General features: G+C 61.8%; 56 protein-coding genes and 1 riboswitch (2 of these 57 cut by a window edge). Of the genes, 18 read left to right on the forward strand and 38 right to left on the reverse strand.

Annotation, left to right across the window (positions count from 1 at the left end; translation table 11 throughout):
- The 5 genes from Tal182_RS13300 to Tal182_RS13320 all read right to left on the reverse strand — a co-directional run.
- On the reverse strand, positions 1-1994 hold the 5' portion of the coding sequence (locus Tal182_RS13300; RefSeq protein ID WP_085859714.1) for a glycoside hydrolase family 2 protein. It extends 466 nt beyond the left edge of the window; the window shows 1994 of its 2460 coding nt (coding positions 1-1994); the start codon lies at positions 1992-1994; the stop codon falls past the left edge of the window.
- A gap of 279 nt (positions 1995-2273) precedes the next feature.
- Positions 2274-3380, reverse strand: coding sequence for an ABC transporter ATP-binding protein (locus Tal182_RS13305; RefSeq protein ID WP_085859715.1), 1107 nt, complete (start codon positions 3378-3380; stop codon positions 2274-2276).
- Positions 3381-3384: 4 nt separating this feature from the next.
- Positions 3385-4329, reverse strand: a complete 945-nt coding sequence (locus Tal182_RS13310; RefSeq protein WP_020921516.1) for a carbohydrate ABC transporter permease — start codon at positions 4327-4329, stop codon at positions 3385-3387.
- Positions 4322-5227, reverse strand: coding sequence for a sugar ABC transporter permease (locus Tal182_RS13315; RefSeq protein ID WP_011425716.1), 906 nt, complete (start codon positions 5225-5227; stop codon positions 4322-4324). Before Tal182_RS13315 ends, Tal182_RS13310 begins: the two co-directional genes overlap by 8 nt.
- Before the next feature lie 152 nt (positions 5228-5379).
- Positions 5380-6612, reverse strand: coding sequence for an ABC transporter substrate-binding protein (locus tag Tal182_RS13320; protein ID WP_064803166.1), 1233 nt, complete (start codon positions 6610-6612; stop codon positions 5380-5382).
- 453 nt (positions 6613-7065) lie between these two features.
- Between Tal182_RS13320 and Tal182_RS13325 the strand changes: the two genes are divergently transcribed.
- A complete protein-coding gene (locus tag Tal182_RS13325; protein ID WP_020921520.1) occupies positions 7066-8109 on the forward strand; it encodes a LacI family transcriptional regulator in 1044 nt (347 codons plus the stop codon).
- Positions 8110-8330: 221 nt separating this feature from the next.
- Here the strand turns inward: Tal182_RS13325 and Tal182_RS13330 are convergent, their stop codons facing one another.
- Entirely contained in the window at positions 8331-9278 is a 948-nt protein-coding gene (locus Tal182_RS13330; protein WP_085859716.1) for an IS110 family transposase, read from the reverse strand.
- Between the two features lie 289 nt (positions 9279-9567).
- Here Tal182_RS13330 and Tal182_RS13335 point away from each other — a divergent pair, with 289 nt between their 5' ends.
- The 3 genes from Tal182_RS13335 to Tal182_RS13345 are packed head-to-tail and all read left to right on the forward strand — an operon-like array spanning position 9568 to position 11834.
- Positions 9568-10182 (forward strand): C39 family peptidase, encoded by a 615-nt coding sequence (locus tag Tal182_RS13335; RefSeq protein WP_085859717.1) that lies wholly within the window; start codon positions 9568-9570, stop codon positions 10180-10182.
- A gap of 32 nt (positions 10183-10214) precedes the next feature.
- The gene (locus Tal182_RS13340) at positions 10215-11291 is read left to right on the forward strand and encodes a D-alanine--D-alanine ligase family protein (protein WP_085859718.1); all 1077 of its coding nucleotides are present in this window, start codon (positions 10215-10217) and stop codon (positions 11289-11291) included.
- A 3-nt stretch (positions 11292-11294) separates the two neighbouring features.
- A complete protein-coding gene (locus Tal182_RS13345; protein ID WP_064803172.1) occupies positions 11295-11834 on the forward strand; it encodes an AAA family ATPase in 540 nt (179 codons plus the stop codon).
- Between the two features lie 18 nt (positions 11835-11852).
- Here Tal182_RS13345 and Tal182_RS13350 read toward each other — a convergent pair whose 3' ends face one another.
- Positions 11853-12470, reverse strand: a complete 618-nt coding sequence (locus Tal182_RS13350; RefSeq protein ID WP_085859719.1) for a class I SAM-dependent methyltransferase — start codon at positions 12468-12470, stop codon at positions 11853-11855.
- Positions 12471-12630: 160 nt separating this feature from the next.
- Here Tal182_RS13350 and Tal182_RS13355 point away from each other — a divergent pair, with 160 nt between their 5' ends.
- Positions 12631-14010, forward strand: coding sequence for an FAD-binding oxidoreductase (locus Tal182_RS13355; protein WP_085859720.1), 1380 nt, complete (start codon positions 12631-12633; stop codon positions 14008-14010).
- Positions 14011-14068: 58 nt separating this feature from the next.
- Here Tal182_RS13355 and gndA read toward each other — a convergent pair whose 3' ends face one another.
- Complete coding sequence (gene gndA, locus Tal182_RS13360) at positions 14069-15520, reverse strand: NADP-dependent phosphogluconate dehydrogenase (RefSeq protein ID WP_170965903.1); 1452 nt, start codon at positions 15518-15520, stop codon at positions 14069-14071.
- Positions 15521-15729: 209 nt separating this feature from the next.
- On the opposite strand from gndA, the gene Tal182_RS13365 reads away from it, so the two are divergent.
- The 3 genes from Tal182_RS13365 (at position 15730) to Tal182_RS13375 (ending at position 17349) form a co-directional block, all read left to right on the forward strand.
- A complete protein-coding gene (locus Tal182_RS13365; RefSeq protein WP_085859722.1) occupies positions 15730-16521 on the forward strand; it encodes a helix-turn-helix domain-containing protein in 792 nt (263 codons plus the stop codon).
- 69 nt (positions 16522-16590) lie between these two features.
- Positions 16591-16989, forward strand: a complete 399-nt coding sequence (locus Tal182_RS13370; RefSeq protein WP_064827759.1) for a hypothetical protein — start codon at positions 16591-16593, stop codon at positions 16987-16989.
- Positions 16990-17349, forward strand: coding sequence for a VOC family protein (locus tag Tal182_RS13375; protein WP_004669769.1), 360 nt, complete (start codon positions 16990-16992; stop codon positions 17347-17349). It abuts the gene before it with no gap.
- A gap of 6 nt (positions 17350-17355) precedes the next feature.
- On the opposite strand, the gene Tal182_RS13380 is transcribed toward Tal182_RS13375, so the two are convergent.
- From Tal182_RS13380 to Tal182_RS13410, 7 genes are all read right to left on the reverse strand, one after another.
- Positions 17356-18048 (reverse strand): PAS domain-containing protein, encoded by a 693-nt coding sequence (locus tag Tal182_RS13380; RefSeq protein WP_170965902.1) that lies wholly within the window; start codon positions 18046-18048, stop codon positions 17356-17358.
- 309 nt (positions 18049-18357) lie between these two features.
- On the reverse strand, positions 18358-19290 hold the full coding sequence (locus tag Tal182_RS13385; RefSeq protein WP_085859724.1) for a lipid A biosynthesis lauroyl acyltransferase: 933 nt from the start codon (positions 19288-19290) through the stop codon (positions 18358-18360).
- 6 nt (positions 19291-19296) lie between these two features.
- On the reverse strand, positions 19297-20325 hold the full coding sequence (locus tag Tal182_RS13390; protein WP_085859725.1) for a zinc-binding dehydrogenase: 1029 nt from the start codon (positions 20323-20325) through the stop codon (positions 19297-19299).
- 151 nt (positions 20326-20476) lie between these two features.
- Entirely contained in the window at positions 20477-21763 is a 1287-nt protein-coding gene (locus Tal182_RS13395; RefSeq protein WP_085859726.1) for a beta-ketoacyl-ACP synthase, read from the reverse strand.
- A 10-nt stretch (positions 21764-21773) separates the two neighbouring features.
- Entirely contained in the window at positions 21774-22979 is a 1206-nt protein-coding gene (locus Tal182_RS13400; RefSeq protein ID WP_064810575.1) for a beta-ketoacyl-ACP synthase, read from the reverse strand.
- Positions 22976-23458 (reverse strand): 3-hydroxyacyl-ACP dehydratase FabZ family protein, encoded by a 483-nt coding sequence (locus Tal182_RS13405; RefSeq protein ID WP_064803194.1) that lies wholly within the window; start codon positions 23456-23458, stop codon positions 22976-22978. The genes Tal182_RS13400 and Tal182_RS13405 overlap by 4 nt, the downstream gene beginning before the upstream one ends.
- Before the next feature lie 117 nt (positions 23459-23575).
- Positions 23576-23854 (reverse strand): acyl carrier protein, encoded by a 279-nt coding sequence (locus Tal182_RS13410; protein ID WP_003540486.1) that lies wholly within the window; start codon positions 23852-23854, stop codon positions 23576-23578.
- Positions 23855-24142: 288 nt separating this feature from the next.
- Between Tal182_RS13410 and Tal182_RS13415 the strand changes: the two genes are divergently transcribed.
- Positions 24143-24862 (forward strand): Crp/Fnr family transcriptional regulator, encoded by a 720-nt coding sequence (locus Tal182_RS13415; RefSeq protein WP_085859727.1) that lies wholly within the window; start codon positions 24143-24145, stop codon positions 24860-24862.
- A gap of 42 nt (positions 24863-24904) precedes the next feature.
- Here the strand turns inward: Tal182_RS13415 and Tal182_RS13420 are convergent, their stop codons facing one another.
- The 8 genes from Tal182_RS13420 to Tal182_RS13455 all read right to left on the reverse strand — a co-directional run bounded on the left by Tal182_RS13420 (position 24905) and on the right by Tal182_RS13455 (position 31577).
- On the reverse strand, positions 24905-25333 hold the full coding sequence (locus Tal182_RS13420; protein ID WP_064803198.1) for a L,D-transpeptidase: 429 nt from the start codon (positions 25331-25333) through the stop codon (positions 24905-24907).
- Between the two features lie 150 nt (positions 25334-25483).
- Positions 25484-25684, reverse strand: a complete 201-nt coding sequence (locus Tal182_RS13425) for a hypothetical protein (RefSeq protein WP_064803200.1) — start codon at positions 25682-25684, stop codon at positions 25484-25486.
- A gap of 92 nt (positions 25685-25776) precedes the next feature.
- Positions 25777-26757 (reverse strand): adenosylcobinamide-phosphate synthase CbiB, encoded by a 981-nt coding sequence (gene cbiB / locus Tal182_RS13430; RefSeq protein WP_064803201.1) that lies wholly within the window; start codon positions 26755-26757, stop codon positions 25777-25779.
- Complete coding sequence (cobD, locus tag Tal182_RS13435; RefSeq protein ID WP_085859728.1) at positions 26754-27761, reverse strand: threonine-phosphate decarboxylase CobD; 1008 nt, start codon at positions 27759-27761, stop codon at positions 26754-26756. The genes cbiB and cobD overlap by 4 nt, the downstream gene beginning before the upstream one ends.
- Positions 27758-29065, reverse strand: a complete 1308-nt coding sequence (locus tag Tal182_RS13440; RefSeq protein ID WP_085859729.1) for a cobyrinate a,c-diamide synthase — start codon at positions 29063-29065, stop codon at positions 27758-27760. The genes cobD and Tal182_RS13440 overlap by 4 nt, the downstream gene beginning before the upstream one ends.
- Complete coding sequence (gene cobA / locus Tal182_RS13445) at positions 29062-29901, reverse strand: uroporphyrinogen-III C-methyltransferase (protein WP_085859730.1); 840 nt, start codon at positions 29899-29901, stop codon at positions 29062-29064. The genes Tal182_RS13440 and cobA overlap by 4 nt, the downstream gene beginning before the upstream one ends.
- Positions 29902-30136: 235 nt before the next feature.
- Positions 30137-31087 carry a nucleoside hydrolase gene (locus Tal182_RS13450; RefSeq protein WP_085859731.1) on the reverse strand — a complete coding sequence of 317 codons (951 nt, stop codon included), beginning with the start codon at positions 31085-31087 and terminating at the stop codon, positions 30137-30139.
- Positions 31088-31157: 70 nt separating this feature from the next.
- Positions 31158-31577 carry a cobalamin biosynthesis protein gene (locus Tal182_RS13455; protein ID WP_085859732.1) on the reverse strand — a complete coding sequence of 140 codons (420 nt, stop codon included), beginning with the start codon at positions 31575-31577 and terminating at the stop codon, positions 31158-31160.
- Positions 31578-31676: 99 nt separating this feature from the next.
- Between Tal182_RS13455 and Tal182_RS13460 the strand changes: the two genes are divergently transcribed.
- Positions 31677-32462 carry a TSUP family transporter gene (locus Tal182_RS13460; RefSeq protein WP_064803212.1) on the forward strand — a complete coding sequence of 262 codons (786 nt, stop codon included), beginning with the start codon at positions 31677-31679 and terminating at the stop codon, positions 32460-32462.
- Positions 32463-32468: 6 nt separating this feature from the next.
- On the opposite strand, the gene cobO is transcribed toward Tal182_RS13460, so the two are convergent.
- Genes cobO through cobU form a run of 4 tightly spaced genes read right to left on the reverse strand, consistent with a single transcriptional unit; the run spans position 32469 to position 38782 of the window.
- Positions 32469-33104, reverse strand: a complete 636-nt coding sequence (gene cobO, locus Tal182_RS13465; RefSeq protein WP_085859733.1) for a cob(I)yrinic acid a,c-diamide adenosyltransferase — start codon at positions 33102-33104, stop codon at positions 32469-32471.
- Positions 33104-37207: a cobaltochelatase subunit CobN gene (gene cobN, locus Tal182_RS13470; RefSeq protein ID WP_085859734.1), complete on the reverse strand. Its 4104-nt coding sequence runs from the start codon at positions 37205-37207 to the stop codon at positions 33104-33106. The genes cobO and cobN overlap by 1 nt, the downstream gene beginning before the upstream one ends.
- A gap of 3 nt (positions 37208-37210) precedes the next feature.
- Positions 37211-38266 carry a cobalamin biosynthesis protein CobW gene (gene cobW / locus Tal182_RS13475; RefSeq protein WP_085859735.1) on the reverse strand — a complete coding sequence of 352 codons (1056 nt, stop codon included), beginning with the start codon at positions 38264-38266 and terminating at the stop codon, positions 37211-37213.
- Positions 38267-38272: 6 nt separating this feature from the next.
- Positions 38273-38782, reverse strand: coding sequence for a bifunctional adenosylcobinamide kinase/adenosylcobinamide-phosphate guanylyltransferase (cobU, locus tag Tal182_RS13480; RefSeq protein WP_085859736.1), 510 nt, complete (start codon positions 38780-38782; stop codon positions 38273-38275).
- Between the two features lie 190 nt (positions 38783-38972).
- Positions 38973-39371: riboswitch (cobalamin riboswitch) on the reverse strand.
- Positions 39372-39597: 226 nt separating this feature from the next.
- On the opposite strand from cobU, the gene Tal182_RS13485 reads away from it, so the two are divergent.
- Positions 39598-41388, forward strand: a complete 1791-nt coding sequence (locus tag Tal182_RS13485) for a chloride channel protein (RefSeq protein WP_085859737.1) — start codon at positions 39598-39600, stop codon at positions 41386-41388.
- Between the two features lie 7 nt (positions 41389-41395).
- Here Tal182_RS13485 and Tal182_RS13490 read toward each other — a convergent pair whose 3' ends face one another.
- Both Tal182_RS13490 and Tal182_RS13495 read right to left on the reverse strand, forming a co-directional pair.
- Entirely contained in the window at positions 41396-42568 is a 1173-nt protein-coding gene (locus tag Tal182_RS13490) for an adenylate/guanylate cyclase domain-containing protein (RefSeq protein ID WP_348627710.1), read from the reverse strand.
- A gap of 383 nt (positions 42569-42951) precedes the next feature.
- A complete protein-coding gene (locus Tal182_RS13495; protein WP_085859739.1) occupies positions 42952-44421 on the reverse strand; it encodes a cobyric acid synthase in 1470 nt (489 codons plus the stop codon).
- 646 nt (positions 44422-45067) lie between these two features.
- On the opposite strand from Tal182_RS13495, the gene Tal182_RS13500 reads away from it, so the two are divergent.
- Positions 45068-46066 carry a glycine betaine ABC transporter substrate-binding protein gene (locus Tal182_RS13500; RefSeq protein WP_085860928.1) on the forward strand — a complete coding sequence of 333 codons (999 nt, stop codon included), beginning with the start codon at positions 45068-45070 and terminating at the stop codon, positions 46064-46066.
- Positions 46067-46098: 32 nt separating this feature from the next.
- Positions 46099-46446 carry a hypothetical protein gene (locus Tal182_RS13505; protein WP_064803224.1) on the forward strand — a complete coding sequence of 116 codons (348 nt, stop codon included), beginning with the start codon at positions 46099-46101 and terminating at the stop codon, positions 46444-46446.
- A gap of 45 nt (positions 46447-46491) precedes the next feature.
- On the opposite strand, the gene Tal182_RS13510 is transcribed toward Tal182_RS13505, so the two are convergent.
- Both Tal182_RS13510 and Tal182_RS13515 read right to left on the reverse strand, forming a co-directional pair.
- The gene (locus tag Tal182_RS13510) at positions 46492-46647 is read right to left on the reverse strand and encodes an entericidin A/B family lipoprotein (protein ID WP_011425752.1); all 156 of its coding nucleotides are present in this window, start codon (positions 46645-46647) and stop codon (positions 46492-46494) included.
- A 99-nt stretch (positions 46648-46746) separates the two neighbouring features.
- A complete protein-coding gene (locus Tal182_RS13515) occupies positions 46747-47646 on the reverse strand; it encodes a LysR family transcriptional regulator (RefSeq protein ID WP_064691940.1) in 900 nt (299 codons plus the stop codon).
- Positions 47647-47760: 114 nt separating this feature from the next.
- Between Tal182_RS13515 and Tal182_RS32735 the strand changes: the two genes are divergently transcribed.
- Positions 47761-47973, forward strand: coding sequence for a hypothetical protein (locus Tal182_RS32735; protein WP_085859740.1), 213 nt, complete (start codon positions 47761-47763; stop codon positions 47971-47973).
- A gap of 101 nt (positions 47974-48074) precedes the next feature.
- Here the strand turns inward: Tal182_RS32735 and Tal182_RS13525 are convergent, their stop codons facing one another.
- On the reverse strand, positions 48075-48683 hold the full coding sequence (locus Tal182_RS13525; protein ID WP_085859741.1) for a LysE/ArgO family amino acid transporter: 609 nt from the start codon (positions 48681-48683) through the stop codon (positions 48075-48077).
- Positions 48684-48783: 100 nt separating this feature from the next.
- Between Tal182_RS13525 and Tal182_RS13530 the strand changes: the two genes are divergently transcribed.
- Complete coding sequence (locus Tal182_RS13530; RefSeq protein ID WP_085859742.1) at positions 48784-49677, forward strand: LysR family transcriptional regulator ArgP; 894 nt, start codon at positions 48784-48786, stop codon at positions 49675-49677.
- Between the two features lie 64 nt (positions 49678-49741).
- On the opposite strand, the gene Tal182_RS13535 is transcribed toward Tal182_RS13530, so the two are convergent.
- Both Tal182_RS13535 and greA read right to left on the reverse strand, forming a co-directional pair.
- The gene (locus tag Tal182_RS13535) at positions 49742-50101 is read right to left on the reverse strand and encodes a hypothetical protein (RefSeq protein ID WP_085859743.1); all 360 of its coding nucleotides are present in this window, start codon (positions 50099-50101) and stop codon (positions 49742-49744) included.
- Between the two features lie 130 nt (positions 50102-50231).
- The gene (gene greA / locus Tal182_RS13540; RefSeq protein WP_085859744.1) at positions 50232-50714 is read right to left on the reverse strand and encodes a transcription elongation factor GreA; all 483 of its coding nucleotides are present in this window, start codon (positions 50712-50714) and stop codon (positions 50232-50234) included.
- A gap of 242 nt (positions 50715-50956) precedes the next feature.
- Here greA and Tal182_RS13545 point away from each other — a divergent pair, with 242 nt between their 5' ends.
- On the forward strand, positions 50957-51676 hold the full coding sequence (locus Tal182_RS13545) for an MgtC/SapB family protein (RefSeq protein ID WP_064810591.1): 720 nt from the start codon (positions 50957-50959) through the stop codon (positions 51674-51676).
- A 21-nt stretch (positions 51677-51697) separates the two neighbouring features.
- On the opposite strand, the gene Tal182_RS13550 is transcribed toward Tal182_RS13545, so the two are convergent.
- The 3 genes from Tal182_RS13550 to Tal182_RS32250 all read right to left on the reverse strand — a co-directional run bounded on the left by Tal182_RS13550 (position 51698) and on the right by Tal182_RS32250 (position 52671).
- Positions 51698-51883 (reverse strand): DUF3008 family protein, encoded by a 186-nt coding sequence (locus Tal182_RS13550; protein WP_020921551.1) that lies wholly within the window; start codon positions 51881-51883, stop codon positions 51698-51700.
- 81 nt (positions 51884-51964) lie between these two features.
- Positions 51965-52198: a DUF2171 domain-containing protein gene (locus tag Tal182_RS13555; protein ID WP_064803238.1), complete on the reverse strand. Its 234-nt coding sequence runs from the start codon at positions 52196-52198 to the stop codon at positions 51965-51967.
- Positions 52199-52515: 317 nt separating this feature from the next.
- A complete protein-coding gene (locus tag Tal182_RS32250; protein ID WP_164517746.1) occupies positions 52516-52671 on the reverse strand; it encodes a hypothetical protein in 156 nt (51 codons plus the stop codon).
- Between the two features lie 238 nt (positions 52672-52909).
- Here Tal182_RS32250 and Tal182_RS13560 point away from each other — a divergent pair, with 238 nt between their 5' ends.
- Together Tal182_RS13560 and Tal182_RS13565 are read left to right on the forward strand one after the other, a co-directional pair.
- Positions 52910-53101: a hypothetical protein gene (locus Tal182_RS13560; RefSeq protein WP_085859745.1), complete on the forward strand. Its 192-nt coding sequence runs from the start codon at positions 52910-52912 to the stop codon at positions 53099-53101.
- 282 nt (positions 53102-53383) lie between these two features.
- Positions 53384-54403, forward strand: coding sequence for a GlxA family transcriptional regulator (locus Tal182_RS13565; protein ID WP_041678677.1), 1020 nt, complete (start codon positions 53384-53386; stop codon positions 54401-54403).
- Positions 54404-54668: 265 nt separating this feature from the next.
- On the opposite strand, the gene Tal182_RS13570 is transcribed toward Tal182_RS13565, so the two are convergent.
- Positions 54669-55931, reverse strand: partial view of a diguanylate cyclase gene (locus tag Tal182_RS13570; protein ID WP_064803258.1) — the 3' portion only. It continues 69 nt past the right edge of the window; only the last 1263 of its 1332 coding nucleotides appear in the window; its start codon lies off the right edge, out of view; it ends in the stop codon at positions 54669-54671.

Consider the following 55931-nt stretch of genomic DNA (forward strand, 5'->3'; position numbering starts at 1 on the left):
TCGACACTGACATCGGCAAGCGTGTCGTTGACCAGCGAGAAACGGATCGTCTTGCCGTCCTCGGAAGGAATGGCCGCGACTGCCACCGGTTGGAAGAAGCGCTTGACGAGATAATGCATCGCCTTCCAGCGCCCGCCATAATCGAGGCTCGACCAGGAAGCGACCGGCCAGGTGTCGTTGAGCTGCCAGTAGATCGTGCCCATGCAATGGGGTTTCAGCGACCGCCAGTATTCCACCGCCGTCTTGATCGCCAGGCCCTGCTGGATCTGCGAGAGATAGACGAAGTTCGGGAAATCCTTGGGGAAGCGGAAATAACGGAACATCGTGCCGGCGATGCGCTCGTTGCCGCCGGCATTCTTCTGATGCAGTTCCATGACCGGGGAAGCGACGTTCATGTCCTTCTCGTCGGCATAGGTCTTGATGACGGGCAGCGAGGTATAGGACTGGAAGCCGAATTCCGAGCAGAAGCGCGGCCGCACCGAACGATAATTGTCGAATGACTTGTTCTCGTGCCAGACCGACCAGTAATGCATGTCGCCGGAGCCGTCGGCATGCCAGGCATCGCCGAAATCGAGATAGCCGGAGGCCGGGCTCGACGGCCACCAGAGCGCGCCGGGCAACGCCTTCTTCACCGCCTGCTCGATCGTTCGGTTGAGCCGGTCGTAGGAGACGAGATAACGGTCGCGGTCCTTCCGCGACTCCTCGAACCAGGTCAGCGCGCCGACAAGTTCGTTGTCGCCGCACCAGAGCGCGATCGAGGGATGGGAGGAGAGCCGGCGGACCTGGTAATCGACTTCGATCGCCACATTCTCGAGAAAGTCCTCTGTCGAGGGATAGAGATTGCAGGCGAACATGAAGTCCTGCCAGACCAAGAGGCCGAGCCGGTCGCAGAGATCGTAGAAATGATCCTGCTCATAGAAGCCGCCACCCCAGACGCGGACCATGTTCATATTGGCGGCTTTCGCCGACTGCAGCAAATCCTCAGTCTTTTCAGGCGACGAGAGCGAATAGAGCGCGTCGGCCGGAATCCAGTTGGCGCCGCGGCAGAAGACCTCTCTGCCGTTGACCTTGAACGCAAAGCGGCTGCCTGATGCATCCGGCGTGGTGATCAGCTCGATGGTACGAAGACCGATCTGCTTCGTCACCACCTCATCGGACAGCTCGACGGAGAGCGTGTAAAGCGCCTGCTCACCGCTGCCGGACGGCCACCAGAGGCGCGGCCTGTCGATATGGAAGAGGTAATTGACATCAGTCTCGCCCTTGACGCCGACATCGAGGCGCACGCGCTCTCCGTCGAGATCGAAATAGACCTGGGCGATGCCGGCATGCTTGGCATAGAGGCTCGCCGTCACCGTGAGATCGACAGAGCCGTCATTGTTGTGGGTCTGGCGGGTGACGACATGCTCGATGCGCGCCGTTTCGAGCTTCTTCAGCGCGATCGTGCCGTAGAGGCCGAAGGGTGCAATGGCGATATTCCAGTCCCAGCCGAAATGGCATTGCGGCTTGCGCAGCATGTTGCCGTCGGGGATCGGCGAATTGCCGGTGCTGTAGGGAATGTAAAAGGGCTGCTGCTTCTGCCGCTCGGCACCAACGGCGGGATTGGAGGCAAACACGATGCGGATGACGTTGTCGCCGGATTTCAGCATGCTTGAGACATCAGGCCGGTAGCGGCGGAAGCTGTTGTCGGCTTCGAGCGCCAGGAAGCCGTTGACGTAGACGCTGGCGACCGTGTCGAGATAATCGACATCGAGATACCAGTCGCCGTCGACCTCCTGCAGTGCAAAGCTGCGCTCGACCGCCCACTCACGCTCGGCGACCCACTGCACCTTCTGCTCGTTGCGCCCGAAATAGGGATCCGGGATCAGACCGGCCCGGTGAAGCGCCGTATGCACGTCGCCCGGCAGTGCGATGACGCTTTTGATCTCGCCGTCGACGGAAGTCAGCTGCCACGAACCTGAAAGGTCGATGCTGGAGGGAGACGGTTGTTGCGTCACGATTTCATTTCCGATTTCGAAAAGGGTTGTGTTCTTGAAGGAAGGGCAAATGTCGCTGTTCGGCGGCTTTCACCTATTCGTTCGTCAGAGACGTGTCGTTTTGTCCTCATCCGCCCACTCCGCTCTCCGTCATCCTCGGGCTTGACCCGAGGATCTAGACCGCATCCACCAGCAGCAACGGGCATGGATCCTCGGGTCAAGCCCGAGGATGACGGAGGGCGGGATTGGCCTTTTCGTCAAACTCGCCCGGGGCTAGCGGCCTCAATCCACAAATCTCCGCTAAAGCCGCAGCTCGCTCTCGGCGTCGAACACCGAAGCCAGCGTCATGTCGAAGCTCAGCTTCACCTTGGCTCCGACATTGAAGCGGCGCGCGCCGTTGACGCGGACCGACATCGTGTGGCCGGCATGTTTCAGCCACAGGAGATTGTCGGCACCCATCGGCTCCTCGATATCGACGGTCGCGTCATGTTCCTCGCCGCCGGTGTTTTCGTTGACCTTGATATGCTCGGGGCGAACGCCGAGCACCACCTTGCGGCCGGGCTGCAGCACTTCATTGGCGTCGTAAGCCGCCAGCGAGAAGATGACACCGTTGGCGGTAAAGGCGATGCCATCGCCTGATTTGACCAGCTCGCCACGCAGGAAATTCATCGAGGGCGAGCCGATGAAGCCGGCGACGAAGAGATTGCGCGGCCGATTATAGATCGTCGTCGGATCGTCGAGCTGCTGGATGATGCCGCTCTTCATGATGGCGATGCGATCAGCCAGCGTCAGCGCCTCGATCTGGTCGTGCGTCACATAGATCATCGTATTCTGCAGCGACTGGTGCAGGCGCTTGATTTCGACACGCAGTTCTGAACGCAGCTTGGCGTCAAGGTTGGACAGCGGTTCGTCGAACAGGAAGACGTCGACATCGCGCACCAGCGCCCGGCCGATCGCCACGCGCTGGCGCTGACCGCCGGAAAGCTCTGCCGGCTTGCGCTTCAGGAGCGGCTGGATCTGCAGGATCTCGGCCGCACGCGCCACGCGCTTGTCGATCTCGGCCTGCGGCACCTTGGCGACGCGAAGGCCGAAGGAGAGGTTCTTCTCCACGGTCATCTGAGGATAGAGCGCATAGGACTGGAAGACCATGCCGATGCCGCGATCCTTCGGCTCTTCCCAGGTGACGTTCTTGCCCTTGATGAAGATCTGGCCTTCCGAAGCATCGAGCAGGCCGGCGATGCAATTCAGCAAGGTCGACTTGCCGCAGCCGGACGATCCGAGCAGCACCAGGAATTCGCCGTCGTTGATGTCGAGATTGAGATCCTTCAGCACACTGACTGCGCCGAAATTCAGCGACAGATCCCTGATCGAGACGCTCGAATTGGAGACAGTTGAATTCATGTTCATGTGATCACCCCTTCACTGCGCCTGCGGCGATGCCGCGAACGAAAAGCCGTCCGGAGACGAAATAGACGATCAGCGGCACCAGGCCGGTGAGGATCGTCGCTGCCATGTTGACGTTGTATTCCTTCACGCCCTGCACGGAATTGACGATGTTGTTGAGCTGCACGGTCATCGGATAGGTATCCGGCCGGGTGAAGACGACACCGAACAGGAAGTCGTTCCAGATGCCTGTGACCTGCAGGATCATGGCGACGACGAAGATCGGCAGCGACATCGGCAGCATGATCTTCAGGAAGATCTGCCAGAAGCCTGCCCCGTCGACGCGCGCTGCCTTGAACAGTTCCTCCGGCAGCGACACGAAGTAGTTGCGGAAGAGCAGCGTCAGGATCGGCATGCCGAAGATCGAGTGCACGATGACAAGGCCGGTCAGCGTGCCGTAGATGCCGATTTCGCGCAGGATGATGACGATCGGATAGATCATCACCTGATAGGGAATGAAGGCCCCGATGATGAGGATCGAGAAGAACAGCTCGGAACCTTTGAACCGCCAGTTTGCCAGCGCATAGCCGTTCACCGAGGCGATGGCGATCGAGATGATCACCGACGGCACGGTGATGCGCACCGAATTCCAGAAACCGCGCGACAGGCCGTCGCAGTTCAGGCCCGTGCAGGCCTCCGCCCAGGCCTTGACCCAGGGTTCGAAGGTGATCTCCATCGGCGGTGAGAAGATGTTGCCGAGACGGATTTCCGGCATGCCCTTCAGTGACGTCACGACCATCACATAGAGCGGCAGCAGATAATAGAGCGCTGCAACCGTCAGCGTTCCGTAGAGCATGATGTTGCGCGCTGACAGCGTCGGGCGCGGCTTCGGACCGCTCGGACCGTCGCCGAGCCTCTGTGAGACGGCGTCGAGGCCGGCAGCCGTGGTGTTGAGAGTTTCGATATCAGCCACGCTTGCGCCCTCCTCCGAACTCCAGATAGGCCCACGGAACGATGATGATCGCGACCGTGACCAGCATCATCGTCGATGCGGCGAAGCCCTGACCCAGATTCTGCGCCTGGAACATGTAATCGTAGACGTATTTGGCCGGCACTTCCGATGATATGCCGGGACCGCCCGAAGTCTGCGCCACCACGAGGTCGTAGACCTTGACGATGCCGGAGGCGATGATGACGATCGTCGTGATGAACACGGGCCGCATCATCGGAATGACGACGAGCAGGTAGGTCTTCCACATCGGGATGCCGTCGACGCGGGCCGCTTTCCAGATATCCTCGTCGATGCCGCGCAGGCCGGCAAGCATCAGGCACATGACGAGGCCCGTTCCCTGCCAAAGCGCCGCGATCAGAATCCCGTAGATGACGATTTCGGGCGTGTAGAGCGGATTGAAGGTGAAGCTTGTCCAGCCGAGCGAACGCACCACCGACTGGACGCCGAAATCCGGGTTCAGAACCCACTGCCAGACGAGACCCGTCACGATGAAGGACAGCGCGAAGGGGTAGAGAAAGATGGTGCGAAAAGTGTTTTCGAAACGGATCTTCTGATCCATGAGCGCGGCGAGCACAAATCCGATGACCAGGCTGAAGATCAGCGAGAGGACGCCGTAGAGCGCCAGATTTTCGATCGCAGTAACCCAGCGGGGTGCCGCCCAGAGACGGTGATACTGGTCGAAGCCGACGAAGCTCAACCGCGGGAGGAGCTTGGAATTGGTGAAGGAATAAAAGACCGTCCAGAACGTGCCGCCGACAAAGATCACCAGCGCTGTCAGGATCATCGGAATGGACGCAATCTTGGCATTCAGATTGCGCAGTAGCTTGATTGGCCGGCCTGCTTGCGCTTGACCCGTCATGAACACTTCTCCTCAAACCGCAGCTGCGGCCGGTGACGGCCGTCTCTCACCCCCTGCCCGCAGGGTCCGCCGGAAGGGCCGGCAAGACCGTCGAAACTTGCGGGAGGATCCGGCTCCGGGGAGCCGGATCGCAAGGGCAGCGAACCTGCCGATCAGTCGGCCGAAGCGATGATGCCGGCGAAACGCTTCTGAGCGTCTTCCGGCGTCATCGACGGGTTGGCGAAGAATTCGGAGAAGAGGTCTTCCTTCTGCTTCTGGCTGTCGGCCGAAAGCAGCTGGTCAGTGCCTTCGATCACATTGCCTTTGGCCAGGATGTCGAGGCCCTTCTTCATGCAGTCGTTGGCGGCGGCAAGATCGACGTCGCCGCGAACCGGCAGCGAGCCCTTCTTCAGGTTGAAGGCAACCTGGGTCTTGGGATCCAGCAGGGTTTTGGCGAGCACGGCCTGCGCCTTGGACTTTTCCTCATCCTTCAGCAGCGGGAAATAGAAGGCGTCACCGCCCGTCGAGATGATTTCGTTGACGCCGAGACCCGGCAGGCAGGTGTAGTCGGTGCCGGCCTTCTGACCGGCGAGCGCGAATTCGCCCTGCGCCCAGTCACCCATGATCTGACCGCCGGCCTTGCCCGTGATGACGAGGTTGGTCGCCTGGTTCCAATCCTGGACGTTACTGCCCTTGGACATGCGGCGGGCGTCGTCGGCAGCCTTGAAGACCTTGGCGATCTCGGGTCCGGCGGCGACCTCTGCATCCTTGTCCTTGAACACCTTGTTGAAGACGTCCTTGCCGGCGACCGCGACCATCAGCACGTCGAAGGCGCCTGTCGCCTGCCAGGGCTGACCGCCGACAGCGAGCGGAATGATACCGGCCTTTTCAAGAGCCGGAGCGGCAGCGACGAATTCGTCCCAGTTCTTCGGAACTTCGACGCCGGCCTTCTTGAAGGCGGCGTTCGAAAGCCACAGCCACTGCCAGGAATGGATGTTCACCGGAGCGCAGTAGATCTTGCCGTCGATCGTGCAGGAGTCGAGCAGGCTCGACGGACGAATAATGTCCTTCCAATGCTCCGCGGTCGCGACATCGGTCAGGTCGCGCATCAGGCCAGCCTGAACCAGTTCCTCGGCCTGGCGGCCGTGGTTGAACTGGGTGGCGCCCATCGGGTCGCCGCCGGTGATGCGGCTGATCATGATCGGGCGCGCCGTACCGCCGGAACCGGCGATAGCGCCGTCGACCCAGTGGTTGCCGGTGGCGTCGAATGCCTTTGCCAACTCGGCGACAGCAGCGGATTCGCCGCCAGACGTCCACCAATGGGTGACTTCGAGATCGGTGGCGCCGGCGCTGATCGGAAGCGCAGCAGAAGCGGCAAGCATGGCCGCCATCATACGAATTTTCATGAGTTCTCCTCCCTCACTGAAACGTTGCCGGAAAAACTTAGATCAATCGATTTCCCCGCGCAACTGCCCGCCCGTAAATTTTTCTTTAAAGATCCTGATTACCACTTCTGACTGTTTCGGAAGACCTCCACACACCCGCTAAGTCGGCAGCCTGGCACACTTATCCGCAGGCACTGCATCTGACCATTACAATGAAATCTAATAATAATTTTCAAATTTCAGTTTCGAGCCCCGCACTACCTTTTTCGCAGCTGCAGAAAAATTCTGCAAGAATCACCAATTCAACCTATGCGAATCATATTGCGACGCACACAAGAAAAACCACTCGACTTTTCTACTGTATCGTTACAGATTGAATTCCTCAGGGAGGCGCGATTTTGGCAGGCGGCGGGCTTACGGCGCCTGAAAAAGCCTCTATAAGCGAAACCAATTCGCGCAAGGCGGCCTACAGGGATGGAAAACAAGGGAAATTTCGGACAGGCGACATCGACGGCGGTGACGCGCGAGCGCCCGACATTGAAGACGATCGCCTTCATGACCGGCCTCGGTGTGACGACGGTATCGCGTGCGCTGAAGGACGCGCCGGATATCGGTGCCGAAACCAAGGAGCGGGTGCGCATGGTCGCCCGCCAGCTCGGTTACCAGCCGAACCGGGCGGGCGTACGCCTGCGCACCGGCAAGACCAACGTCATCGCCCTCGTCCTCAGCATCGATGAAGAGATCATGGGCTTCTCGAGCCAGATGGTCTTCGGCATATCGGAAGTTCTGTCCGGCACTCCTTATCATATCGTCGTGACACCGCATTCCCACAGCAAGGACCCGATGCTGCCGGTGCGCTATATCCTCGAGACTGGCTCGGCCGACGGCGTCATCATCTCGCGTATCGAGCCGGACGACCCGCGCGTACGGCTCCTGTCGGAACGCGGCATGCCCTTCGCAACGCACGGGCGCACCGATGCAGGTCTCGTCCACCCCTTCCACGATTTCGACAACGAGGCCTTCGCCCATCAGGCGGTGGAACGCCTCGTCAAACGAGGTCGGCGGCGCATCGCCCTGCTGCAGCCGCCGAGCAAGCTCACCTATTACGCCCATATTCGGATCGGCTTTCAGACCGGCCTGCACGATTACGGCGCCGAGGAAGTGCCCCTGCGCATCAACACCGACGCGCCGCTTGCCGATATCCGCGACGTCGTCGAGGTGATGATGCGCTCGGCGAACGCCCCTGACGGCATCGTCTGTTCGGCCGGCAGTGCGGCGATCGCCGTCAATGCCGGCATCGAGGCCGCCGGCAAGGCGCTGGGGCGCGATCTCGACATGGTGTCCAAGCAGTCGGTGCCGATCCTGAACTGGATCCGTCCCGAGATCATCACCGCCCAGGAGGATGTGCGCCAAGCCGGCCGCGAAATGGCCAAAGCCGTCATCGCCCGCATCGACGGCGTCGAACCGGAACTGCTGCAGAGCATCAGTCAGCCGATCTGGCCGGAGGGTGACAGGTAGGGTGATCGCGGAGCGGGATGACAACTAGCAAAACAATGCCAACATCGAAAACATATACGATATAACGCCCCGTGAGCGCGGCATTCTCCAACATCCCTCATCCTGGAGACGCGCAGCCCGCAGGGCGGAGCCTCGAAGGGCACGCCGCAGCGCTCCTCCTTCCATCAATTTCCCGCCATGCCGAGCACCCGCCCCGTCCTTCGAGACCCCTACGGGGCGCATCAGCAACCGTGTTGTTGGGGTTCGCTCCATGGGGTTCGTCTTTTGATAATCGTGTTGATCATGACGATGAATTTCCGCATGGCAGCGACGAGGGCGACCTTGGGTGGTTTGCCGGCATCGCGCAGTCTTTTGTGGAAGGCCTTGATGGCCGGGCTGCAACGGATGGCCGAGAGCGTTGCCATGTAGAGAGCGCATCGGACGGTGGCGCGGCCGCCGGCGATGTGGCGCTGGCCACGCCAGGTGCCGCTGTCGTGGGCGACCGGGGCGACGCCGACGAGGGCTGCGAGCTTCTTGTCGTCGATGGCGCCGAGTTCGGGCAGTTCGGCGATGAGCACGGCGGCGCCGACCTCGCCGATGCCTGGCACGGTCAGCAGCAGGTCGCGGCGTGCGGCCATGTCGGGCTCGGCCTCGATGGCAAGCGCGATGGCGGCATCGACGCGGGCGAGCTGGCTCTTGAGGGCGGCGAGGGTCTCGCCAATCAGCGCGGCGACGGCTTGCGGGGCATGTTCGAGGCGGTTCTTCTCGGCGACCGCCATGTCGATGAGCTGCCGGCGGCGGGCGACGAGGGCAGCAAGCGCGATGCGGCCGTCGTCGATATGGGGGATCTGTGCCGGCCGCATCGCTCTGGCGAAGTGGAGAATGACGCGGGCGTCGACCTGATCGGTCTTGGCCAGCCGCCCGCTGGCCCTGGCGAAATCGCGCACTTGGCGGGGATTGACGACGGCGACGGCAATGCCGGCGGCCATCAGCGTCCTGACGAGCGCCATCTCATAACCGCCGGTGGCTTCGACGACGACCAGCTCGGCGCCGGCTATCGCCGTCGCCAGCGCGGTCCGGCCCGGCGCGTCGTTGTCAAAGCGGCCAACGGCGCTTTTGCCCTCGACGGCCACGTCGAAATGGGCTTTCGAGACATCGATGCCGACCATGAAAGCTTGCGGGAGACGCATGGGTGCTCCTCCTTGCAACGCGGGCTCAAGGCCCAATCAACCATTCGAGCGAAGACATGGCGACGGAGATGCTCGCTGAGGCACGAGTTCAAAACCCAGGGATGACACGCATCCCCGTCGCGCAACCCCACTATACAGCAACGGCAACGTACAAGGATGAGGCTCTCATTATTTTAAGTTGCGTCGAAGAAAAACGCGCCCTACCGTCGGATTCGCAAGTGGGCATCGGCTTGAAAAAAGCCAAGATTGGCCGCCATCTCACGAAACGAACCGCGGGGATGTCGACAGGATGCAGCAGAGCAGCGTGCCTTATTTCAGCCAATGGGAAACGCCCGGCATGACGTTGCCGGTGCTTGCCGAGGGGTCGCAGGCGCTGCTCAGCGATCCGCTCTGGCGCCAATCGGGAGCCGCGACCATTGAGGAATATGCGCGCTGGGCGGTGAATGTCTGCGGCATGGCTTGCTTGAAGATGATTCTCGCCGCGCGCGGCGAAATCCATCCGACTCTCGAGCTTGCCCGCGCCTGCACTAGATATGGCGGTTATGTCATCAACGAGATCGACGCTTCGATCAAGGGGCTGATCTACGCTCCCTTCGTCCGCTTTGTGAGCGAGCGTTTCGGGCTCGGCGCCGAGACGATGACCAACGTCGAGACGTCGGCCATCCCGGAACTTCTGTCGAAACGCCGCTTCTTCATCGCCTCGGTGCATTCGGCCATCCGCTGGCCGGAGCGCGAGCCGCCGGCAAAGGGCGGACATCTCGTGCTGGTGACATCAGCTTCGCAGGAGACGATCCGCTTCCACAATCCGTCCGGCCATGACGCGGCAAGCCAAGCGGATGTCACGCTGCCGCTTGCCGTCTTCGATCGTTTCTTTGCCAATCGCGGCATATCGGTCGAAGCCTGATCTTTCCGCATCCTATCGCTTCGGAGGCTTTCATGACCCCTTCCCCCAACAGGCTGCGCATTGCCGTGCTCTTCGGCGGCCGTTCGGCCGAGCACGAAGTTTCCATCCTCTCGGCGACCAACGTCATGGCTGCCCTGGAGCCCGAGAAATATGACGCCCTTCCTGTCTTCGTCACCCGCGAGGGACAATGGCTGCTGAGCAGCTTCGAGGACGGCCGGCTGGCGACACCCTCGTCAGGCACGGAAATCTGCCTCGTGCCGGGCGGCCGCGGGCGTATGCTGGCGATGTCAGCCCACGGCGCGCCACATGAATTGCCAAGGATCGACATCCTGTTTCCTGTGCTGCACGGCCCGCATGGTGAGGACGGATCGGTGCAGGGCGCAGCTGAAGTGGCGCGCGTGCCGCTCGCCGGCTGCGGCATCCTCGGTTCGGCCACGGCCCTCGACAAGGATATCGCCAAGCGCCTGCTGCGGGCGGCGGGCCTGCCGGTCGCCCGCGCCGTGACGATCCACGAGGGTGCTGCCCCTCCACTCTCAGCGCTCGAAGGCGAACTCGGCCTGCCGCTCTTCATCAAGCCGGCACGGCAGGGATCGTCGGTCGGCGTCGCCAAGGTCCATGCCAGCCAGGAATTCGCCGCAGCGCTCGAGCAGGCCTTCCGCCATGACCGCATCCTGCTTGCCGAGGAATTCGTCGCCGGACGCGAGATTGAATTCAGCGTGCTGGAGGATACCGACGGCAAGCTCTTCGTCTCCCGCCCGGGCGAGATCGTGCCGGCCGAAAGCCACGGCTTCTACAATTACAACGCCAAATATATCGATGAGAACGGCGCTGCCTTGAAAGTGCCGGCCGACCTGCCGGCGGAGATCGAGGCCGCCATGCGCGACATGGCCGCAAGGGCTTTCCGAGCCGTCGGCTGCGACGGCATGGCGCGCGTCGATTTCTTCCTGACATCGGACATGCGCTTCGTCATCAACGAGCTCAACACCATTCCCGGCTTTACCGATATCAGTATGTATTCCAAGGCGATGGCGGCAAGCGGCGTAAGCTATGCCGAGATCATCGACCGTCTGGTGGGCCACGGCATGGCGCGCGCCCGCAGGGCAGGCTAGATCATGAACAGGTCGATTCTGATTTCCGGATGTTCCGGCGGCGGAAAATCGACGCTGCTTGCGGAGCTTGGCCGCCGCGGTCACAGGATCGTCGAAGAGCCCGGCCGGCGGATCGTCAAGCAGGAGCTCGATGGCGATGGCGCTGCCTTGCCTTGGGTCGACATGGCGGCCTTCGCCCGTCGTGCGATCGAAATGGCGATTGCCGACCACGCGGCCGTCGCACGGCAGCCGGGCTGGACGTTCTTCGATCGTGGGTTGATCGACGCCGCGGCAGCGCTTCAGCACCTGACCGGAGAACCGATCCTGGAAAGGTTGAGCGCCGCCTACCCTTACGACAGACGCGTTTTTCTCACGCCGCCATGGGCGGAGATCTACGTGAGCGATCCTGAGCGGCGCCATGGCTTCGACGAGGCTGTCGCCGAATATGACCGGCTGGCCGCGATCTATCCGACGCTCGGCTACGAGGTCATCATACTGCCGAAGAGGCCGGTCGCCGATCGGGCCGATTTCGTGCTCGACCGCCTGTCTCGGGAAGCGAATTAGCTGCTTCTCGCCCGCATCTCAGCGCCTGTGAAGAACACACCATTGGAAAGACTGCCGGCCGCCGCCGGGCGTCGCATGCTCCTCGCGCCAGTCGCGCTCCAGTATGAAGGCGGGCGAGAACTCCGCCGCCAGCGCTGCCGCGTCATAACGCCGGACCGGCAAGCCGCTGCATCGTTCCGGCCCGTCCGGCGCGAAGGTCGCGATGATCACCGCGCTGCCCGGCACTGTGCCGGCTTCGAGCGCTTGGTGGTAGGCAAGCCGCTGTTCCGCCTCGGTGAGGAAGTGAAAAACGGCGCGGTCGTGCCATACGTCGTATTGGCGATCCGGTCTCCATTCGGTGACATCGGCCACCACCCAGACAACCTTGATGGCTTCATCCCGCAACCGCGCCTTCGCGACACCGAGTCCCGATGCGGCGATATCGAGAACGGTCAGATCGGACCACCCGCGCTCGACGAGACGATCGACAAGGCTCGAGGCGCCGCCGCCGACATCGATCAACGAGGCCTTGACCGGCAGCTGCAGTTCGTCAAGCGCGCGCAGCGAGGGCTCCGGTGTCGGCTGATACCAGCTGACGCAGTCTGCGGCTTTCGTGCGGTAGACCTCGTCCCAATGCTCCCGCTTTGCATCAGCCATTTCGACATCCTCATCGCTCGCTGAACCCCATCCTGACCGATCAACATGTAAGGATTGAGACGTCCCCGGCAATCAACTGTTTTCTTCGAGTTGCGAGGCTGGTGACTTCATGAGAGGCTGTAGCCGGTCGACAGGGGAGCAATGAAATGCGGTCGATGCCATGACGCCCGTTGCAACCACCAGCGGTCTACCTCAAAATTTGGCCGGCCTTGGTCGCCTGCTTCGTGGAGAGCTTGTGCTGCCGGGCGATCCCGGCTTCGAACAAGCCCGGCGCGTATGGAACGGCCTCGTCGACAAGCGCCCTGCTGCAATCGCCTATTGCACCGGGGTCGATGACGTTGTTGCAGCCATATCCCTCGCGCGAGAAAATAATGTGCCGCTGTCGGTGCGCAGCGGCGGGCACAATGTTGCCGGCAATTCTGTGTGCGAAGGCGGACTGGTCATCGACCTGTCTCGAATGAAGAGCAGGCTGGTTGACGACACCAGGCGCGTCGCTGCCGTGGAAGCAGGCCTGACGCTGGCGGAATTCGACAGCGCGACGCAGGCCTTCGGTTTGGCGACAACCATGGGCGTCAATGGCGATACCGGTATTGCCGGGCTGACCCTTGGAGGCGGCTTCGGCAAGCTCGGTCGTCGTTACGGGTTGGCCTGCGACAATCTGTTGTCGGCGGAAATCGTCACGGCGGACGGCCGTGTCCTGCAGGCGAGCGCGAGCGAAAATCCCGATCTTTTCTGGGGACTGCGGGGCGGCGGCGGCAATTTCGGCGTCGTCACCAGATTCGAGTATCGGCTTCACGAGATTGGGACAGAGGTCCTTGCCGGGGCGGTTACTTTTCCGGAACCCCGTGCGCGCGAAGCGCTGAGATTCTATGATAGCTTCGCGACAGCGGCGCCGGATCAGCTCAGCCTCGATGCAGCTTTCGTTACATCGGCAGGCGAACGTCTGTTCAGCATCGCGATTTTTTATTCCGGCCCGTCCGGCAAAGCGGAGCAGATACTGGCGCCGCTGCTCGACTATGCCGAAGGCACTGCGGGGGACGTGCGCCTCGCTAGAGTCCCGTACCTGCAGGTACAGTCAGCCGGAGACGCCGTTTTCAGGACAGGGCGCCGTTATTCCTGGAAAGCGCAGTTCATGCGCGAATTGACCGAGGATGCGATCGACGTTTTGTTGGATGTCTACCGGAGGGCGCCGAATGAGAACGCGCTGCTCGTTTTCCAGCAGGTCGGCGGTGCGATCTCTCGCATCCCGGTGTCAGAGGCGGCCTATGCGTGCAGGAACGCCGAATTCGACTGCTTTCCAATTGCCATATGGGACGACCCTGCCAAGGACCAGGAGAACATCAGCTGGGTTCGCGAGGCCTGGGCGGCGATCAGGCCGCACTCGACCGGCGCCGTCTATGTCAACAATCTCGGCGAAGAAGGCCAGGAGCGGATCAAGGCAGCCTACGGGCCAAATTATCAGCGGCTTGTTGAACTCAAAAACAAATACGACCCGATGAATATGTTCTGTCTGAACCAGAACATCAAACCGACAGCGTAGCCATCATTGAAAAGCCCGGCGCGACGGCCGGGCTTTTCCTCAATCATTTTGGCAAATCTCAGAAGGTCGCGGCACCGCTGCCCCAGGGGCCGTGGTGGAAATCCTTGCCATCGAGGCGGTCGAAGCCGTGGGCGCCGAAGAAGTCGCGCTGGGCCTGGATCAGGTTGGCCGTTCCCCTGCCCTGGCGGTAGGCGTCGAAATAGGTGAGCGCCGAGGTCAGCGCCGGCACCGGCAGACCGGCGGCGAGAGCGGCGATCACGACGCGGCGAAGCGCCGGGATCGATTCCTTGACCATGGACGAGAAGGCCGGCGTGACGATGAGGTTCGCCGCATCGGGCGCATCGGTGAAAGCCTTGGTGATCTCGTCGAGGAACTGCGAGCGGATGATGCAGCCGGCGCGCCAGATCTTCGCGATAACAGGCATCGGCAGCGACCAGTTGAACTCCTTGGAAGCTTCCGCCATCACGGCGAAGCCCTGCGCATAGGCGCCGATCTTGGCGGCAAACAGCGCCAGTTCCAGATCCTTGTTGAGTTCGGGACCGTAGGCGATCGGGAAGGATACGGCCTGCGTGCCGAAAATCTTTTCGGCGGCTTCGCGCTGCGATTTCATCGAGGAAAGGCTGCGGGCGGCGACCGCGGCTTCGATCGCCGTTGCCGGAATGCCCATGTTCTGCGCTTCGATGGCCGACCATTTGCCGGTGCCCTTCTGGCCTGCCTTGTCGAGGATCATGTCGACCATCGGGCCGCCGGAAACCGGATCGGTCGCCGCAAGCACCTTTTCGGAGATCTCGATCAGGTAGGAGTTCAGCCGGCCCTTGTTCCACTCGCCGAAGATGCCGGAGATGTCGGAGGCGCTCTTCCCGAGGCCGTCGCGCAGGATGCCGTAGATTTCGCCGATCATCTGCATGTCGGCATATTCGATGCCGTTATGGATAGTCTTGACGAAATGGCCGGCGCCGTCATTGCCGAGCCAGGCGACGCAGGGCTCGTCATTGTAGCGGGCGGCAATCGAGGTCAGTACCTTCTCGACGCGCTTCCAGGATTCTTCGGTGCCGCCGACCATGATCGACGGTCCGTGGCGCGCACCCTCTTCGCCGCCGGAAACACCCATGCCGATGAAGGTGAGATCGGTATTCTTGAGGCGGTCGAAGCGGGCGACGGTGTCGCGGAAATTGGCGTTGCCGGCATCGATCATGATGTCGCCCTTGGAGAGATGCGGGCGCAGCGCCTCCATCTGCTGGTCGACGGCCTCACCGGCCTTGATCATGATGATGATCGGACGCGGCGGCCGGATCGCATCGACGAACTCTTCGATGGTCTTGCAGGGAATGATCTGCTTCTTCAGATCGCCAGCGCTTTCGTAGAATTCATCGGTTTTCTCAGGCGTGCGGTTGAAGACCGCGATTTTATTGCCTTTCTCCGCGATGTTGAGCGCCAGGTTGGAGCCCATGACCGCAAGGCCGATCAGTCCGATTTCTGCCTTTTCCACGACAAACCTCCGATGTGTCATTTGGACCGGTGTTGTGGCACTGTCTTGCTCAAACGGCAAGTCTGCCAAGGGTCTAATCGGTTAGCAAAAGCCAATGAAATGAAGCTTCCAATGCCGGCTTGTCCGACAAGCTGCCATCTGATCGGCAGGCAGCGATATGGTGTGACCTGCCCTTGGCGCATCTGTAATGTCCTATCTCATGGTATCATAGGCCGTTCGGGAGATGTCGCGTGGCAACGGAAAAACGAAACTGTGGAATTCTCCTGGCGGCCCGCGCCGGCCGCTATCGCGAATATGCGCCGCCGCCGGCGCTGCGGCGCCATTTCAGCCGGCTCTGGTCGCATTCGCTTCACGATGGACGGCCGGCAACGGTGGCGATCGTCCCGGACGGCTACTGCGATCTGCTTTGGATCGGCGGTCGGCTGGTCGTTGCCGGGCCTGACAGGACGGCGGCCTTTCCCCTCATCCGGCCGGGCACGACCGTCATTGGTGCGCGGTTTGCACCGGGCGCCGCCGCACCCTGGCTGAAAACGCCGCTCTCGGTGCTGGTCGGCTGCTCGGTGCGGCTTAGCGATATCGGCTGGAAGGACACGGCCGATTTTGAGGCGCGGCTGCAAGATTGTCCCGCCGCTGCGGACGCGATGACGTTGTTCGCCCGACTGCTCGAAGAGGCCGCGCGCGAGGAGGAGGAGCCCGCCGCGGACGCCGCGGTGATCTTTGCCGCCGCCGACAGCGGCTGCCCGGCATCCAGGCTGCGCCACCGGCTCGACATCAGCGAAAGACAGCTGCGCCGCCGCTGCCACCAGCATTTCGGCTACGGCGCCAAGACGCTGGAACGCATCCGCCGATTCCAGCGTTTCCTCGACCTCTGTCGCAGATCGCACGCGATGCCGCTGGCCCATCTTGCGCTGGAAGCGGGCTTTGCCGATCAAGCCCACATGACGCGCGAGGTCGGCGAACTTTCATGCCTGACGCCTGGCGTCATTCTCGATCAACTCAACGCACGGGAAATGCCGGACTGACCGTTTTGTTCAAGACGCCGCGGATTGGGCTGTTATTCTCGCTCGACCAAGATCAAGGACCTGCAAGCCATGTCGACTATGCCCGCAAGAATCATCCACCAATCGATCGAGCGTGACTGGCGCGACGTCTACGACTTCGCCGGCAAGCCGGAGAACATGCCGCTCTGGGCCTCCGGCCTTGCGACCGGTCTCGAGCCCAATGGCGCCGATTGGATCGCCCATGGCCCTCTCGGCACCATCAAAGTCAGCTTCGTGCCCGCCAATGAATTCGGCGTGATCGACCATACGGTGACGATCGAATCCGGTCTTCGGGTCTATAATGCATTGCGCATCGTGCCGAACGGCGATGGTTGCGAGATCATGTTTACGCTGCTGCGCCTGCCCGGCATGACCGACGCGCAGTTTTCCGCCGATGCCGCCCATGTCGAGAAGGACCTCGCCATGCTGAAAGCCCTGATGGAGAGATAGATGGCCGATAAGTCAGAAAACCACGACCGCCGCATCGATTATGTCGAGTTCAACGTCGCCGACATCGCTGCCGCCAAAGCCTTTTATGGCTCGGCCTTCGGTTGGCGTTTCACCGATTACGGGCCGAACTACTGCGAATTCGACGATGGTCGTTTGAAGGGCGGCTTTACCGATTTCGGACCCGTGCGGCCAGGAGGACCGCTTGTCGTCGTCTACGCCAATGATCTGGAGGAGGTGTTGACGTCGGTGGAAAGGGCCGGCGGCACGATCTGCCGGCCGATCACCGATTTTCCCGGCGGCCGCCGCTTCCATTTCCTCGACCGCGACGGTTATGAGCTCGCCGTCTGGGCGACTGCATAAGCTGGATCACCGATCCATCACGATCAGAGCACCGATCACCGTACCGCCGGCATCACGCAGCGGCGACATGCGACAGCGCACCTGCCGTGATGCGCCCTCGCCGGTCGCCCGCTCATAGGTGTAGTCGATCTGCTCGCCGGCAAAGCAGGCGTCCAGTTTATGCCTGGCGCATCCGGCAAAGCGTTCTTCGCCGATGAATTCGGAAATATGGTGGCCGATGAGATCCATCGGCTTTCTGTCCAGATGAGCGCTGTTGGCCGCATTGGAATAGAGATAGCGATAGTCCCTGGTCAGCACCGCTACCCGATCCGGCAGGCTTTCGAGAATCGCCGCATTGAGAAACTGGCCGTTGTCGGTGTCGGGCACGTAGGCTGCGGGCGGCTCGATTCGCACATCCTGCGGCGAAGGCACCCGCCAATCCGGCCCATGCGTGCCGAAATAGCGATCGAGCAGGTAGGAAAGCACCGTCGTGTGTTCTCGGACGCTGGCGCTGTCGTCCGCATCCCGGGCGATGAGATGGCTGACGAACTGCAGTTGCATATACACTTCCAGCAGATTGGCGGCCTTGCATGCCAGGATCGCCTCGACCAGTGGCTCGACATGCCGATCGAGCGACATGACGCGCTGATCGTCGCCGAGGCGTATGGCTTCCTCTATTTGCGCGTAACGCAAGGAAAAGGCTCGAAATAGATCCAGCAAGACGCCTCTCACTCCCATTGTCCCAAGCGGCGTGTCCAATAACCGGGATGGTGCACGTGCGAAAATGCCGCCTTCCGGTAGATTTTACTCGCGCCCTGGTAGTGACGGGTAACATGAAGTGTACTCGGTTTCAATCCGAGAGCACCTGCCGCTTTTCACCGCTGATAAATGGGGGGTGGACCTTCTTAGAGCCTTTCCTAGTTAGATTGAAGCATTCTGCCGGAGCAGGTTTTCGTCAGGGCAGAGGCGATTGGCGACATCCGACTCCGTTTGAGCCAACAGAATGCTTCAATCTAACCAGGAAAGGCTCTAAGCGAGCGTCTTCTTGATCTGCCAGCGGTCGTGATACCAGAGCCACTGTTCCGGATATTCCCGTACCCAGCTCTCGACCTTGTCGTTGAGCAGCTGGGCCGCTGCCGGCAGGTCGAGATTGCCTCTTTCGTCGCGCGGCATCTCCAGCCGCGGCTCGATTTCCAGGCGGTAGCGGTTTCCCGGCAGGCGAATGCAGCGCGCCGGATAGACCTCGCAATCGAACTGGCGCACCAGCTTCGGCAGCAACGGATTGGTCTTCACCTCACGCCCGAAGAAGGTGCCCTTCAGCCCCTTGCCGAATTTTTGGTCGACGAGCACGCCCACGCCCTGGCCGGCTTCCAGCTGACGCGCCAGCGCGAAGGAGGAACCGGCATGAGACGGTACCAGCTTGCCCATGCGGGCGCTGCGGAAGTCGAACACCTTCTTGGCGACGTAAGGGTTATTCGGCGGCCGGAAGAGCACGGTCACCGTCAGTCCGAAGGCAGCACCCGCCACCGGCAGCAGCTCAAAATTGGCGGTGTGGCCGGTGAACACGATAAAGGGGCGCGGATTGTCGCGCAGGTCGAGGAAGATCGGAATGCCCGAGACCTCCACCCTGCCCGGTTCCGATTTTTCGGGATCATAGTCGAACAGCTGGTCGAGGAAGACATATTCGGCCGCGAGCCTTCCCATATTGCCCCAGCTGGCGAGCGCGATCTTCTCGATCTCGGCCTCGCTCTTCTCGGGAAAGGCGTTGCGCAGATTGGTCAGCATCAGCTTGTGGCGGCGGGTCCGCCGGCCGAGGCGGCGCATCACCCTGTCGGCAAAGCGGATCGCGCCGTCGGCCGGAAACAGCTTCAGCAGGTTTAGGAAGCCGAACATCGCCTGCGCCACCAGCCATTGCTGGAAATTCCTGAGCGCCAGGACGATCCGGGTGATGATCAGCTTCACGTCAGGTCAATCCATCTTCAGGATGATCTTGCCGAAGATCTGGCGCGATTCCATCCGCTCCAGCGCCCGGTCGATATCGTCGAAGCCGACTTCGGTGTCGATGACGGGATGGACGAGCCCGCGGCCCATCTTCTGCATGGCATCAGCCATATTCTCCATGCGGCAGCCGAAGGAGCCGAGCAGTTTCAATTGCTGCTGGAACAGCATCATCAGGTTCATTTCGGTCGAAACACCGGAGGTCGAGCCGCAGGTGACAAGGCGCCCGCCGCGCTTCATGCAGAGCATCGAACCCGCCCAGGTATCCTTCCCGACATGTTCGAAAACGACGTCGACGCCCTTCTTCTTGGTGAGCTTGCGCACCACGCCCTCAAAGCGGTCGGTGCGGTAGTTGATGACGTGATCGGCGCCGAGCGCCTTGGCCTTCTCGATCTTGTCGTCGGAGCCGACGGTGGTGATGACGGTGCAGCCGATCTTCTTGGCAAGCTGGATTGCCGCCGTGCCGATGCCGGAGCCGCCGGCATGGACGAGGATCGTTTCACCGGGCTCGAGCTTGGCATTGTCGAACAGCATATGCTCGACCGTGCCGAAGGTGACGGGCGCGAGCGCCGCACCGATCGCATCGACTCCGGGAGGAGCCGGAACGAGCAGGCGCGCGGGAAGGTTGACCTTCTCTTGCGCAAAGCCGTCGAGATGAAAGCCGTGCACGCCGGAAACGTGTTCGCAGAGATTATCGCGGCCTTCCCGGCAGGGGCGGCAGAGCCCGCAGGTGCGCGCGCCATAGATCGAGACCAACTGACCCGGCAGCACGTTGGCGACACCGGGCCCGATCGCCTCGACGACGCCGGAGGCTTCCGCGCCGATGACGAGCGGCATCTTGCGCTTGGCAAACGCCATGCCGCGCCAGCCCCAGACGTCGATATGGTTGAGCGCCACGGCCTTGACGCGCAGCGTCACCTCGCCGGCTGCCGGTGCATCCGGTTCCGACAGGTCGGTGATCTCAAGCTTGCGGTCATCGATCAGTTGCAGCGCGCGCATAATATATAGTTCTTTCTTCTACGTGGATCGTCGTCACGCTCGGGCTTGTCCCGAGCATCTGCCAGCGGTCATTGAGTGACGCAAGTAGATCCTCGGGACAAGCCCGAGGATGACGTCAAAAACCACTTCGTCCCAAAATCAAGGAGGGTCTCTAAGCCGGTTCGAGCGCCATGACAAGGCTGGCATTCTGCCCGCCGAAGCCGAAGGAGTTGGAAAGCACGGCCGAAACCCGGGCTTCCCGCTTCTTGTTCGGCACGACATCGAGCACGATGGACGGATCCGGATTATTGTAGTTGATCGTCGGCGGCAGCGTACCCGTCAGCATCGTCTGCAGCGAGAACACCGCCTCGACCGCGCCTGCAGCCGTCAGCGTATGGCCGATCATCGACTTGTTGGACGACACCGGAATGCCGACGAGCTTCTCGCCGAAGACGGCGGACATCGAGCCATATTCCATCTTGTCGTTTTCAGGAGTCGAGGTGCCATGCGCGTTGATATAGCCGATGCCGCTCTCGTCGATGCCAGCATCAGCAAGGGCCGCGCGGATCGTCGCGATGGCCGGGCCGCCGTCGGGCGACGACCGGGTGCGGTGGAAGCTGTCGGCCTTGTCGCCAGCGCCCTTCATGATGCCGAGCACCTTGGCCCCGCGGGCAACCGCCGATTCCAGCGATTCCAGCACCAGCGTCGCGGCACCCTCCGCGATGACGAAGCCGTCGCGGTCCTTGCTGAACGGCTTGGAGGCCTTGGTCGGCGGATCGTTCTGCGTCGAAAGGGCAGACAGCAGCGAGAAGCGGATGAGCGCTTCGGCGCTCAGCGATCCGTCCGTCGCAACGGTCAGCGCGCGGTCGGTGCGACCCTGGCGGATCGCTTCGATGCCGAGCTGGATCGCAGTGACGCCGGAGGCGCAGGCCGTCGACAAGGTCACGGGAAGGCCGCGCGTGCCGAACCGGTCTGCGAGGCGCTCGGAAATCGCGCCGAACAGGGCCGCTTCGTGGAACGCCGGGTCCGGCCGTTGGCGCAGCGCCGTCAAGAAGCGCTCGTAGGCGTCACCCGGATGGTCGGCCGCCGGCGAACGGTCGGCAAGTTCGAAACGGGCGCTCCATTCGGGCTCGATCGGCGGCGCGGCAAGGAACAGCGGGCCGTTGAAATCGCCTGAGAGACCGGCGTCGGCCAATGCCTCGATGGTCGTCTCGCGCGCGAAGGCATAGGAGCGCTCGACGGCGTTCGGCACCGGAATGTCGATAAAATCGACGGTGCCGGCGATCCGTGTGGACAGGCCTTCTGTGGGAAAACGGTTGATTGCGTGGATGCCCGAGGTGCCGGAGGAAAGGGCTGCCCAATTGTCCTTCAGGCCCTGGCCGAGCGAGGTGATGATACCCATGCCGGTCACTGCGACGATCGGCCGGCCGAGATGATCCTTGTAAGCAGAATCCGTCATATCTGTCTCCTCACGCCTCAGCAGAAAGAACGGCGACGCCCTCGCCGCGCTGGTGACCGACTGTCGTGACGACAGCAGCCTTCGTGCCTGCCTTCATTGGCGCTTCATGGGCGGCATCGAACGGCGGGACCTTGGCATTGGCATCGATGGCAAGGGCTGCGAGCGCCAGCCCCAGCGGGAACTGCGCCTCGATCGTGTGACCGGACACACCGCCGAAGCCGCGGATGGCAGCGCCGGGAAGCTGATGCTCCAGCACCGCCTTTTCGCGGGCTGCGATCTCATGCATGCCGGTCGAGCCGGAGAAGATCGCTGTGCTCTCCGCCGGCAGCTCGGCGGCAGGCTTTAGCAGGCGCTCCATGCGCACCTCGAAATTGCCGGCGCTGCGATTGCCGCGATCGCCTTCGACGGCGCTGATCGTCGCATAGATATGCGCGCCGCGCTCTTCCGCATGCTTGCGCGATTCCAGCACCAGGAAGGCACCGGCCGAACCGGTGATCATGCCGCCGCCCTCGAGGCCGGAGCGCGACCAGAGCGGCGCCCACTCGCCGCGCGTATGCGCGCCTATCGCCTCGGTCAGCAGGATCATGTCGGGGCGCTCGGCAGCAAAGGCGCCGCCGACAAGCGCATGGGTGGATTCGCCGGAGCGAATCCGCCAGAACGCCGTCTCGACGGCGGAAACGCCTGAGGCTTCCTCGCCCATGAAGGTGCGCGACGAGCCGGTGACCTTGTGAACGATGGAAATGTTGCCGGCGAGCAGGTTGGAAAGCTGCGCCAGGAAGAGCGTCGGCCGGAGTTCCGTCGTCAGCTTCTCGTTCAGCAGCAGCTCGCGGTCGTTGCGCTTCAGGCCCTCGTCGACGATCAGCGTATCGACGTTGATGTCGCGTTCGCCGCCGCCGGCCGCCACGATCATGTCCATCGTGCCGCAGGCCTCGATATTGTCCTTGAAGCCGGCATCGTCGAGCGCGAGCCCCGCTGCGAACACGCCGATGCGCTGCCAGTTTTCCATCTGGCGCTGGTCGCCACGCTTGGCGATCTGCTGCGACCAGTCGATCTCCGGCAGCGGATGCACCGGATAGGGCTTGAATTTTTCGGTCTCGACGATCGCCTTCGGTGCCCTTTCGGCCGAAAGCAGCGCGATATGCGCATCCTTGCCGACGCCCTGACAGGTGACGATGCCGACGCCAGAAATGACGACGTCGTTTGCGGCCTTGCTCATCCAATCACTCCCTGCGCTGCGATCGCCTCGAGAAGCCCGACCTCGCCGGCGCGTTTTTTCACGATATCGCCGAGCGGAACCTCGCTGAAGGGCATGGTGCGCAGTTTCAGCTGCGCGTCGCAGACCTTCTTGCCGCCGCTGGTGATCTTGGCCTTAGTGACCGCGAAGCCCGAACCGTCGTGCTCCAGCACCGCCTCGATGTCGAGCACGGCCTCCGGCTCGACGAAGGTGCGCATCTTGGCGCCGTCGACCGACATCAGGAAGGGCATGGCGGCGAAATCGGTTGCGGCAAGCACCAGCATGCCGGAGGCCTGCGCCATGGTCTCTATCAGCAACACGCCGGGAACGAGCGGCATGCCGGGAAAATGGCCCTCGAAGACGGGGCTTTTGGCCGGCACGACGGATCGCGCCGCAAGCGTGCCCTTCTTCAGGTCCACCGCTTCGACGCGGTCAATCATCTGGAAATATTCCAGCAGCATTCGGATCCTCCGGCCCGACGGGCAAGATCCGCCCACCGGTGACGCCTAGTTAGGAACGAAACCGCCCAGCCGCCATAGTCAGGGCGGCAGGGCGTTCAAAAAAGACTGGTGTGTCGCTCAGGCCTTGGCCGCTTTAAGCTCGTCGATCTTGGCGCAGAGGTTCTTCAGCACGAAATATTCTTCCGTAGAAACCTTGCCTTCGTTGACCTCCTGCGTCCACTTTTCGAGCGGAATCTTGATGCCGAATTCCTTGTCGATCGCAAAGACGATGTCGAGAAAATCGAGGCTGTCGATACCGAGGTCGTCGATCGTATGGCTCTCCGGCGTGATCGTGGCGCGATCGATCTCGCTGGTTTCTGCAATAATGTCGGCAACTTTATCGAATGTAGCGGTCACGCGCTGTACCTCATGAAATGACGATTTAAACCCCCTCATAGGCAAATCCTTTTCAAAAGCCAATGCTTTCGTCCGGGCGTTACGGCAAATTGACAATAAGGTGTTGCCTAAACAGCAATGGAACGCCGGCGAGTACAGGCGCCGAAAACAGGATGCGGCTGTCCAACATCCGCACCGGTCTTTGATCTGAATCAAATTATGCGCGCTGGCATTTGATAATCATCAAGCTGCGCTGGAAGGAATTGCGATTGCGTTCCAGCATGTCCGGCTTTTTGAAGGATCACGACGATGGACCTTGCCAGCAGCGAGATTTTCGAGACAGGCACGCCCGTCGCATGTCGTTCCTGTCAGGCGCGGCACGGCGTCGTCTGCGGCGCCCTCTCGAACGCTCAGTTGAAGGAGCTCAACCGACACTCCCTGCGCCGCAAGATCGAGGCCGGCTCGGAGATCGTTGCGCAAGGATCGGAAAGTTCGTTTTATTCGAACATCATGCGCGGCGTGGTGAAGCTCTGCAAGATGATGCCGGACGGACGCCAGCAGATCGTCGGCCTGCAGTTCGCTCCCGATTTCGTCGGCAGGCCCTTCGTCCGCGAAAGCACACTATCGGCGGAGGCGGCAACCGAGGCCGAAATTTGTGTCTTCCCGCGCAACCTGCTCGACAGCATGATCGCGGAGACGCCGGAGCTGCAGCGCAGGCTGCACGATCAGGCGCTCAACGAGCTGGACGCCGCGCGCGACTGGATGCTGACGCTCGGCCGCCGCACGGCGGAGGAGAAGGTTGCAAGCCTGCTCCACCTCATCGCAACCCATGCCGAGCCGCAAGCCGCCGTCAGCACGGCCTTCGATTTGCCGTTATCGCGCGCCGAGATCGCCGATTTTCTCGGGCTGACGATCGAAACCGTCAGCCGGCAAATGACAAGGCTGCGCAAGCGGGGTGTCATCCTGATTGAGAACTCCAGACATATCGTCGTTCCCGATCTGGATGAGCTGGAAAGGATCAGCGCCTAACGCGATCACACGTCGAATTCGGATTCACGCGCTGATCGGGGATCAGCGCGTGATGACAACGCGGGTATTGGCAAGACCCGCCTGCCGCGCCAGTGAGAAGAACTCGGCCGCATTGTCAGGATGCAGGCGAACGCAGCCATGCGAGGCCGGTGTGCCGAGTCGCTTCAGATCGAAAGTGGCGTGAACGGCGTAACCGCCGTTGAAAAACACAGCATACGGCATCGGCGCGTTGTCGTATTTGCGCGAACGGTGATCGCGCGACAGCCATTTGGCGCTCCAGGAGCCGGTGGGCGTGACATAACCATTGCGCGCGGTCGAAACCTTCCAGCGATATTTGACGAAGCCGTCCTCGGTGACGGTCATCGTCTGTTTTCCGATACTGATATTGGCGACCAGCGTTGCTGCTTCAGCCGCAACCGGAGAAAACTGCAGCAATAAGCTTGCCGCCGCGGCGGCAAAAATCGTCTTCATGATAACCCCTCTTCGCACCCGCGCATTTGATTGCGCCCTCACGACAGAGAGACTACGACGATACTTGATTATATAGCTTTAACCCGAATGGTAATCACAATTCTAACAGGGCAATGACGGGTTTAAGCGCCGCAGGACGGCCGCTCTGTCTCACTGAAGCTTGCGCGCCGCCGGCCTTTGCTTGAGCTGCTGATAGGCCTTGTTCATCCTTTCGCGGATGGAGGCCATGGTGCCGAGATTATGGCCGCAGGCCGCGCAGCTTATGATGTCCGTCTCCCGGATCTCCGGACGCTCGAATTTCATCTTGGTGCTTTTGCACTTCGGGCACGGTAGTTCAACCTGAACTGTCATCGTTCTGCTTCCGGTCTGATGGATATGAGGCGTTTCGCATAAAGCTTTACGGCAGGACTGTCCACTGGGGCGTGAGCTGTGCCGCAAGTCCCTCACAGAAAGCACAAAAACAATCCGAACGTCACGCCGGCAAGCACCATGCAGCTCGCCTGATACACGGAGACTCCGTCTTCGATGTCGCCGGATGTCGCGACATCGCGCCCGGGATTGTTGATCATCGGTTCGGTAACGAGCACGCCGCCATAGATGCGCGGTCCTGCGAGCTGGACATTCAGCGCGCCAGCCATTGCCGCTTCCGGCCGGCCGGAATTCGGCGAACGGTGCAGACCGCCGTCGCGCATCGCCACCCGGATCGCCTCGCGGCAGGCGCTGGTGCCGCGCCGGATCCAGGCGCCGGCAGCAATCAGCAGGATGGAAAGGCGCGCGGCCGGCCAGTTGGCGACATCGTCGAGCCGGGCGGCCGCCCAGCCGAAATCGATGTATTTTTCCGATCTATGGCCGATCATCGAATCCGCCGTGTTCAGCATCTTGTAGGCAAAAAGCCCTGGCAGGCCGAAGATAGCATACCAAATCGCCGGCGCGACGACGCCATCGGAGAAGTTCTCGGCAAGGCTTTCGATCGCCGCGCGGCAGACGGCCGGCTCATCCAGCGTCTCGGGATCGCGCCCGACAATGCGGGCGACGGCGGCCCGCCCACCGGCAAGCCCCTCCTCACGCAGGGCGACGGCAACGGCAGCGACGTGGTCGGCAAGGCTCTTCTGCGCCAGAAAGATCGCCACCAGCCCGGTCTCCAGCAGGATGCCGCCGAGGCCGAACAGCGCGAAAAACCGGTTGAACACGAAGCCTGCCGCCACAGCCAGCAACAGCAGCGCCAGGATGGCGGCAACGCCGTTCATCCGCCGTTGATGCCCCGTGAGGCTTGAAGGATTGAGCTGCTGGTCGGCATAGGAGATCACCGCTCCGAAAATCGCAACGGGATGCGGCACGCGTGACCAGAGCCATTGCGGATCGCCGAGTATTCGGTCGAGCAGCAGCGCCAGAAGCAGCACGAGAAGGTTTAGATCGATCGTCATCGCTCAAATCTCTGAAGGACTTCGCCAAGCCGCCGGTCCGCCGCCGGATCGGGCGTCAGCCCGAAACGGAGCCAAGCGGGCGCATAGTCGAACTTGCGGACGAGAATATGATGGCGGCAGAGATGCGTGTAAATGTCGCTCGCCCTGGCATCGTCGACAAGGGTAAACAACGCCGTTCCCCCTGTAATCTGCAGCCCGAGCCCGGTCAGCACCGCATGAAGCCCGGCGCGGCGTTCATCGATGCGCCGGCGGATGGGGGAAACGTCCGAACGCAGCAGCGAGCCCGCTATCGAAAGGGCCGGTCCGGAAACCGCCCAGGGTCCGAGCCACTCCTCGAAACGCTTGAGAATATCGTCAGGCGCAATCGCAAAGCCGAGCCGCAGACCGGCGAGCCCGAAAAACTTGCCGAAGGAGCGGAAGATCACCAGATTGGAAAGCCTCTGCGCGTGGCCCGCGAGACTGAACGCCGGATCGGCATCGCCGAAGGCTTCGTCGACAACCAGAAGTCCGTTGACCGCCTTCATCCTGTCATGCACGCCAATCAGCGTTTCCACAGGCCATGCCAGCCCATCGGGATTGTTCGGATTGACGACGACGGCAAGCCCATGCTCGGTTCCGATCGCCGCGACATGATCGACGATATCGACGGCAAAACCGGCCGAAATAAAAGCGCGCGCATACTCGCCATAGGTCGGCGCCACGACGGCGACCTTGGCGCCCTCACCCATTGTCAGCAACCGCGGCAGAAGCTGGATCACCGATTGCGTGCCGGGCACCGGCAGCGGCAGGATCTCGCCGCTCCCGTAGTAATCGCGCGCCGTCCGCCTTGCCTCATCGACCAGATGGCTGTCCGGGAGGCGGTGCCAGGCCCTTGTCGGGATTTCCGGCAGGGCCGCCGGGCATGGATTGATCCCGGTGGAAAGGTCGAGCCAGTCTTCCGGCCTGCCGCCAAAGGCGGCAGCAGCGGCAGTAACTCCGCCACCGTGGACGATCAGCGCGCTCATGCGGAGATCCCGGCGAGATCGATCAGATGCATGTAGGAACCCGCCACCTGCCCGCGCCGGAGCCCCGCCGGGCCGAGATCGGTTCCGAGCGCATCCCGCACCTGAAACAGCCGCTCGCCCTCGCCTTCGGAAATGAGGGTGGAATAGTGGAATTCATGCGCCGTCATCGCCCGCTGAAAGATCGCATGATCGAGCGGCATGACGTGGCGATAACCGAGATGGCGTTTGCGCGCGGCATAGCTGGTGACGACGGGCAGCAGACCAAGCATCTCGTGACGCTTGCCCTCTGCGTCGATCAGCCCTTCGCCGAGCACCATGTAGCCGCCGCACTCGCCATAGATCCGGATGCCGCGCGCCGCCGCATCGAGGAGGGCGGCGCGGAAATTCCGCGCCTGGGAGAGCTTTACGGCATGCAGTTCGGGATACCCCCCGGGCAGATAGATCGCATCGGCATCGGCAGCCGGCACCTCGTTGGCGAGCGGCGAGAAGAAGGAAATCGCAGCCCCCCGCCGCCGCCAGCCAAGCAGCATGTGCTCATAGGAAAAGGCAAAGGCGATATCGCGGGCCACCGCAATGCGACTGCCGAGCGGCGGCAGACGATCGATATTGGCGGCCGACGGCCGGTTGAGGCCCTGCCTGGCAATGCGCAGCAGAAACTCGAAATTGCATTCCTCGGAGACGGCATCCGCCGCATGCTCGATGAAACCTTCAAGGCTCGCATGTTCACCGGCCTGAACAAGCCCGAGATGGCGATCCGGCAGGGCAAGCGCCTTGTCGCTGCCGATCACGGCGATCACGGGCATGCGGATCGCCTCGAGCGCCTGACGCAGCATCGCCTCGTGCCGTTCGCTGCCGACCTTGTTGAGGATGACGCCCGCAACGCGGACATCGGCGCGGAAACCGGCAAATCCGGCCACCAGCGGCGCGACCGATTGCGACATGCGTGAGGCGTCGACGACCAACACCACGGAAAGGCCGAGCTGGGCGGCCAGATCCGCTGCCGTCCCTTTGCCGTCGGCCGCCCCATCGAACAGTCCCATCATCGCCTCGACGACGAGAATGCGGTCGCCGGAGCGGTGCAGCGTCGCATTGGCCGAGATCAGCTCCGGCCGCATCGCCCAGGGATCGAAATTCAGGCACAGCGTGCCGCTCGCGGCGGCATGGAAGGCGGGATCGATATAGTCGGGGCCGGCCTTGCCGGGCGCGATCGCGATGCCGCGCCGACGCAAGGCTCTGAGCAGGCCGAGCGTCACCGTCGTCTTGCCGGCACCGGAAGAAGGAGCTGCGATCAGGAGGCCGCTCATGCCAGCACCTGGCCGGACTGGCGGAACGGATCGGGCTGCAGGCGTCGTCCGGCGAGAGCGCCGAGCCAATCGAGCGAGACTCGGAGCCGCACCACCTCGCCGACGACGACCACCGCCGGCGGCTCGAGCCCGGAGGCGGCGACAGCCTCGGTCGCCTGCCCAAGCGTCGTCTCCAGCACCTGCTGCGCGCCGGTCGCCGCATTGCAGACGAAAGCCACGGGCTCGGATGGCGAGCGGCCAGCCGCAATGAGGTTGGCGCTGATCTGAGCGATATGCTTCATCGCCATGTACATGACGATCACGGGCGAACCCTTGCCGATCGCTTCCCAGTCGATCCTGTCGGGCACGATGCCGGAGGAATCATGGCCGGTGAGAAACGTCACCGCATGATTGATCTCGCGATGCGTCACGGGAATGCCTGCATAGGCAAGCCCGCCGATACCGGCGGTGATCCCCGGCACGATGCGGAACGGGATATTGTGCTCGACCAGCGTCAGCGCCTCCTCGCCACCGCGCCCGAAGACGAAAGGATCGCCCCCCTTCAGCCGAAGCACCCGCTTTCCGGCGCGCGCCAGTTCCACCAGGCGCAACGAAATATCCCGCTGCTTAGCCGAGGGTTTGCCGCCGCGTTTGCCGGCATATTCGAGTTCGGCGCCGGGGTGCGCGAGCCTCAGACAGTCCTCATTGACCAGCGCGTCATGGACGATCACATCGGCCTCGGCGAGCCCCCTGGCGGCCAAGAGCGTCAGCAGGCCCGGATCACCCGGACCGGCCCCGACGAGCCAGACGGTGCCCGGCTCCAACGCCGGCAAATGGGAGACTATGCTATTCAACATTTTGTTGATCTAGGCCCAGCAAGAGCCAAGGTCAACGCCGCCCACACCACCTTGCTTGAAGTTGCTGAGATGACGATGAATCACTTTGCGAACAGCCGGATTCGAGATCGCAGGAAAGCTCCGCAGCAATATGAATACACCATGATAGTACCCTTAGCGACCGACCATGGCACAGATTGTTGCCAAAGTCGGCGCCTGCTGCGGCGAAACACAATGCAATCGGCCTTCAAGGCGCTCAGCCGCGAAGCAGCGTATCGCGGATCAGTTTCAGGACCTTTTCCGACTCGATCCCTGTGGTGACGATCTGGCTCGGCCGATCATCCCAATCGCCGGGCGGGAAGCGGCGGCCATCCGGCTTGACGATCGTCTGTCCGTCGGCGATGCCGCCGCAGACGACACGCACCGCGCCCGATATCGACGAGAACAGTTCCGGCGCCACGACGTAGACTGCGGCGCAGCTGTCATGCACCATCATTCCGTCCTCGACCGCATGCTTGTAGAAGTCGATGTAAGACTGCGAGAGTGCATCGAGCAATTTCACGGCGCCATCCCCCTCGGCCGCCATCCTGCCGAGATAACTGCGGCTCATCGTGGTGATCGAGGTGACGTCGAGGCCGATGACTGCGACTTTCCAGGGCGCGGTCATGACGATGTCGGCGGCCTCGGGATCGCCGTGAATATTGGCCTCGGCGACCGGCGAGACATTGCCGGGCACATAGAAATTGCCGCCCATGATGACGACGTCCTTGACCAGGGTCGCGATCTCCGGGTCTTCCTTCAACGCCCGCGCCAGATTGGTCATTCGCCCGACCGCGACCAAGCGCACCTCGCCAGGATTGGCACGCACGGTGTCGATGATGAAGCGGTGCGCCGGGCGCGGATCGAGCGGCAGGTCGATCGCTGCCGGCACATCGATATCGCCGAGACCGTTGTCGCCATGCACCATGGAAGGCCATTCCCGCTCCGCTCGTGAGGCATCGATGGTGACGCTGGCGCCCTTGGCGACGGGCGCGGGAATATTCCATTCGCGCTTGAGGAAGAGCGCATTGCGCGTCGTCGTCTCGACCGATGCATTGCCAAAGACCGTGGTGATCCCGATCAGATCGATTCCTGGATGGCGATGCAGGAAGAGAAGCGCCATGGCGTCGTCAACGCCCGGGTCAGTGTCGTAAATGACCTTGTGCATGATATGTCCTCTAAATGTGAATCGCGAGGCTGCCGGTTGGCGCCGCGAATTGCCGCCACCATAACGACCATCAGGCTTTCTGCAACCCGCCGCGGGCGACCGCCGCCGTCGCTTGCGCCGATTTGATTTTGCCAAGCACCAGTTCGGCATTATCACCGATCGCCGCAAGTGCTGCCGATTCCGCAACGCCATGGCAGCCGACGCGAGCAAAGACGACGGCCGAGGGATTTCTAAGCCGCGGCGTTTCCCGCTCCAGCCGCGGAGCGTCGAAAAATAGGGCCGGCACGGCAAGATGCCTGGCAACTGCAAGGATTGCCGCCTCCTGCCGGCGGCTATCGATAGAAGCAATGGCGGCGAGTTCATCCGCGACGATACCGGCGGCCTTGAGCGCCTCGACGGCGAGCGCCAACACCTCCGCAGGCTGCGTCCCGCGCTCGCAGCCAAGACCGAGCACATGGCGCCGTGCCGGAGTGAAAGAAATGTCGCTCATGGAAGCAGCCGAATGTGCCCTTGCTGTGTCCTTGCAGCCATTGCAGCTTGGAGAGGGAAATGCAACAAGACCGGCTGAAAGCCTTTTTGGAATAGCATCTTGCCTGACATTGCCCTCCATCTGCTTCTGCTGCTCTGCGCGGCTGCCTTCTTTGCCGGTTTCGTCGATGCCATTGCCGGCGGCGGCGGTCTCATCACCGTTCCCGCCATGTTGATCGCCGGCATCCCGCCGCTGCAGACGCTCGGAACCAACAAGGTGCAATCGATCTTCGGTGCCGCTTCCGCGACGCTCGCCTACGCCCGCAAGGGCCATGTGGAGCTTTCCGAACAGCTGCCGATGGCGCTGATGGCGCTCATGGGCGGGGCACTCGGCGCCGCCCTTGCGACGATCGTACCAGGACAGGTGCTTCAAGCGATCATGCCTGTGCTGCTGCTGGCAATCGCGATCTTCTTTGCCGTCAAGCCTAATCTCAACGACCTCGACAGACACCGTCTCATCACGCCCTTCGCCTTCGGCTTGACGCTTGTGCCGGCCATCGGCTTCTACGACGGCGTCTTCGGCCCTGGCACCGGCTCTTTCTTCATGCTCGCCTTCGTCACCCTCGCCGGCTTCGGCGTGCTGAAGGCGACGGCCCACACCAAACTTTTGAATTTCGGTTCGAATTTCGGCGCACTGATCGTCTTTGCAAGCTTTGGCGCGATCCTCTGGAAAATCGGCCTGCTGATGGGCGTCTGCCAATTCCTCGGCGCACAAGTGGGCTCACGGCTTGCAATGCGCATCGGCGCAAAGCTGATCAAGCCGCTGCTCGTGATCGTCTGCGTCGCCTTGGCGGTTAAGCTGCTCGCCGATCCCGCAAATCCGCTGCGGCTCTGGCTCGGCGTTTAGCCGCAATTAGAACTCCACACCCGGCTGCCCTTTGATGCCGGAGCGGAAGGGATGTTTGACGAGTTCCATCTCCGTCACCAGATCGGCGATCTCGATCAGCTCTTCCTTGGCGTTGCGCCCTGTCAGCACGACATGAGTCATGGCGGGCTTCTCATTCTTCAGGAAGGCGACGACGTCGTTGACATCGAGATAATCGTAGCGGAGCGCAATGTTGATCTCGTCGAGCAGCACCATGGAATTGCGTTCGTCGCGGATCAGTTCCTTGGCCTTTTCCCAGGCCGCCGAGGCGGCGGCGATGTCGCGGGCCCGGTCCTGCGTTTCCCAGGTGAAGCCCTCGCCCATGGTGTGGAACTGGCAGAGATCGGAAAAATATTTTTCGATCAGATCACGCTCGCCGGTCCACATCGCGCCCTTGATGAACTGCACGACGGCCGACGGCTTGCCGTGGGCGATGTGACGGAAGATCATGCCGAAGGCAGCCGACGATTTGCCCTTGCCCTTGCCGGTGTGGACGATGATCAGGCCCTTGCCGTCCGTCTTGGTCGCCATGATCTTGTCGCGCGCAGCCTTCTTCTTCGCCATCTTCTCGGCGTGGCGCGCATCATCCTTGGCCGATTCGTTTTCTGGGATCTCGTCGCTCATCAGTGCACCTCATTCAGTTTCGTAGCGGCCAGGTCGAACCGGGCCGAATTGCTGCGCGGCGTCCAGAGCCCGCGATCGATCGCCTCGCGCAGTCGCTCTCTCATCTCATCGAATGCCGCCGGGTTCTTCTCGATCATGAAGCCACGCACGCCCGGATCAGCGACGAAGGCCCGATAGACCGCCTCGAAATGATGCGCGCCGACCGCGCCCGTCGTCGCCGCGAAGGCGAAGAGATAATCGACGGTGGCGGCGATCTCGGCCGCACCCTTGTAGCCATGGCGCATGACGCCCGATATCCATTTCGGATTGACCGCGCGCCCGCGCACGACGCGGCCGATTTCCTCCTCGAGCGAGCGGATCAAAGGTCGTTCGGGCCTGGAATGATCGTTATGATAGATGGCGGGGCGTGTACCGGCGAGCTGCTCGGCCGCCGCCGCCATGCCGCCCTCGAACTGGTAGTAGTCGTCACTGTCGAGCAGGTCATGCTCGCGATTGTCCTGGTTCTGAATGACGGCCTGCACCGAGCGCAGCCGCTCCTCGAACAGGCCGCGTTCGGCCCTGCCTTCCTCGCCGGCGCCATAGACATAACTTCCCCAGACGAGATAGGCCTCGGCAAGATCGGCACGCCGCTCCCAGCCCTTTTCATCGATCAGTGCCTGCAGGCCCGCGCCGTAGGCGCCAGGCTTCGAGCCGAAGATGCGATAGCCCGCCCGCTTCGCCGCCGTCTTCTCATCGAGCCCAGCCGCAGCGAGCCGCGCCGTCTCGCCGCGCATACGCCCGGCAATCGGATTGTCAGCCGCATCCTCTTCCAGCGCGCCGACTGCCCGGATCGCCTTGTCGAACAGGGCGATCTGTTCGGGAAAGGCGTCGCGGAAGAAGCCGGAAATCCGGAGCGTCACATCGACGCGCGGCCGCCCGAGCACTGCTTGCGATATGATCTCATAGCCGGTGACGCGGCGCGAACTCATGTCCCAGAGCGGCTTGACGCCGATCAGCGCTAGCGCCTGAGCGAGATCGTCACCGCCGGTGCGCATGTTCGACGTGCCCCAGGCCGTCAGCCCGAAAGAGACCGGCCACTCGCCGTGATCCTGAACATAGCGGCGCACCAGTAGTTCGGCCGACTTCTTGCCCAGTTCGTAGGCGGCCGGCGTCGGCACGGCGCGGCTGTCGACCGAATAGAAATTGCGGCCTGTCGGCAGCACGTCGGGTCGGCCGCGAGTCGGGGCGCCGGAGGGTCCGGGGGCGACGAAGCGACCGTCGAGGCCTTTGAGCAGCCCATCGATCTCGGCGCGGCCGCAGGCGAGGATGGAGGGTTTGAGATGAGTTTCAATCTCGGAGAGCACCGATCTGGTTTGGGACCAGAGGGGTGGGCACCCCATTTCACCGGAAACGAGCTTGGCGGCGAGCAGTTCAATGCGCTCGACGGTGTCACCGTTGCTGCGCCATGGGGCGTCGAGGATATCTGCGAGGACAGCCGGGCGTGGCCCGACCCAAGGGGCAGCCATGTCGCAGTCGAGTGGGTCGAAGACAGACCCCTCCCCAACCCCTCCCCACAGGTGGGAGGGGCTTGCTGGACGCACCGCCTCCACATCATCTTTGAGCGCAGAGATTGTCGCGGGCGCAGCGGTAAGTCCCTCCCCCTTGTGGGGAGGGGTTGGGAAGGGGTTTCTCACAGCATCCCCAGCAATCGCCCGCTGCAGACTCGCATCCCCACCCTCGCCGAGCCCGCGCGGCACCCGCGCCAGCGCCACGGTCAAGTCCGTCAGCAGCCGCCCCTCCGGCGACACGCCGAACACGTGCAGCCCATCACGGATCTGCATCTCCTTCAGATCGCAGAGATAGGCATCAAGCTTCTTCAGCGCCTCACCTTCGCTCTCGCCTTTCGCAATCCCCGCATCCCGATCCAGCCCGATATCGGTGACGAGATCGAGGATCTGGCGGCTGAGCAGCCGGATACGGCGAGGGTCGCCGCCAGCGGCCTGGTAATATTCGTCGACTAGCGCCTCCAGATCCTTGAGCGGCCCGTAGCTTTCGGCCCGCGTCAACGGCGGCGTCAGGTGGTCGATGATGACGGCGGCGGTGCGGCGCTTGGCCTGCGTGCCCTCGCCCGGATCATTGACGATGAAGGGGTAGAGATGCGGCAACGGCCCGAGGATCGCTTCCGGATAACACGTCTCCGACAGCGCCAGCGCCTTGCCCGGCAGCCATTCGAGATTGCCGTGCTTGCCCATGTGGATAACGGCGTCGGCGCCAAATTCGCGCCGCAGGAAAGCATAAAAGGCAATATAGCCATGCGGCGGCACGAGAGCCGGCGAATGATAGCTCTCCTTCGGATCGATATTGTAGCCGCGCGGCGGCTGGATGCCGACCAGGACGCTGCCGAAGCGGGCGAAAGGCAGGGCGAAGACGCCGTCGCGAAAATAGGGGTCGTTCTCCGGCTCACCCCAGCGCGCCCTCACCTCATCCTGAATCTTTTTGGGAAGAGATTCCAGGAAGTTTTTGTAGCGACTGAGCGAAAGAGCCTCGCGGATGACCCGGCCGTCATGCCCGGAATTGGTAGGCCCCTCCATCAGATGGCGGATCAGCGCGTCGCCGTCGGCCGGAACATCGGCGACCGGATAATTCGCACCCGCCATCGCCCGAAGCACCTCGATGCTGCCGGCCGGCGTGTCGAGCCCGACGCCGTTGCCGAGCCGGCCGTCGCGGTTCGGATAATTCGCCATAACGAGGGCGATGCGCCTCCTATTGGCGGGCGTCCCGCGCAGCCGCGCCCAGTTGGCGGCGAGCTCCGCCGTGTAGCGCACTCGACCGGCATCGGGCAGGCTGGCGACGATGTTCGCCTCGACAGCCGTGTCGTAACGCGCCGCCGTCTTGAAGGACACCGCCCGCGCCAATACGCGCCCGTCGACTTCGGGCAGCGCCACATTCATGCCGAGGTCGCGCGCCGACAGACCTTGAGACGAAGCCTCCCAGGCGTCCCGCGACGAGGCCGACAGGATTGCCTGCAGCACGATGGCGTCATTGACCTCAAGCACGGTCGGCTCGCGATCGGCACCAGGGGCGGAGACGGCAAAGCCTGTGGTGTTGATGACGACATGGGGCTTGAGGTCGGCGAAGATGGATTCGAGGATTCCTTTGGAGACGGGGTCTTTGAGGCTATAGGCGAAGACCGGCAGCGGGTGCAGGCCCTGTGCTTGCAACGCCTCGATCAGGGCTTCGATGGGTCGGGTTTCTCCACTTTGGACGAGGGCGCGGTAGAACGCGATGGCGACGATAGAGCGGATCGTAAGTTCGGTATCCACCTTTTCCGTCGAATGTTCGCCCTTATCTTCGTCCGCGCGTGCGGTACCCCCCTCTGCCCTGCCGGGCATCTCCCCCACAAGGGGGGAGATCGAGTCGCCGACGGGGCTTCTCCAAACAACTGATGTAGGGCGACGGTCTCGCTCCTTGCCGATCTCCCCCCCTGTGGGGGAGGTCTCCGGCAGGGCAGAGGGGGGTGTTTCCGCAGAAGTGCCAGAAACCAGCCTCTTCCACTCCTCAGTTCCAACCAGCCCCCGCCCCGGCCACCAGATGCCAGCCTTCATCAAAGGCGCGGCCGGCGCCGGCTTCTCCGCCCCTGACAGCATCGCCGATGCATAAGTGAGAAAATCCCGCGCATTGGCGTCGCCGCCTTCGATCAGATAGGCCCAGAGCGCGTTGAGATCGTCGAGGTCAACATTGGAGAAAGGAACCAGCCCGGCATCCGGCTTGGCATCGCCAGGCAATACCGCAATCAGTGCCCCGTTGCGGGCGGCAACGGCGTGCAGCGCCTCCAGCGTATAATGGAAATAGCTGGCGCCGCCGAGCGCACGCACGACGATCAGCTTGGCGTGCCGGGCCGTTCGCTCGACATAGGTATCGACCGACATCGGATGCTTGAGGTTCATCAGGTTCGCGAGCCTCAGCGAATGCGACATCCCCTCACACTCGCGATAGGCGGCCGCGATCGCGGCAAGCTCGGTGTCGGCAGCCGACAGGAACAGGATATCGCCCGGCGACTGGCCGAGGTCGATCGCCTCCTCGCCGTCGCTGATCGTTCCCTGCTGGGCCAGAAGCAGATGCATCGATTATCCCTGAATGAGCGCTTCGATCGCCTTGCGCACCGCGTCCTGGTTCATTTCGTGCAAGCCGATGACGACAAGGCGCGTGCGGCGCGCCTCGCCCGCTGCCCAGGCGCGGTCGAAATACTGGTCGATGCGGCTGCCGACGGCCTGCAACTGCAGGCGCATTGGCTTGTTCGAAACGTCGATGAAGCCCTTGAGGCGCAGCACGTCATGCTCAGCGATGATGCCCTTCAGCTTCTCGACAAAGCCTGTCGGATCGGAAACGGCGCCGAGTTCGACAACGAAGCTGTCGAATTCGTCGTGGTCGTGCGGCGTCCCTTCCTCGTGCTCCAGCTCGTGATGGGACTTGCGGTTGGCGATATCGTCTTCCGTGCCGATGCCGAGGCCGAGCAACACGCCGGCCGGCACCCCGCCATTCCTGGCCTCGATCATGACCGGCTTGCGGGCGACGCGGGAGGCAACTTCGCTCTTCACGCGGCCCAGGCCATCGCCATCGATCAGGTCGGTCTTGTTGAGCACGATGAGATCGGCGCATGTGAGCTGGTCTTCGAACAGCTCCTCGATCGGGCTCTCATGATCGAGCGAGTCGTCTTCGCTACGCGCCGCCTCGACCGCATCATGGTCGTCGGCGAAACGACCGGCAGCAACGGCCGCGCTGTCGACCACCGTAATGACGCCGTCGACGGTCACCTGGGTGCGGATATCAGGCCAGTTGAAGGCGGCGACCAGCGGCTGCGGCAGGGCGAGGCCGGAGGTTTCGATGACGATATGGTCGGGCCGCTGTTCGCGCTCCAGAAGCTTCGTCATCGTTGGGATGAAATCGTCGGCGACGGTGCAGCAGATGCAGCCATTGGTGAGTTCGATGATATCGTCCTCGCTGCAATTCTCCGCGCCGCAGCCCTTCAGCACCTCGCCATCGACACCGAGATCGCCGAACTCGTTGATGATAAGCGCAATCTTTTTGCCGCCGGCATTGGTGAGCAGGTTGCGGATCATCGTCGTCTTGCCGGCGCCGAGGAAGCCGGTGATGACGGTTGCGGGGATTTTCTGCTGGTTCATGGAACTTCAACCCTTCATTTTCAACGGCAGACCGGCCGCGATGAAATAGACTTCGTCGGCCTTCGCCGCGATTATTTGGTGCAGCCGTCCGGCATGATCGCGAAAATCGCGCGCCATTCGATTGTCAGGCACGATGCCGAGGCCAACCTCGTTGGAAACAACGACGATCCGCGCCCTGGTGCTAGGCAGGAAATCGGCGAGCGCCGTAAACTCCGCTGGGATATCTCGCTCCTCCATTATCAGATTGGTCACCCAGAGCGTCAGGCAGTCGATCAGCACAATGCGCCTCTCGCCGTCGATGGCGGTAAGCTTCTCGACGAGATCGAGGGGCTCCTCATGCGTCGTCCAGGAGGGGCCGCGATCGGCCTTGTGCTGGGCAATACGCGTCCGCATCTCCTCGTCCCAGGCACGGCCGGTGGCGAGGTAGTGGCGCTCGAGGCCGCTTGCCATAACGAGATTTTCGGCAAAACGGGATTTGCCGGAGCGTGCGCCGCCGAGGATGAGGGTGGTGGTCATACTGAAGCGGCCTTCGGAGAGAAGATGTGGCCGTTAGCCGTCGAGGCTGTGACACCCGCATACTCGACATAAGCGGCCGAAATCACCGCACCGCGGCCACTGTATCGCACCACCGCAGGCGGCACTGAATTCGTTCGCTCAGCCAAAACAACCTCCGTGCTGGCAGCGGGTCTCTTGCCCAGGGTTGGGCTTTTCGCCCGGCACGGAAGGTAGGTCTTCTGGCTCGCGGTTATCGGCGGCGATCAGGGGCGAACCGGAAGCCCGGTCGCCCCTGATCGTGCCAGCGGATCTGCCTCGCCTTCCCGGCTGCCTCGGTGAAAAGGTGGACGATTCGTAGAGATAGAGGCGTCCGACCCCGGTTGATCACCGTGCATTTCCAGTGGCTTTTCCGGCATGTCGCCCATCCCACCCGCCTGCACGATTGCAGCCCGCCAGCCGAAAGGTTTCGATGCCGGATGGAAGACCCTGACCGCTCTACAGTCGCGGGGTCGGCTGTGATGAAGGCGCCCGATGTGGGTCCGCCCCGTCACATTCCCTTTTCATCCGGAAGGCGAAATGCCGATCCGGAACCATCCGTTATTCCTCGGATGGTTAGGCAAGCCGGCGGGTGAAGTCAACCGACCTTCGCAAACACCTTCCCGCAACGCTGCGCGAAAGGCCAACCAACACCACTGACTCTACCGGAAATATCGTCTTTTATCAGATGCTTACGTAATAAATATTTGACCCGCCGGTCGGGTTTTCGCCGCAATTGCATTGCAAGGCAACCGCACCTCCGCTCTTGACCCGGCCTCTCCTCGCCTAGTTGTCTAGCCATGCTTATGAAATTGGATCGGCGGCGCCTGCGAACGCTGCGTGTTTTCTTCGATCCGGGGCGGCTGCGTGCGCTGACGCGCCGCAGCGAAGTTGGCCTGTCGCTGACAGGCGCCATCGTCGGCATCGCTTCGGGCCTTGCCGTGACCGGCATGAGCTATGTCTCCAACCAGCTGCACCAGCTTGTTTTCGGCATCGCCGACAGCGACAGGCTGAGCGCGTCTGCCATCGAGGACAAGATGCTGCTGCTCACCGCCCCCGTCATCGGTGGCGCCCTGCTCGGCCTACTGCTCCTGGTCCTCGCCAAACGGCGCAAGAAACCAATGGTCGACCCGATCGAGGCGAACGCACTGCATGGCGGCCGCCTCTCCCTGACCGATAGCATCATCGTTGCCGTACAGAACCTGATCTCCAACGGCTTCGGCGCCTCCGTCGGCCTGGAGGCCGGCTATACCCAGCTCGCCGCGGGCATCGCCTCCAAATTCGGCCTCAAGCTGCAGCTGCGCCGCTCGGACCTGCGCATCCTCGTCGGTTGCGGCGCGGCCGGCGCCATCGCCGCCGCCTTCAACGCGCCGCTGACGGGCGCCTTCTACGCCTTCGAGCTGATCATCGGCACCTATACCATCGTGTCGTTGACCCCGGTCGTCGTCTCCGCCCTCGTTTCAACCCTCATCGCAAGGTTGCTTGCCGAGGGCGATTTCACCATCGATATCGGCAGCTTCGGCTCGGTCGTGCCGGCCGATTATATCCCGGCGCTGCTGCTCGGCGTCTTCTGCGCCGGCGTTGGCATTCTCCTCATGCAGGGCGTAGCCTTCATCGAGGAGGTGGCGCGCAAGAGCTCGATCGCCCCGCCCTTTCGCCCGGCGCTCGGCGGCATCATCGTCGGGCTTCTCGCCATGATCTCCCCCCAGGTTCTGTCGGCCGGCCACGGCGCGCTGCATCTCAACTTGTCCCGCGACGTGGCGATCCCGGCGCTGATCGGTCTCTTCCTCCTGAAATCCCTTGCCTCGGCGATCTCGATCGGCTCCGGTTTCAGGGGCGGGCTGTTTTTCGCCTCGCTGTTCATGGGCGCCCTGCTCGGCAAGCTCTTTGCTTATTGCGCTCCCTATTTCGCCGATGCGACATTGACGCCAGTCATTTATGCCGTGGTCGGGATGAGTTCCCTGTCGGTCGCCGTCATTGGCGGGCCGCTGACGATGACCTTCCTGGCGCTCGAAATCACCGGTGATTTTCCGATCACGGCACTGGTTCTTGCCGCCGTCATCACCTCCTCGCTCGTCGTGCGCTCGACCTTCGGCTACTCCTTTGCCACATGGCGCTTCCACCTGCGCGGCGAAAGCATCCGCAGCGCCCACGACGTTGGCTGGATCCGCAATCTGACGGTGAACAAGCTGATGCGCGCCGACGTGAAAACGGCAAGGGCTGATACTTCGCTGGAGGAGTTCAAGAAGACCTTCCCGATCGGCTCAACCCAACGCGTCATTCTCGTCGAGGAGAACGACAAATATGCCGGTCTCGTGCTGGTGCCTGAGATCTACGCCAACCCGACCGACGCCCAGGACGAGAGCCAGATGCTTGCCGATTTCGTCCGCTACCGCAATGATTTCCTGCAGCCGCAGATGAATGCCAAGCAGGCGGCGGCGATCTTCGACAAGAGCGAAAGCGAAGCGCTCGCCGTCGTCAACAATCTGATCGAGCGCAAGGTGGTGGGACAACTCAGCGAAAGCCACACGCTGCGCCGCTACAGCGAAGAACTCGACCGCCGCCGCCGCGAGGTGTCGGGCGAGATTTGAGCGAGCCTTAAGAAGCGGCGCCGGCAAGCCTGAAGACGTCGACTCTCTTGGAAACGCCACGCAGCTCGAAAGACCCGAGATAGTCGCAGGGCACGGCGCAGGTCGCTGCGAAGCTCTCCGACAGCAGCAGCGGCTGCTCAAGCGCTCCGCATAGCTTTTCAAGCCGCGAAGCCTCGTTGACGGCCCTGCCGATCACGGTGAAGTCCAGCCGGCCTTGGGCACCGACATTTCCGTAAAAAACCTCGCCGAGATGCAAGACGACATCAATCCCGATATCGGGGCCACCATTCAGCGTCCGTTCGCGATTGAGCTCCTCGTTTGCCCTCAGCAGGTTCTGCGCCGAAGCCAATGCGGCTTTGCAAGCCATTTGCGGATCCTCGGTGTCCGTCGGAAAGATTGCCAGCACGCTATCGCCCATGAACTTGAGGATCTCGCCGGAATTCTCCTCGACGTGCCGGTCGATCAGTTCGAAGTGCTCGTTGAGAAGGCCGACGATCTCCCCCGGCTGATAGGCCTCGGTCAGCGCCGTGAAGTTGCGGAGGTCGGCAAGCAGGATGGCGGCATCGATGGAGCCGCCCATTCCCCTGCGGGTTTCACCGGCAAGGATGCGCGCGCTCGTCCTGGCGCCGGTATAGACGGCGAGGATATCGGTCGCGGTCTTGGAAACCGCGACACGGTAAGCGGCAAGCCCCAGCGCTGGGAACAGTTCATCGATGATCGCCAGCTGATCATCTGAAAATCCGCCCGGAGAATCGCTCGTTAGAGAGAAACCGAGCCCGCGCAGCGCGACCTCCTTCGGGAACTCGAAAAGATTGACCACATGGTCCGTGCCACCGGCAAGCGCAAATTCGTAGAGCTCGCCATAGTGGAGACCCTCGCCTTTCGCCAGGTTCCACCGCCCCGTCTTCTCACCGCGGTTCAGAAGATAGAATATCGGCGTCTTCTCAAAGTTGCGCTCGGTCTCGCTGCCGTGCTCCGCATTCTCGAGAACAGTCTCACCGCCCCGCATGAAATTGGCCGCGATGCCGCGATACATCGGATGTAGGGACGGCATGCGGATGCTTGCGCGCCAGATCGGAAACCCGTCCGCGATCAGCCGTTCACACAGGCCGGCGACGAGATCGCCGATATGCTCGCTGGTGATTCCCTGCTCTATAACCCACTGGATATGATCTTTAATTTTGGAAACCTCCGCATGAGGATGGGAAACCTGGAATGGGCGTCACCATCGAGGCCGGTGCCGGGAACAACAGGACAGGCGCCGAAAGGGCCTAGCCGCACACACTACTTATTAGCCTGCTTCGCATTGCGATACTACTCCCGCGCGAATTGTGTGATAGAGAATACAGATAGGTATGCGCCGTGTGGCCCCCTCATCTGCCTGCCGGCATCTTCTCCCCGCCGGGGAGAAGGGACTCGGGGCAGCGCCTCGCTCCCGTTTGAGACCATTACGGTAGGAAAACGATGGTCGGCGGCTTGCTCCCCTCTTCGCCCAGCGGGGAGAAGGTGGCCCGAAGGGTCGGATGAGGGGGCCATACGGCACACTCTTCACTGCCCTTGCGCTCAGCAAATTCTCCCGACCTCCAGCAATACACCCAGCCACCGCGCATCCAGGCAGCGCTCCAGTTCCCCGGCAACCTCATCAAGCGCCCGCTCCACGCTCTCACGGTAGTTCCCCTGTCCGCCGGAAAGCCCGAAGCTTTCCAGCAGCCGGGCGCGATAGGCATCGCTCCCGAAGAGCCCGTGTAGATAGGTGCCCATGATCCGCCCATCCGCCGAAACCGCTCCATCGGGCGCGCCGTCGACGATCGCGGAAGGCCTGACACAATCCGGGCCGCGGGTGATGCCGAGATGGATCTGGTAGCCGGAAAGCGGCGCGTCATATTCGGTCGAGCGGGCATGGCTGTTGCGCACGGTCTTCTCAGGCGCCATCTCGGTTTCGACGTCGAGAAGCCCGAGCCCCGGCGTCTCGTTCGTGCCGCCCTCGATGCCGCGCGGGTCATGCACCATGCGACCGAGCATTTGATAGCCGCCGCAGATGCCGATCACCCGCCCGCCGCGCCGGACATGTGCCGCAAGATCGCGGTCCCAGCCTTGAACTCTGAAATCGGCGAGGTCCGCTATCGTCGATTTCGACCCTGGAAGAATGACGAGGCTCGCATCGGCAGGCAGCCGCTCGCCTGAGCGCACGAAGACCAGCTCGACATCCGCCTCCGCCCTCAGCGGATCGAGGTCGTCGAAATTGGCGATGCGCGGCAGCACCGGCACGGCGATCTTCAGCGCCCCGGCACCGCCCCTCGCCAGCCGCTCGAGCACGACCGAATCTTCGGCCGGCAGACGCGCGGCAGCCGGCAGCCACGGCACGACGCCGAAGCAGGGCCAGCCGGTGAAGCCTTCGATGGCGCGGATACCGTCGTCGAACAGCGAGATGTCGCCGCGAAATTTGTTGATGAGATAGCCCGCGATCATCGCTCGATCGCCCTCGTCGAGGATCGCCTTCGTGCCGACCAGCGAGGCGATGACGCCGCCCCGGTCGATATCGCCGACGAGCACGACGGGCACGCCCGCTTTCGTCGCAAAGCCCATATTGGCGATGTCGCCGGCCCTGAGATTGATTTCTGCCGGCGAGCCGGCACCCTCGACGATGATGAGGTCAGCGCCGGCAGACACCTTTTCGAAGCTTTCGAGTACGGCGCCGAGCAGTTGCGGCTTCAGCCGCTGATAATCCCGCCCCTTCGCCTGTCCGAACACCCTGCCCTGCACGATGATCTGGCTGCCGCTTTCCGATTGCGGCTTGAGCAGCACCGGGTTCATATGAACCGAGGACGGCGTTCGGGCGGCGAGCGACTGCAGCCATTGCGCCCGGCCGATCTCGCCGCCGTCGTCGGCGACCGCCGCGTTGTTCGACATATTCTGCGGCTTGAACGGCCGCACGGTCAGCCCGGCATTGGCCGCCAGCCGGCAGAGACCAGCCACCAACACCGTCTTGCCGACATCCGAGCCGGTTCCCTGCAGCATGATCGCTCTTGCCATGGCGGCCGCCTTTCCTCAGGGCATCGCGCGTCCGAAAATCGGTTCGGATTTTCGGGCCGATGCACTAGCCGGAGGCCTACAATGGCCGCCGATCCCGGGTCAAGACTTCGGATATTCTCGTTAAAGCGCGAAAACCGCGCATGGCCTTGGCTCTGCGCGGTTTGCCGAAAACTCAGGCGTCTTCGCCCCTACGCGGCGAAGCTCGCTTTCTCCGGTACGCACTACCTGAACCGGAGAAGCAGCGGTCATTGCCGCCACGCCCCAACAGATAACGGCACATTCTTACCGGAGAGTTATTGAAGGCTTACGCAAATGTTAATTTCGACTTTTTTTGATCTGCCCGGCGGAATTTCCGCCACCATTGCGCCGGCGTTCGCAAACAGCGTCCATTTTCGATCCGGGGAAATTTCAGCTACGAACTATATTCTTCGAATTCAATAATTTAGTACCGCAACCACGAGCGGAAGACGGTTGATTTCTGCGAGCGAACGCGTAGGCTTCAAAAAAATACGCCATTGCCAAATTTGGTCTGCGACGAGTTGCCGGAGCCGGTAGGACGGCGCCCGTGAACGGGAAAAACCAGTTGCGGCATCGCCGCCAGGTGAATCCCGGCAGCACGTTGCCTAAGAACAATTCGGGGAAGACGATGAAGACGCTTTTGATTTCTGCCGTCTTTGCCGCGGCTCTTTTTAGCGCGACCGCGCCGGCCGAAGCCGCCGAATGCGGCAAAGCTTCGATCGCCGAGATGAAATGGGCCTCGGCCGGCATTGCCGCAAACTTCGACAAGATCATCCTAGAAAAGGGCTATGGCTGCTCCGTCACCATCGTCGACGGTGACACCCTTCCGACCTTCGCCTCGATGAATGAGAAAGGCACCCCCGATATCGCTTCGGAATACTGGATCAATTCCGTCAGGGCGCTGCTCGATCAGGCCATCAACACCGGCCGGCTGGTGCAGGGCGCCGAGATACTCGCCGATGGCGCGGTCGAGGGTTGGTTTATCCCGAAATTCATTGCCGACGCCAATCCCGATATTCGCTCGGTCGAGGACGCGCTGAAGCACCCCGAGCTCTTTCCAGCCGAGGATGATCCGTCGAAAGGCGCGGTTTACAACTGTCCCGCCGACTGGAGCTGCCAGGTATCGACCACCAACCTCTTCAAGGCCCTCGCCGCCGACAAAAAAGGCTTCGAACTCGTCGAGACCGGCAGTCCCCAGCGGCTCGACGCCTCGATCGCCCGTGCTTTCGACAACAAGATCGGCTGGCTCGGTTATTACTGGGCGCCGACCGCTATCCTCGGCAAATACGACATGACGCGGCTGAGCTTCGGCGTCAGTCACAACAAGGCCGAATGGGACCGCTGCACTGCGGTTGTCGGCTGTATCAGGCCTGAGCTCAATTCCTATCCGGTCTCGCGCGCCTTCACGCTGATGACCAGGTCCTTCGCCAGCCGCGCCGGACCTGTCACGACCTATCTCAGGACCCGAAAATGGGACAATGAGACGATCAACCAGGTGCTCGCCTGGCAGGATGAAAATCGCGAAAGCAACGAGAATGCCGCTATCTATTTTCTGCGCAATTACGAGAACCTATGGATGAAATGGGTGCCGGCCGATGTAGCCGAAAAAGTCAAAGCGAGCTTATAACGGCAGATGACACCAACGACCGGACGATTCGAATGACAGGCAACGTTCCCTTCCCCGACCGCGATACCGTTGCGGAAAAGCTCGCCGCGCTGTCGGAAGCGGACAAGTCATATCTGGCCTTGCTCATGGAAAACGCCGCCCAGGACGACAACCTGCTCGACGGCCTGCGACGCCATCTCGATCATGCCGCGGAATCGCGCTTCCTGAACTCGCTGAAGCTCGAAAATCTTGGACTGTGGCTCGGGACCCAGGCGCCGCATCGCCTGCAGATACGGCTGACGGAAACCGCCCGATCGAGCCAGCATCCCGCCTACCAAGCCTTCCGGACCGGTCTGAGCCGATCCGGCGGTCTCGAAAAGGCATATCCTGCGGTGCCTTGATCCGGCCTCGGATAGCCTGTTCAATCCGGCAAAGCGGCCGGCCGATTACTTCCTCGCAGCCCGGTCGACCGAGCGGCCGGCATCCTGGGTGGCGTTGACGGCGTTCGCCGTGTCTTTTCCCATGCCGCGGATTGTGTTGCCGCAGGAGGAAAGAGCAAGAAGAACCATGAAGGCTGCGGCAATTTTGGCCGTTGTCGTCATTTCGAATATCCTTGTTTGAAATCAACCCCGAACGGCACTCATGCCATCCGCGCCGATAACGCACAAGGGAACAAAAGGTTCAGCGGGAGAAGGACGTCCTCAAGCGGCGACGGCCTTCGCTCTTTCGGCAAAAGCACTGCGGATGCTGTCGGCTACCGTCTCGATCGGTCCCGACATTTGCGAGGCAGTCAGCAGGCGGATATCGAAGGAGCCGAGCTCCGGCAGTCCTTCCTGCAGGCCGAGGATGGTCATGTCCTCGCTGACATAGGAGAGCGGCAGCGGCGCGATGGCGAGATCGGAGAGCACGGCGGCGCGTTGCGCCATCGTATGGCCGCTGAGATAGGCGACGCGATAAGGCCGTTTGTTGCGTTCGAGCTGGGCAAGCGCCTCCTGCCGCCAGATGCAGCCATCCTCCCAGATCGAAATCGGCAGGGGATCGCGCCGATGCGCCGAGCCGCACCTTGCGCCGGCCCAGACCAGCCGCTCGCGGAACACCACTTCGCCACCGGTCGGAAACGGCCGAGTCGCGCAGTTGATCAGCGCCAGGTCGAGCCGCTGCTCCTCCATGCGCTTCTTCAGCCCGACGCTCATGTCGATCGTCACGTCGACCATGATGCCGGGATAACTTTCGGCAAAACTCTTGAGGATTCTCGGCAGCAGCCGCTCGCCGATATCCTCCGGTGCGCCGAGCCTGACGACACCGGTCAATTCCGGCATGATGAAGCGCGACACCGCCTCGTTCGACAGCGCCAGAATGTTGCGAGCGTAGGAAAGCAGCATTTCGCCATGGCGCGTCAGCGTCACCGAGCGGGCATCGCGTAAAAACAGCGTTGCGCCGAGCTGCTCCTCGAGCTTCTTGATCTGCATGGAAACCGCCGAAGGCGTGCGGAATACCGCTTCGGCAGCGGTGGAAAAATTGCCCGTCTCGGCAATGGCGACGAAGGTGCGCAGCACATCGTTGTCAAGCAAAGGAATGGGACGGCGAAAGGGAAGGCTCATCGTCGCATCTTTCAATTTTTCTGATCTTTAACCCCATATCATTTTGTTTGATTGAATGTCAATCACTCCCCATAGTCATGCGTATCGGAACTGATGCAGCGAAGGAGACTGGACATGGCGCAATCAAGCAGCTGGAATATCCTACAGGCCGTTTCCGCATTCAAGTCGAGACGGCGCAGGGATGCGAACCACGAACATGCGCTGCGGGAGTTGAAGCGATTTCCGTCGCACCTGCTGGCTGATTGCCAGCGTGAAATGGAGTTGCCGCTCCTCAACGCGGCAGCTCGACCGAAGCGGGTTCTGAGGATCGTGGAATCGCGTGCATAATGCGGATCTTTGGCTCGGATCAGGGCAATCAGGTCTTCTGACGGCATTGCCGTTGGAACTCGGCGACACAGGGCCAGGCCGATGGCCTCACGGCCATCGGCTTACATCCTGCCTATTAGCTTGAAGGCTATAAACCACATCGTCGCAGCGACGAGCGTCTCGAGCATCCGCCAGGAGGCCGGCCTGGAGAAGATCGGCCGCAGCCATGTTGCGCCATATCCGAGCGCAAAGAAGAACAGGAAGGAGCCGGTCACGGCGCCTGCCGCAAAGGAAGCCTGCTGTCCTGGATAGCGCGTCGATATCGTGCCGAGCAGCACGACCGTGTCGAGATAGACATGCGGATTGAGCCAGGTCAGTGCGAGGCAGGTCGCAAGCGTCCGGGAAAAGCTTGTCGTTTCGGCTTCCGCCGCTGTGAGCACAGCGGACGACCGTAAGGCGGAATAAAGGCTCTTGGCTCCGTACCAGGCCAGAAACGCGGCTCCCCCGTAGCGCATGACCGGATTGAGCCAGGGAAGCAATCCGGCGATCTGCTGGAGGCTGGTCACACCGAGCATGATCAGTACGGCGTCGGATAAGGCGCAGGTGAGGCAGACGGCGAAAACATGTTCATTGCGTAGGCCCTGGCGAAGGATGAAGGCGTTCTGCGCGCCGATTGCGACGATCAGGCTGAGGCCCATCATCAGGCCCGTGACATAAATCGAAAAATTCATCGTTTCGGCAACCGCTCTCAACTTCGATGGAGTTGCGGTATCGCCTCAAGTTAGATTAGTCTAATTAATCTCTCTCATCCTGATTAAGCGATATTAATCCATGCTCGACTATCCCGCACTTCGCGCCGTTGCAACCGTCGTCCAGACCGGCAGCTTCGAAAGGGCGGCGACCGTGTTGAACGTGACGCCTTCGGCGGTCTCGCAACGGGTGAAGCAGCTCGAAGAACGCCTCGGCGTCATCCTGATCGCCAGAGGCACCCCCTGTACGGCGACCGAAAAAGGAGAATGGCTCTGTCGTCACGTCGAGAATGTCGGCATGCTGGAGGCCGAGCTTTTCGGGCAGTTGCCGGCTCTCGTCGATCCAGACGAGCCACGCCAAAGGGTCACGCTTCAGATCGCGACCAACGCCGACAGCCTCGGCACATGGTTCGTGGAGGCCATGTCGAATTTCTCCAAAACCTCGTCCTATCTGTTGAATGTCGCCGTCGACGACCAGGATCACACCGCCGAATGGCTGCAGCGCGGACGGGTGATCGCAGCCGTCACCAGTCTGGAGAAGCCGATCCGGGGATGCCGGCGCTTCGCCCTTGGAACTCTCCGTTACAATGCCACCGCGACACCCGGTTTTGTCGCCCGCCACTTCCCGGACGGCGTGACATCGGAGGCGATCCGCAACGCTCCGGCCCTGACCTTCAATCAAAAGGACAGGCTTCAGAGCAGTTGGGTAAGGCAAACCTTTGGCCAAGATCTGGACTACCCCACACATTGGCTGCCCTCGCCGCAAAGCTTCGTCGAAGCCACTCTTTCCGGCATGGGATGGGGAATGAACCCGACCCAGCTCACCCGCGCTCATCTCGCATCGGGGCGGCTCGTCGAACTTGTTGCCGACACGCCACTGGACGTCCCGCTCTACTGGCAGATAAACCGCCTCGCCGCCGACCGCCTAGCGGAGCTGACGCGCGAAGTCGTCGCCGTGGCGAAGCGCCGTCTTTAATTGCCGTCAGGCATGCCTCTTCTCCGGGCTCCGCCCCGGCAGAGGGATTTAGTCGGTTGAGCGATCACACATAGGCCGTGCGGCAGCCGAACCCGCTGGTCTCGTCAAAATTCTTGGTGCCGATACGCTGGCTTTCGCCCGAAAGCTCTTTCGGAGCTTCGCCGACGGGCTTTGATGCGGCAGACGACTGAGTTTGGCTGCTCTCGCTGGATTCGAGCTTGGCAATCTTGGCTTCCAATGTCTCGATCGATTTTTCGATCGTCGCCTTTTCCTGCTCGTCTTGCGTCTGCGATAGGGCTGCCTGCTTTTCGGCAAGTTGCGCCTCAAGAGAGGCAAGCTGATCAGATGAACCGGAAGACGAGGTCGAAGCGGCTGAACTCAAGATGGTGGATGCAGAACTGGAAATTGGGCTGACCATGAACATGACCTTCGGTGACGGAATGTCACCCTCTAGCCCAGGGCCAGTAAACATCCGATAAATAAAGTACCATCCGGTACGATTTTCATGATAGTAATCTCAGCGTTCCGAACTCGGCAAATTTTGACGATCTTCTCTAGGAAATGGCGATAACCTCCAGCTCCTGGCCGCCTGTCTCCACCACATCGCCGACAGCCTTGCCCATCAGCAGCCGCGCCACGGGAGAGACGTAGGAAATCGATCCCGCCTTGGGATCTGCTTCGTCTTCTCCGACGAGCCGATAAGTCTGCACGCGGCCGTCGTCGCGGCTGAAAGTGACCGTATTACCAAAGGCAACCACGTCGGCTGACGGTGGGTCAGGCATGAGCTGCGCCGTGCGAAGTCTGGCCGATAAGTATCGGAGATCACGTAAAGGATTGGCAGCCTGGCGCCGCCGTTCGTTTACGTCTTCGATGGTGCTCGTCGCATCATAGGCCGCGCGCGCCTGCTGAAACTGCAGTTCGAGAGCCCTCAATCCCGCTTCCGTGACGAGGTTGGGATGCGGCGAAATTGGCCGGTCCGGCAACAGGGTTTCCGAAGCGGTTTCGAAACTCTCTTCCTTGGTGAAGGCAACGGCCAATCAATGACTCCGTTTTAGACGCTAAGAGCTCTTATGGTCAGTGGGGATTGTCCCAGTCCGAAACCATACATACACCGACCGCCTACAAACCGCCAATCTTGCCCTGTTGCAAAAGTCTGCAGCCCGAGGCTCCGGAACGTCCGGGCCGACATTGCGTTTATCTCATCCGGATGCACTGTAGCGCAGGAGGAACGAATGCTCGGCCGGCAGCGAAAGAGCGGCAACACAGTCAGGATCAGATCATGCCTTCATTCCTGACAGATGCGATGCCGCTGACGCCAAGCTGGTGGGAGATCGCCTTACGGATCGTACTGACGGTGGTCGCGGGCGGTCTCATCGGCCTCGACCGCGAGCGCGGCGGTCACCCGGCGGGATTCAGGACCACGATCCTGGTGGCTCTTGCCGCCTGCCTGGCGATGATCCAGGCAAACCTCCTTCTATCGACCTACGGAAAGACCTTTAGTTATTTCACGCAGATGGACGTGCTGCGCTTTCCCCTCGGCGTGCTGACGGGCGTCGGCTTCATCGGCGGCGGCGCGATTCTGAGACGTGGCGACACGATGACCGGCGTCACCACGGCCGCGACTATGTGGTTCATGACCGTCGTCGGTCTCTGCTTCGGCGGCGGCCAGATCCTGACGGGGACGGTGGCGACCGCCGTCGCCTTCATCGTCTTGTCGCCGATGAAGCAGCTGGATCTATGGCTGCGTTGCGAACAGAAGGCAACACTCGTCATTCACGGCACCGAAGCCGAGTTGCCGGAACTGTCTGAGGTGCTTGGACCGCTGGGTTGCACTGCCCAGTTCGTTTCTTTTGGGCAGACCAGCGAGGGCCGCCCTGGTGTCACGTTCGAACTGCGCTGGATGGCCAAGGACCGTGACGGCTCCGCCCGCGCGATTTTCGACGCCCTTTCAGAGGCCTATCATGTCGCGGGATTTTCCATGCTTTCGACCTCGACATAGGTCTCGTGGGCTCTTGAACGATCATTTCGAGACATGCTCGGGTTTGCCCTTGGTCTTGGTCGACGCGAATTCCTCAAGCTGTTTTTCGCTCATGGATTCTTCCATCTGCTTCGAAGCGCCTCTGAGTTCCTTCTTGGGCGTCTCTCCGCGTTTGGCTGAAAGTGCGGCACCTGCCGCCTTCTGCTGGGCTTTGGATTTGGCTGGCATTTCGATCTCCTCTCGTCCGGACGAGGAATGGGGGCCCCCTTGCAGGACGAGGCCGCAGCCTGAGCCGCAGCCTCTCACTCCTTAATTGATGGTGGCCCACTGGCTGCGGACATCCCGGGCACTCTTCGACAGGTGAACATGGGCGTCGACGTGATCGACCCAATCGAGCGGAATCAGATGATGTTTGCCGTCCTCCGAGTCGGTTTTCGTCAGCTTGATGCGGGTCGGCCCGTCAAGCTGATCCACCGTTCCGACGTGAGCGCCATCGGCAGCCCGCACTTCCATATGTTCACGGATCTGATCTGCGGAAATCATCGTTTCCTCCTTTGCATCATTGGCAGTTACCAAGCGGCAACGGAGTGGGAGCGGAGTTGGTTCCAAGCCATCTGGCCACAGGCCACATTGTGACGGTCGATACTAAACAGATGAGGTCTGAAACAATGAAATTGACACGGATATGCGATTAACGATTCACATTTCAGCTGCCCTACCCCAAGACGACGGTGTCCTAGCGATCCGTTATCGAACCGGAAGACCCCCTCCCGCGGCGTGCAACTCCTCGACGGTGTCGACGTCTATGACAGCCGACTCGCCGATTTCCACCTCGACGCGGGCTACGTCATGACCGTGAATCAACTGACGGCCTTGGCACCGAAAGCAGCGAGAACAGCGTCGGCCCGCAAGAAAAGCTTGCGCCACCCGCCGCCGACGAACGGCGACATCAGGTGGATCTTTTCCTTGTCGATGCCGAGCGTCGTTGCGAAGTAGCCACGCCACCAATCGATCATCTTATGAACCTGCAGTATGGCGCATACCGCTTGGTTGGATCGCCAGCTGTCCTCTATTTCCGACAGGTGGGAGCCATGAGGCCGTTGTCGGAAGGCCCGAGATCATTCAATATCGTTGATGTTATCCATAAACTCTATTCGTTTGAATGATGGGTCCGCGAAGCCCATATTAGCAGCATGGACATGGACGAGCCTCCCATCGACGACCATGCCCCTGACCCAGGAAAGGAACTGGATAATGACCACGCTCACCTATCGGGGTGGTGGCACCTCCGGCGAAGGCCGCTTCGATCTGGGCCACTACGCCCATAAGCTCGTGCTTGCTTGGACGCGCTGGCGGACCGCCCGTGAAATTGAAGCCATGCCGTTTGACGTCCGCAAGGATATCGGCTGGCCGAGCACCGACGACAGCAAACACCGGACCATGTAATGAATGCGACATTCCTCCTGAGATGAGGGCGGCGTCTGCCTCGCGCAACGCCGCCTTTTTCGTGCTCGCCGTGCCGTTTCCAGCCGTCTTCAGTCCCGAATTTCAGCCGCCTATAAGCCTGTTTTCTGCCCCAACCGGCGATATGACCGGTCAAATTCCGGTCAATGTCGCATATTTGCTCTTCTCGGCCGCATTTTTCCATGCCACTGTCGCTTTTAGGACATCGGCGCGACGCATTCCGCGCAACGAATATGTCATCGCCCCTCGAGCATGGATTTCGCTATGAACAGGATGCAGATCAAGAAGCGCTCACTGGTCTTCTTTATGGTACCGCAATTCACCATGCTGCCCTTTTCGGCAGCGGTGGACACCTTGCGCATCGCCAACCGCATGCTCGGCTATCAGGCCTATACCTGGCGGCTTGCCTCGGTCGACGGAGAGAAGGTCTATTCCTCCTGCGGCATCGGCATCGAGGCAAACTCCTCGCTCGCCGAGGAACGCCGCCATCTCGGCGGCGAAAACCGTCCCGGCATGGTGCTCGTCTGTTCCGGCATCGATATCGAGGAGTTCAACAACAAATCCGTCAATGCCTGGCTGCGTGAATGCTACAATCGCGGCGTCGCCGTCGGCAGCCTCTGTACGGGCGCGCATGTGCTTGCGCAGGCCGGTCTTCTGAACGGCAAGCGCTGCGCCATTCACTGGGAGAACCTGCCCGGCTTTTCCGAAGCCTTCCCGCAGGCGGAGGTCTATGCCGATCTCTACGAGGTTGACGGCAACCTCTATACCTGCGCTGGCGGCACCGCCTCGCTCGATATGATGCTGAACCTGATCGGCGAGGATTTCGGCGAAAGCCTCGTCAACCGCATCTGCGAACAGCACCTGACTGACCGCGTGCGCAATCCGCACGACCGCCAACGCCTGCCGCTGCGCGCTCGTCTTGGCGTGCAGAACGCCAAGGTCCTGTCGATCATCGAGCTGATGGAAGGCAATCTCGCCGAGCCGCTGTCGCTGATCGAGATCGCCGATGGCGCCGGCCTCTCCCGCCGCCAGATCGAACGGCTGTTCCGCCAGGAGATGGGCCGTTCGCCGGCCCGCTACTATCTGGAAATTCGCCTTGACCGCGCGCGCCACCTGCTGGTTCAGTCCTCGATGCCCGTCGTCGAGGTCGCCGTCGCCTGCGGCTTCGTCTCGGCCTCGCATTTCTCCAAGTGTTATCGCGAACTCTACCATCGCTCGCCGCAGCAGGAACGCGCCGAGCGCAAGATGACCATGGCGACGGCAAGACAGGCGGTTGCGGCTTGAGGCATCGGAAGGTCGCCGAATGATGCTAAGGGCCGTGCCGGCCCCTTGCATCCGCCTGCCGGCACCGACCGGGGTCGAGCCACTGGTCTCGACCCGTCCTTCGGCCCCCCGCTTGCGGGGCGAAGGGGATATGCCGCACCGGCTTCCTCAACCTCAACGCTGCATTTGGCATGTCCCCTCGCCCCGTGTAAACGGGGAGAGGGTTAGTGTGAGGGGCGGCCATTGGCGCAAACCGGACGGCGGTGGCGAGAGGCTGAAAGCAGCCCTACTGCGCCACCTCCTCCGTCATCCTGGCGTCGGAATAGACCTGGTTACGGCCGCGGTGTTTGGCCATATAGAGAAACTGGTCGGCGGCGTTGAGATAATTCTCGAAGGTTTCGTAACTGCCGATTTCGGCAATCCCGATCGAGATGGTGACGCCGAGTTCCTCGTCGTCGGCCGTTACCTTCAGCCGCGAAATATCCGAGCGGATCTCGTCGCAGAGCTTGGTGGCGGCGGCCGAATCCATCTGCGGGAAGAGGATAGCGAACTCCTCGCCGCCGAGGCGGGAGAGCAGGTTGTCACTGCCCTCGAAGATCGTGAACAGCCTGTTTGCAACCGCCTTCAACACCTTGTCGCCGATCTCGTGGCCGTATGTGTCGTTCAGCCGCTTGAAGTGGTCAATATCGAGAATGGCGACCGAGCTCGGCACTTTCAACCGCAAGCACTCGTTCACCAGCTTCGGGCCGTTGTCGTAGAAATAGCGGCGGTTATAGAGGCCGGTGAGATAGTCGCAGGCTGCAGCGGCCCTCAACTGGCGCATCTGCGCCAGTGTTTCCGCATTGTTGGCGATGCGGCATTGCAGCTCCTCGGCGACGAAGGGCCGATAGACGAAATCGCTGGCGCCGGCTTTGAGGAAACTCGCGGACAGCATACGATCGTTGGAGGAGGAGACGCCGATGACGCGCAACCGGTCCGAACCGAAGCGATGGCGGATGCGCCGTGTCAGCTCGTAACCGCTCATATCGGGCATGTGATGATCGGTGACGACGAGTTCGATATCGCTATAGGCTTCGAGCGCCGCCAGCGCCTCGAGCCCCGAGCTTGCCTCGACGACCAGATATTGCTGTGCCTTCAGGAGATCGACGAGAACCTGGCGTACCGAGACGACATCATCGACGACGAGCACCCGCGTCTTGCGGTTGGAGATCGCACGGCGGACGGTGGCGACCAGATTGTCGAGCGCGAACTCATTGTCCTTCAGCACGTAATCGATGACATTGCGCTCCATGATCTTGTTGCGCGTATTGAGATCGAACGTGGCGGTGAAGACGATTGCTGGAATATCGTGCTCGATCGTGCAGTCGAGCGCCTCGCCATAGGGCGAATCCGGCAGGTTGAGATCGACGACTGCCATGGTGTAGCCGTGACCGTCTTCGGCAAGTTCCCTGCGAAGCGCTTTCAGCGACGAGCAGGATTTGACGGCAAGGCCAAGTTCCGTCTGGAACCGATGGCAAAGCACGGCGGAAAACATTCGGGAATCTTCAAC

The sequence above is a fragment of the Rhizobium sp. TAL182 genome (assembly GCF_002117725.1).
GTDB lineage: Bacteria > Pseudomonadota > Alphaproteobacteria > Rhizobiales > Rhizobiaceae > Rhizobium > Rhizobium esperanzae.

What these genes read in the sequence shown, in the direction of transcription:
- Tal182_RS13355 (WP_085859720.1), top strand. Translation starts at nt 12,631, where the DNA reads ATGACGCCCGTTGCAACCACCAGCGGTCTACCTCAAAATTTGGCCGGC.
- Tal182_RS13495 (WP_085859739.1), bottom strand. Translation starts at nt 44,421, where the DNA reads ATGGCAAGAGCGATCATGCTGCAGGGAACCGGCTCGGATGTCGGCAAG.
- Tal182_RS13510 (WP_011425752.1), bottom strand. Translation starts at nt 46,647, where the DNA reads ATGACGACAACGGCCAAAATTGCCGCAGCCTTCATGGTTCTTCTTGCT.
- Tal182_RS32250 (WP_164517746.1), bottom strand. Translation starts at nt 52,671, where the DNA reads ATGATCGATTGGTGGCGTGGCTACTTCGCAACGACGCTCGGCATCGAC.
- Tal182_RS13420 (WP_064803198.1), bottom strand. Translation starts at nt 25,333, where the DNA reads ATGAAGACGATTTTTGCCGCCGCGGCGGCAAGCTTATTGCTGCAGTTT.
- cobU (WP_085859736.1), bottom strand. Translation starts at nt 38,782, where the DNA reads ATGACCACCACCCTCATCCTCGGCGGCGCACGCTCCGGCAAATCCCGT.
- Tal182_RS13440 (WP_085859729.1), bottom strand. Translation starts at nt 29,065, where the DNA reads ATGAGCGGCCTCCTGATCGCAGCTCCTTCTTCCGGTGCCGGCAAGACG.
- Tal182_RS13340 (WP_085859718.1), top strand. Translation starts at nt 10,215, where the DNA reads ATGACCCCTTCCCCCAACAGGCTGCGCATTGCCGTGCTCTTCGGCGGC.
- Tal182_RS13560 (WP_085859745.1), top strand. Translation starts at nt 52,910, where the DNA reads ATGACCACGCTCACCTATCGGGGTGGTGGCACCTCCGGCGAAGGCCGC.
- Tal182_RS13425 (WP_064803200.1), bottom strand. Translation starts at nt 25,684, where the DNA reads ATGACAGTTCAGGTTGAACTACCGTGCCCGAAGTGCAAAAGCACCAAG.
- cobA (WP_085859730.1), bottom strand. Translation starts at nt 29,901, where the DNA reads ATGTTGAATAGCATAGTCTCCCATTTGCCGGCGTTGGAGCCGGGCACC.
- Tal182_RS13325 (WP_020921520.1), top strand. Translation starts at nt 7,066, where the DNA reads ATGGAAAACAAGGGAAATTTCGGACAGGCGACATCGACGGCGGTGACG.
- Tal182_RS13555 (WP_064803238.1), bottom strand. Translation starts at nt 52,198, where the DNA reads ATGATTTCCGCAGATCAGATCCGTGAACATATGGAAGTGCGGGCTGCC.
- Tal182_RS13565 (WP_041678677.1), top strand. Translation starts at nt 53,384, where the DNA reads ATGAACAGGATGCAGATCAAGAAGCGCTCACTGGTCTTCTTTATGGTA.
- Tal182_RS13515 (WP_064691940.1), bottom strand. Translation starts at nt 47,646, where the DNA reads ATGAGCCTTCCCTTTCGCCGTCCCATTCCTTTGCTTGACAACGATGTG.
- cobN (WP_085859734.1), bottom strand. Translation starts at nt 37,207, where the DNA reads ATGCATCTGCTTCTGGCCCAGCAGGGAACGATCAGCGACGGCGAGGAG.
- Tal182_RS13550 (WP_020921551.1), bottom strand. Translation starts at nt 51,883, where the DNA reads ATGCCAGCCAAATCCAAAGCCCAGCAGAAGGCGGCAGGTGCCGCACTT.
- Tal182_RS13415 (WP_085859727.1), top strand. Translation starts at nt 24,143, where the DNA reads ATGGACCTTGCCAGCAGCGAGATTTTCGAGACAGGCACGCCCGTCGCA.
- Tal182_RS13485 (WP_085859737.1), top strand. Translation starts at nt 39,598, where the DNA reads ATGCTTATGAAATTGGATCGGCGGCGCCTGCGAACGCTGCGTGTTTTC.
- Tal182_RS13530 (WP_085859742.1), top strand. Translation starts at nt 48,784, where the DNA reads ATGCTCGACTATCCCGCACTTCGCGCCGTTGCAACCGTCGTCCAGACC.
- Tal182_RS13375 (WP_004669769.1), top strand. Translation starts at nt 16,990, where the DNA reads ATGGCCGATAAGTCAGAAAACCACGACCGCCGCATCGATTATGTCGAG.
- Tal182_RS13370 (WP_064827759.1), top strand. Translation starts at nt 16,591, where the DNA reads ATGTCGACTATGCCCGCAAGAATCATCCACCAATCGATCGAGCGTGAC.
- Tal182_RS13335 (WP_085859717.1), top strand. Translation starts at nt 9,568, where the DNA reads ATGCAGCAGAGCAGCGTGCCTTATTTCAGCCAATGGGAAACGCCCGGC.
- Tal182_RS13505 (WP_064803224.1), top strand. Translation starts at nt 46,099, where the DNA reads ATGACAGGCAACGTTCCCTTCCCCGACCGCGATACCGTTGCGGAAAAG.
- Tal182_RS13350 (WP_085859719.1), bottom strand. Translation starts at nt 12,470, where the DNA reads ATGGCTGATGCAAAGCGGGAGCATTGGGACGAGGTCTACCGCACGAAA.
- Tal182_RS13330 (WP_085859716.1), bottom strand. Translation starts at nt 9,278, where the DNA reads ATGCGTCTCCCGCAAGCTTTCATGGTCGGCATCGATGTCTCGAAAGCC.
- Tal182_RS13455 (WP_085859732.1), bottom strand. Translation starts at nt 31,577, where the DNA reads ATGAGCGACATTTCTTTCACTCCGGCACGGCGCCATGTGCTCGGTCTT.
- gndA (WP_170965903.1), bottom strand. Translation starts at nt 15,520, where the DNA reads ATGACACATCGGAGGTTTGTCGTGGAAAAGGCAGAAATCGGACTGATC.
- Tal182_RS13320 (WP_064803166.1), bottom strand. Translation starts at nt 6,612, where the DNA reads ATGAAAATTCGTATGATGGCGGCCATGCTTGCCGCTTCTGCTGCGCTT.
- Tal182_RS13525 (WP_085859741.1), bottom strand. Translation starts at nt 48,683, where the DNA reads ATGAATTTTTCGATTTATGTCACGGGCCTGATGATGGGCCTCAGCCTG.
- Tal182_RS13395 (WP_085859726.1), bottom strand. Translation starts at nt 21,763, where the DNA reads ATGACGGATTCTGCTTACAAGGATCATCTCGGCCGGCCGATCGTCGCA.
- Tal182_RS13315 (WP_011425716.1), bottom strand. Translation starts at nt 5,227, where the DNA reads ATGACGGGTCAAGCGCAAGCAGGCCGGCCAATCAAGCTACTGCGCAAT.
- Tal182_RS13400 (WP_064810575.1), bottom strand. Translation starts at nt 22,979, where the DNA reads ATGAGCAAGGCCGCAAACGACGTCGTCATTTCTGGCGTCGGCATCGTC.
- Tal182_RS13500 (WP_085860928.1), top strand. Translation starts at nt 45,068, where the DNA reads ATGAAGACGCTTTTGATTTCTGCCGTCTTTGCCGCGGCTCTTTTTAGC.
- cobO (WP_085859733.1), bottom strand. Translation starts at nt 33,104, where the DNA reads ATGAGCGACGAGATCCCAGAAAACGAATCGGCCAAGGATGATGCGCGC.
- Tal182_RS13450 (WP_085859731.1), bottom strand. Translation starts at nt 31,087, where the DNA reads ATGCACAAGGTCATTTACGACACTGACCCGGGCGTTGACGACGCCATG.
- Tal182_RS13390 (WP_085859725.1), bottom strand. Translation starts at nt 20,325, where the DNA reads ATGCGCGCGCTGCAACTGATCGATGACCGCAAGCTTGAGATCACCGAC.
- Tal182_RS13345 (WP_064803172.1), top strand. Translation starts at nt 11,295, where the DNA reads ATGAACAGGTCGATTCTGATTTCCGGATGTTCCGGCGGCGGAAAATCG.
- cbiB (WP_064803201.1), bottom strand. Translation starts at nt 26,757, where the DNA reads ATGACGATCGATCTAAACCTTCTCGTGCTGCTTCTGGCGCTGCTGCTC.
- cobW (WP_085859735.1), bottom strand. Translation starts at nt 38,266, where the DNA reads ATGAACCAGCAGAAAATCCCCGCAACCGTCATCACCGGCTTCCTCGGC.
- cobD (WP_085859728.1), bottom strand. Translation starts at nt 27,761, where the DNA reads ATGAGCGCGCTGATCGTCCACGGTGGCGGAGTTACTGCCGCTGCTGCC.
- Tal182_RS13305 (WP_085859715.1), bottom strand. Translation starts at nt 3,380, where the DNA reads ATGAACATGAATTCAACTGTCTCCAATTCGAGCGTCTCGATCAGGGAT.
- Tal182_RS13535 (WP_085859743.1), bottom strand. Translation starts at nt 50,101, where the DNA reads ATGTTCATGGTCAGCCCAATTTCCAGTTCTGCATCCACCATCTTGAGT.
- Tal182_RS13545 (WP_064810591.1), top strand. Translation starts at nt 50,957, where the DNA reads ATGCCTTCATTCCTGACAGATGCGATGCCGCTGACGCCAAGCTGGTGG.
- Tal182_RS13405 (WP_064803194.1), bottom strand. Translation starts at nt 23,458, where the DNA reads ATGCTGCTGGAATATTTCCAGATGATTGACCGCGTCGAAGCGGTGGAC.
- Tal182_RS32735 (WP_085859740.1), top strand. Translation starts at nt 47,761, where the DNA reads ATGGCGCAATCAAGCAGCTGGAATATCCTACAGGCCGTTTCCGCATTC.